Raw genomic sequence first — 54,508 nt, 5'->3', positions numbered from 1 at the left:
CCCGCCGCGATCGCCGCGCGGAAGGCGCGGTACACGCCGTCGTACTCGATGTCCGGCCCCTCCGGCAGGATCACCGCGCCGTCGCGCAGCAGCGTCCGCACGCCCCGGATCAGCAGCTCGCCGAAGGCGCCGCGCAGGGTGATGTTCCAGATATCCGTGCCGCCGCGCCGCCACTCGAAAGCGGCATTCCCTTCGCCTCCCTCCCAGGCGAGGCGCATGTCCACCGCCGCCGGCGTCGCGGCACCCGGCGGCAGGCGCAGATGCGCGCCCACCACCCGGAACTCCGTGCCGGGCATCACGCGGCAGAGAATGGAAAGCGCGTTGATGCCGGGATCGAAGACGCCGAAGCCACCGGGCTGCCAGGGCCAGGTTTGCCCGCCATGCCAGCGCTCAAAATCCTCGCGCCACTCGATGGAGACGCTGCTCGGCGGCGGGTGGCCCTCCAGGATTTCCCGCGCCCGCTCCACCGCGGCGTTGTGCTGGGCGTGGAAGGAGGCGACGAGCACTTTGCCTTGCGCGGCCGCGATCCGCTGCAGCTCCACCACCTCGCCGAGCGTGGTCGCCGGCGGCTTCTCCAGCAGCACATGCCGCCCGGCCAGCAGCGCGTCGCGCGCCACCGCGAAATGCGTTCCAGTGGGGGAGGCAACAGAGACCGCCTCCACCGCCGGCTCCGCCGCCAGCATCTCCCGGTGGTCGGCGTAGTGGCGCGCGGCGGCGCCCTCGGGGCGCGCGTGCGGATCGGCCGTTGCCACCAGTTCGAACCCAGTATCGCCCGAGAGCGCCGGCAGGTGCTGCGCGCGCGCAATGGCACCGCAGCCGACGAGCGCGAGCCTCATGCCACCCTCTCCGGGGTGATGGCCACGAGCGGCAGGCGCAGGCAGAGGCTGCGCGCCGGCAGCACGTCCTGCCACTGGCTGATCAGCCGCTTGTAGGCGCGCCCGACCTGCCTCGGCTTGCGGTCGAGATCGTAGAGGCCGACAGAATTCACCCGCCCATTGTTCTCGCGCAGGGCCGTGTCCCAGTCCACCTGGTCGGTCAGCGAGAACCAGGTGAAGCCGAGCACCGGCACCGGCGTCTCCCACAGCAGCAGCAGGTTCGCCCACTGCTTCCACAGCCAGTCCGTCGAGCTGCCGTGCAGGTCGTCCGCCAGGTTCGTCTCTGTGTGCATCAGCGGCAGGTGGTAGCGCGCGTAGTACTGCTGGATAATCGTGGCATAGCCGTAGACATCGCCCGAGGCGCGCGTGCTGCAATCCTCCAGCACCAGGTGCTCGTTCGTCACGTAGTAGTCTGTGCCGAGCACGCAATGGCGCTTCAGCTCGGTGGTCTGGAAGGCCGCGTACTCCTCCGGCGTCATCCCGTTGTCCATCAGGTGCTCGTACATCGGCGCCTCGATCTGATGGCCGTAGTTGAGGTCGAGCGAGAGGAAGCGCTCCGCGTTTCGCCGCTTCGCCTCCGCCCAGGCGCGCGGGGAGGAGGCGTGGTACTGCTCGGCGGATTCGCTCTGGATGAAGATCGCGTCCGGCCGCACCCGCAGGATGGCGCGCATCGCCAGCCGGTTCGCGGCCACGAGGTGCTTCAGCGCCGTGACGAAGCCGCGCTCCGTCGTCATGCGCTCGTTCCACCACCCGTAGCGGCCGGAGAAGAGCGCGCAGACATACATCTCGTTCACGGGTGTGTAGAGCTGAACCCAGGGAAAACGCGCCGCGAAGGCCCCTGCGTAGCCCGCGAAGAGGCGCGGAAAGTCCGGGTTCTGGAAATCCCCGATCCAGTCCGGCACGCCGAAGTGGCAGAGGTCCGCGATCGGGTAGGTGCCCTGGCGGCGGAGGGCGGCGAAGGTCTCGTCCGCGAAGGTCCAGTCGTAGCGGCCCTCGCCGAGCCAGGTGCTGTGCAGCGGCGGCCCGTAGCGCAGCGCGTTGCACCCTACCTCCGCCACCAGGGCAAAGTCCTCTCGCCAGCGCTGCATGTGCCCGCTGGCCGCCATCTGGTCCACGCGCCGCGCGCCGACCCGCGGGTTGCTGTTCTCGATCCCCGTCGCGAAGAGAAAGAGCGGTGCATTCGCTCCGGGGCTGGGCGGAAAGGCCGGGGGCAAGAGATCGGGCATGCTGACTCCTCGGCCGATTCAGCGCGGGCAAGCCCGGCAGGGTTGCCCCGAATGGGGCGCCGGCGTGTTCCGAGACCCTGATCTCGAAAGCGTAGCGCCGGGCAGAACAGCCCGGCGCGATCCGCCCCGTTCGCCGAACGCATCGCGCAACCCGGGCACCCCTTGTTCGTTGGGCGTGGTCACCCCGCGCGCTCTTCAAGGGAACACAGGCGATGCGTGTGCTCCGGCATTCCTGGCCTCACGCCACAACCGGGTTTGCGTCCCGCGGGCGCCTCTTCCAACTCCCTGGGATCGGCGTTACCCAGTTTCATCCGCGGCTCCGCCGCGTTTGACCGACAGGAACGCCGCATCATCTCGCAGACGCCGCGAAGCCGTGAGGACCATCCTCCGCAAGCCAACCCTTCGCCCAACGATCCGGGGCCCAGCTCGGGCCCGCTGATGACGCCCTCTCTCCCCCGCATGCTCGCCGACCGCTCTGTCCTGATCGTCGAGGACCAGTACCTCATTGCTGACGAGCTGCGGACATTGGTCGAGCGCCTCGGCGGACGGGTGCTCGGGCCGGTTGGGCAAGTCGCCGCCGCGATCCGGCTCCTCGCGGAGGAAAAGCCGGACCTCGCCCTGCTGGACGTCAACCTCGACGGCGAGGAGGTCTACACGGTGGCGGAGGCGCTGAGCACGGCCGGCGTGCCCTTCGTCTTCGCCACGGGGTACGATTCCTGGATCATCGATCCCCGCTTCAGCGACACCCCGCTGCTAGAGAAACCGGTCGCGCTGCCCGCCCTGGTGGCCGCCCTGGAGGAGCTGAAGCTTAGCTGAGGTTAAGGGGCCGCCGGCCTTACCCTCCTCCCGCCGGCGTGCCGAGGCCGAACTCCTGCAGCGTCTCCTCCTTCACCAGGCGATCGGAGAGCGGCAGCACGATGGTGCAGAGCAGCCCTGCAGGCACGAGGCTCCGCTCCACCTCGGCATTCAGCTCATAGGGCAACGTCCGCTCGAACAGCTCGGTGCCGAAGCCGCGGTGCAACGGCGCCTCTGCCGCCGGGGCCAAACCGATCTCGCGCCAGCGGAAGAGAAGCCGCGGTGCGCCGGGGGGAAGCTCCGCGTCCCAGGCGACCTCCACCCTCCCTTGAGGTTGGGAAAGTGCGCCGAACTTCACTGCATTCGTCGCCAGCTCGTGAAGCGCCAGCGCGAGCGTCTCCGCCGCCTTCGGCCGCAGCGCCACCGGAGGCCCCTGGATGTGCACCTGCTTTCCCTCCCGCGCGGAATAGGCCAGCAGTTCGTCCGCCACGAGCTGGGCGAGGTCGATGCCGCGCTCGGGATTGCGCGTCACCGCGGCCTGCACGCGCGAGAAGGCGTCGATCCGCCCGTCCAGGTGCATCGCCAGGTCGTCGAGATTGTCGCTTGCCTGCACGGTACGGCGAATGATGGAGCGGATCACGCTCAGCGTGTTGCGTACCCGGTGCTGCAGCTCGGCCAGCAGCAGCCGCTGGTGCTGGCCCATCCGCCGCAGTTCGTCCACGTCGGTCGAGGTGCCCAGCCATTCCACCACCGCCCCCGCCTCGTCGCGCACCGGGGCGGCGCGGGCCTGGAACCAGCGGTACTGCCCCTCCCCCGCGTGCAGCAGCCGGAACTCGGCGCGGAACTCGGCCACGGGCTCCTCCTCGGCCGCGCAGCGGCGCCAGGCGGCCATCACGGCCTCCCGGTCCTCAGGATGCACGGCGGCCAGCCAGCCGTAGCCGCACGTCGCCGCCTCAGACAGGCCGGTATAGGCGCTCCATTGCGGGCTGGACCAGGTCCAGTTCCCGCTGTCCACCGCGCGCCAGACGAGCTGCGGGATACCCTCCAGCAGGGAGCGTAGCCGGCGCTGGCCCTCGCGCGCCGCGGCCTCCGCCATCGCCCGCTCCGCCGCCTCCCAAACCCGCTCCGCCACCTCCCGCAGGAGGCGCCTCTCGTGCTCGGGCCACGCCCGCGGACCGGTGGCGGTCGCCCGGAACCAGGCCACCAGCCGCCCGCCGCGATGGAGCGGGACAGCCAGGCCCGCCGCCCCGCTTCCTGGCGCCTCGAGCGCGACCACACGCCCCTGCCGCAGCGCGGCGGCCGCCTCGGGCAGGAGCTCGGCAAGCCGGAGCGGCCGGTCCGTCCAGGGCGGCACACCGCCGCCCGGCGCCCCGTTCCCCGCCATCCCATCCGCCTCAGGCGGGTCCAGCACGTTGTAGCCGGCCGTGGCGAGGCCGAGGTGCCGCCGCAGCGCCTCCGCCCCCACGGACAGGATCGCGCCCCGGTCCGTCAGCGGCCTGATCCGGTCCACGACGGCGAGCAGCACGGCACCCTGCGCCTCGCTCCGCCGCAGGTAATCCTCGGCCCGCACGCGGCGGGTGGTCTCGATGACCGTCGCGAAGAGCCCCGCCACCGCTCCGCTCGCGTCGCGCAGCGGGCTGGAGGAGAAGGTGAAGCGTTCCTCTCCCGGCGGCTTCCCGGCCGAGGAGGGCAGGGCGAAATCCTCGCGCGAAACCGTCTCGCCGCGCGTCAGCACTTGCTCGGCCAGCGGCCCGATGGTGTCCCAGGCATCGGGCCACAGCTCCCGCAGCGGGCGGCCGAAGGCTTCTGGGTGCGGCACGCGCACAAGCGGGACCGCGGCATCATTGTAAACCTGCGTCAGCTCCGGGCCCCAGGCCACGAAGCAGGGAAAGGCGGAGGAGAGGCAGATCTCCACCGCCGTCCGCAGCGCCGGTGGCCAGCCGCTGACCTCGCCGAGCGGCGTTGCCGACCAGTCCATGCGCCGGGCGATCTCGCCCGTCACTCCGCCATCGGGGGGCCAGCTCCCCGGATCGCCCCTGCCGCTCATCGCCCGCCTCCCCCAAGCGGGGCCATGACACCGCGGCCCGGCGACGCCGCCCCCGGCGGCATTCGCGGCCAGGTCCTAGTCATTCGCATCGAGATGCCGTCCCTCCGCGTCGAGGTGGAGGTAGTTGGGATTGAACTGCGCCGCATCCTGCAAGGCCGCAATATCGGGAATGGTGAGCGTTCGGCCCTTCAGCACGATGAGCTTCATCGCGCGCAGTTCCTGCAGCGTTCGGTTCACGTGAACGACCGAGAGCCCCATCGCGTCAGCCATTCCCGCCTGGGTGAGCGGCAGGTCGCAGGAATTGCCCTCCGTCTGCCCCACGCCGCGCAGCCGGAGAAAGATCTCGCACATGAGGTGCGCCATCCGCTCCAGCGCGTGGCGCTGCCCGAGGCTCACCGTCCATTCGCGTTGGATAGCGGCGTTCACCAGCGCATCCCACAGGAAGGCTTGGCTCAGGCGCGGGTGCTTCGCCGTCATCTCCTCCACGCGCCGGCGCGGAAGCTGCGCATAGGTCACCGGGGTGAGGGAGCCGATAGAGTGGTCCATCTGGCGCAGGACGAAGACGTGGCTGTCGCAGAAATCGCCCGGCAAAACGAGGGAGATGATCTGCCGCCGTCCGTCCTCGAGGTGCTTGTAGCGGCAGGCCCAGCCCGAGAGCACGATGTTCAGCGTCTGCGGCCGGTCGCCCTCGCGGATGATGTCGCCGCGCGGCCCGATCTGGCGCACCCCTTCCGACGCCGCGACATTGAGGAGCTGCTTCTCCTCAAACGACAGCCGGGTGAATTGTTCCAACTTCAGGATCAGAGGATTCGAGGCGAGAAGATCCATCGGTACTCCGGTCATGCCACGGGGGCCACGACAGGGGGCCATGACAGGCATATGCCCTTCAAACGGATGCAGTCTTAACCTATGTAATTCACCTAGATGGCGATTAGGTCGAGCACAAATTCAACCGTGGCGAACCGTCGCGGAGGGAGATGCTGGCCGATGACAACTCTTCCCGACCTTCCGCGACGCTCCCCTCGCGGTTCGGTCTTCCCTGTGCCGCAAGGAGGCGCCGGTGCGGCGCCCGCCAGCCGCCGCGTCCTCGTCGTGGAGGACGAGTTCTTCATCGCCGACGACATCGCCGAGGCGCTGCGCGAACTCGGGGCCGAGGTGATCGGCCCGGTGCCGCGCCTTTCAGAAGCGCTCAATCTGATCGAGAGCGCGGGCCCGATCGACTTCGCCGTGCTGGACGTGAATCTCGGGGGCGAGGCGTGCTTCCTCGTCGGCGACGCGCTTCTCGCGCAAGACATCCCTTTCGTGTTCGCGACGGGCTATGACCGCAGCTTCCTGCCCGCGCGCTTCCGGAACGTGCCATATTGGGAGAAGCCCTTCGACCCCCGCTCACTGGCGCAGGCGCTCCGCGAACTCTGCGAGGCGTCGAACGGCCACGGCTGAAGGCCCAGACGCGGCGGTCCGTTCTGTCAGATGTTAACGACAGCCGCCGCCCAGGCGACTTGTCTTACGCAATGAAAGTGCTTCCGCAGCCGGCAGAGCTGAACCGGCGTCTCCTTCAGCTGCACCTCGTCCTCTCGCTCTCGCCGCGTCAGACCGAGCTGCTGCAGGCACGCCCCCCGTTGCGACAACCGGCCGCGCCGCAACCCGCCCCGCCACCGCCGGCCGGGAACCGGATGGGGTCGTTACGCCCAATGATGAGCTGAGCCATCGCGCGGGACGCAGGTCAAACACTCGTGTCCATTATTCCGGGTGAACTGCGCATCGCGCGCGCGCACATGCGCGTTTCCGACGATAGAACGACCGCCGTAGAAGGAAGCCCGCATGTTCTTCAGCACGCCCCGCCTTCAGTACCCTGTCCGTGTCGACAAGCCCAATCCCGTCTTCGCCCGAGCGCTGCAGCAGGCGATTGGCGGCGTGGAGGGCGAGATCCGCGTCATGATGCAGTACCTCTTCCAGTCCTGGGGCTCACGCGGCCCGATGAAGTACCGGGAGATGCTGCTGAACACCGGCACGGAGGAGATCGGCCATGTCGAGATGCTCTCCACCGCCGTCGCCCTGAACCTTGAGGGCGCGCCGCTCTCCTTCCAGGAGGAGATGTCGAAGGATACCATGGCCGGCGCCGTGCTGAACGGCATGAACCTGCGCCACATCCTCTCCACCGGCCTCGGCGCCACGCCCGAGAACTGCAACGGCGTGCCCTTCAACGCGAGCCACGTCTATGCCAGCGGCAACATCGTCGCCGACATGTACGCCAACGTCGCCGCCGAATCGACGGGCCGCGCGCTCGCCGTGCGCCTCTACAACATGACCGATGATGCCGGGATGAAGGACATGCTCTCCTTCCTTATCGCGCGGGACACGATGCACCAGCAGCAGTGGCTGGCCGTCATCGAGGATCTGGGCGGCAAGGAGGCGGCGCTGCCCATCCCGAACAGCTTCCCGCAGTCGCAGGAGAAGGGCGAGTTCGCCTACGCCTTCTTCGTGCACGGCGTGGACGGCACGGTGCCCGAGGGCCGCTGGACGACCGGCCCCTCGCTCGACGGCAAGGGCCAGTTCGAGGCAATGATCTCAAAGCCGCTCGGCCAGGTGCCGGAACTCTCCCCAGCCCGCCCGGACGGCGGCGCGCAGGTGGAGCAGACCTCCACCCAGCCGCCGATGACCTCGCCGAAGAACTGACGGCAGCGGCGCGCGGCCCAGGGTCGCGCGCCTCTCGGAGAACCGGGAAGGCGGGCCGGCGAGGCAGGCGGGTGCCTCAAGCCGGCCCTGAGCCGCCGGCGCTTGGAGGAGCACGCAGCGGCCTGCCCTCGATATACGCGACCGGCGACTGAAAAGCGAATCAACCGAGGGGATTTGTTGCTCGGCTCCCCGAGGAAAGGCAGGGGGATTACCGGTCCCGGCACGAAAAAGGCCGGGCGCCCGAGCGCCCGGCCTCCGTCACCTGAACCGCGGTTGGCGCAGCCCAGCAATACCTAAGTGGTTCAGGCCTGCGGCCGGCGCGTCGCGCCGCGGCGGCGCACCAGACCCATGCCCAGCAGCCCCACGCCGAACAGCGCGAGGGAAGCGGGCTCGGGCACCGCCACGGGCCCGTAGGCCTTGTCACGCTCCGCCCTGGCGATGTCGGCGAAGTTGGTGAACACGCCGTCCACCCCGAACGCGTAGAACTGGGCGTACTGCGCGGGATTGTTCAGGAAGGTGTAGGGATGCACCGTCAGCCTGGCGGCATGGGCGATGTCGACGCAAGCCTGGGTCACCTGGCTGATGGATGGCCCGACGCCGTCGGCATAGGCCTTGATCGCCTGGGCCTGCGCCGCGGTGGTCGGGCAGACGCCGAGCTGGGCGAGCGGCAGGCCGGTCACCGTATTCATGTACTGGACCTGCGCAGGGTCGAAGGACTGCAGGATGGCGTGCCCCGATCCGGCGCTGAAGTAGCCATTGTATTTCGGGTCGTTCAGGACGGCGAGAATGGCATCGACCACCGCCAGGCCGCTCTGCTTAGCCTCCGGATAGATGCCGAGGTTCTGCCCAGTCGTCTGGGCCGTCTGGTAAGTATAGTCGGCCAGTTGCGCGAGGCTGATCATCTTGTAGTCGCGGGTCGGGTCGTAGAAGCTGCGGTCGGTGCCGTAGCCGTTCGCGTTGCGGATGGTCGCGGTAAGCTGCTGCAGCTGCGAGTAGGTGAAGTTGTTGACGTTGTAGGTGCCGTTCGGCGACCGAAGGGCAGCGATCGCGGGATGCGTGCTCGCGTAGCTCACCACATTCGTCGTGGCGTTCAGCGTGCCGTCGTGAAGCATCACGGCGACCCCGTCGCGCGTGGTGTACACGTCGCCCTCCAGGTAGTCCGCCCTCATGGCGACCGAGAGCTGATAGGCCTCCAGCGTCTCCTCGGGCAGGTAGCCGCTGGCGCCGCGATGATTGATGATCAAGGGAGGCTCGCCGCTCAGGGTGGATCCGCCGAGCAGGGGCGCCGCTTGCGCGGTAACAGTAGAAAGAGCCGAAGCAACGACCAGCGCAGTCGAGAGCCGTGTTACGGGAAGAACCCGGTGAAGAACAGTGAAGCAGTGTGCGACCATAAGGGCGTCCTCAGAGTTGTAGACACCGCTTCCGCCGCAACTGCCGTGCCAGGGCGAGAAATCAGACGCTTAGGGAATACCGCTCGAAGCAAAAATTTCATAATGGCTCATCCACTCGGGTGAATGGAAAAAACGCCGACAAGAATAAATCTTGGACGTGGCATGGTGATGCACTTCAAATACATCGAAAAGAAATCTTAACGAAAAATGTCCTTTTCCCCTCTAGACCTCGGATGTCAGATGTCAGACACCTGGGTTATTGCAGGCCCACGCACCCCGCTTCTTCCGTTCTTCCTCAGCAGCCATTCAGAATTCATCGCTGGGCAACATCCACGAAATGTCGTGCCGATCGCTATGGAGTTCATCGGAACGCTCTATGATCCGGAGAGAGCACCGCCCAACGTTCATTCGGCCGAAGGTTCTTCGGTCCACTCAACCAAGCAGAGAACACCGCACCTTCGTCGCGCTCTGCATTCAAGACGCTGACCGGCAAAGAATTCGAGACGAGGTGGCCGTGAACCGCAGCTGCCGTCAACCCGGCTGCGGACCCGACCCTGGTCACCACCGGGATGACTGACGCATCACCCTTCCACCTCGTGCAGCACCAACCCCGGCGCCGCGATTTGGCCGGCTTCTTCCCCAATCCGCCGAAGCCCCTCGCGCAGGGCCGCCGCCCCGGCCAACCAGCGCTCCTCCACCGCCAGCGGCGAAAAGTCGAAGACCTTTCCCAACCCTGCCTCGTCCAGCCCGGCGCGCTGACCGAGCACCAGCAAGGTCAGCCGGCGCGGCCCGCCAGCTTCACGTAGCAGGGGGCCGATTTCCCGCCCCTCGCGCAGCGCGGGCGGCAGCCGCTCCGCCACCTCCGCGATCAGGGCGCGCAGGCGGAACTCGCGCTCGCAGGCCTCCACCAGCCGCCGCGTCTGGTTGCCGAAGGCGAGATCCCCAGCGCGCGACGCCGAGGCCGCGAGCGTGCGGGGCCGGCTTCCCCGCTGCGCGAAAAGCTCCACCAAGAGGCAGAACACCGGCTCTTCCCCGACCTCGCCAAGCAGCAGGTCGAGCGGCGCGTTGGAGGAGAGCCCGCCATCCCCCAGCAACCGTCCCTCTACCTCCACCGGCGCGAAGACCGGCAGCAGCGCGCAGGAGGCGAGCAGGTGCTCCGGCCCGATCCGGTCCCGCCGCGTGTCGAACACAACTCGCTCGCCGCTCACCACATCAGTCGCGACGACGCTCAGCCGCGGCGCGGAGGCGTGGTTCAGCCGCTCGAAGTCGAGGCAGTCCGGCAGGCGACGCCGCAACGGCGCGAGGTCGTATAGCGACGGCGCCCGGCCCGCGAGGTCGCCGCCCATGATCCGCGGCTGGAAAAGCCCTGGGCGGCCGAGCAGGAGCGACTGCATCACCGCCGCCTTGCCATAGGCACGCCGCCAAGCCCCGGCTGACGGTGGTGGGCCGAGCAGAAAGGAAGTCCAGGGGGTCGGGTCCCCTGAAACGCCCTTCCAGAACTGGCGCAGTGCCTCCACCCGCCTTCCCGGCGGGTTGCCGGCAATGATGGCGGCGTTCAGCGCCCCGGCAGAGGAGCCGAGCAGCCAGTCGGGTTCTGCCCGGCCGGCTTCGGCCAGCCCCGCATAGACCCCTGCCTCGAAAGCCCCGAGCGCGATCCCGCCGGAGAGGACGAGGACCGTCATCTCCCCCTGGCGGGATGGGTCGGGTGCGGTGCCTTCGCCCAGCCCCTCAGGCATTCGCCTTGTGGCCGGGCCGTCCTCCGTCGGATTTCGGGGAGCCAGTGCCGCCGATGTCGCGCTGGTTATCGTGGTGTGGCTCGTTCTCGGCCAGGCGCCCCGTGCCCGCCGACGGCCCGGCCTCGTTGCTCACGCCGCCCTTGCCCGAGCCCGTCTCCTCCGCACGCCGGTCCGCCTTCTTGGCCGTGGTCATGTTGCCGCTCCTCTTGCCAGATTCCTTCCGCCTTATCGAACGCTCGCGACGGCGCCGCGGTTTGGCCGCCGCCGCGCATCACGCTTTAAGGAAGAGGCGTGGCCGCTTGCACAGGTTAAAGGCGTTCCATCCGGGTAGCCGAGAATGACCGGGCGGCGACCGTCGCGCAGGGAGTGCCCGGCCATCCAGCAGCGCCGACACAGCGCCAACTGCCGCACGCCCAGACCGCGCCGGGCAACAGGCCAAGGGCTGCCGCGCATGTCCGAAGGCAGGATAGCCAGGTCGCCGCCGATCCACCCGAACACGAAAGAGCGCCCATGAGATTCGTCTCCACCCGCACGCACGGCATGATCGATTACGTCGCGGGCATCGTGATCGCCGCCTCTCCCTGGATCTTCGGCTTCGCCGACGGCGGCAGCGCGCAGTGGATCGCGGTCGTCATCGGCCTCGTCCTCCTCGCCAGCTCGCTGATGACCGATTACGAGCTCGGCGTCGTGCGCGTCATCCCGATGCCCGTGCATCTCGGCCTCGATCTCGTCGCCGGCCTGCTGCTGGCCGTCTCGCCCTGGCTCTTCGGCTTCTCCGGCTATGTCTGGCTGCCCCACCTCATCCTCGGCGCCTTCGAGGTCATGGCGAGCCTCATCACCCGCACCACGCCCGACACCACTACCCTGACCGACCGGGCATGAACGCCATCATCGGCCGGCCCGCCCGGGGTCTGGCAGGAGGCCCCGCCTTCGCGGCCGGCGTGCTCGGCTTCGCGCTCGGCGGCTTCTTCGACGGAATCATGCTCCACCAGGTGCTCCAGTGGCACCACTTCCTCTCCCTTGTCCCGGGGGAGGCGCTGCGCGACATCCGCGCGCAGATCCTGGCGGACGGTATGTTCCACGTCGTCGTCTACCTCATCGCCGCCCTCGGTCTCGCGCTGCTCTGGCGCCGCCGCCAGGGGCTGGCCGGCGGTTCCGGCGCGCGGCTGCTCGGGGCCGTGCTGCTCGGCTTCGGCGTCTGGCAGGTGGTGGACGTGGTCGTCTTCCACTGGATCGTCGGCATCCACCGCATCCGCGTGGACGTGCCTGACCCGCTCCTCTGGGACATCGGCTGGCTCGTCGTCATCGGCGTGCCGCCGCTCCTGGCCGGCCTGCTGCTGCGCCGGCGCGCGGAGCCCCCGGCGGGCGGCGGCTATGGCGGGGCGGTCGCGGCCGCGCTCGCCGCCATCGTCGTTGCCTCCGGCCCGGTCGCGGCCCTCTCACCCGCCGGCAGCACCACGGTGCTGGTGCTGTTCCGCGAGGGTCTTGCCCCCGAGGCGGCCTTCGCCGCCGCTATCGCCGCCGGCGGCCGCGTGGCCTGGAGCGATCCCTCCGGCGGCCTGCTCGCGGTGGACATGCGGGACGGCGGCTCGGTCCTCGAACTTTACCGCCGCGGCGCCCTCCTGGTGGGCAGCTCCGCCATCACCGGGGGATGCCTCGCCTGGACACAGCGGCCAGCCTAGGGAACCGGCCCCGCGGGGCCGCGTTCCCACCCGGATCCATCACGGGCAACCCGCCGCCTTCCCAGGCGGCGGGCCGGGCCGGCAGAGACAGGGGCCAGCCGATGAGCACCGACACCTCCCCGCCGGGCGGGGGCCGCCCGCTCCGCGTCGTCATCCTCGGCGCCGGCTTCGGCGGGCTTGAGGCCGCGCGCGCGCTCTCGGATGCCCCGGTGGAGCTGACGATCATCGACCGGCAGAACCACCACCTCTTCCAGCCACTCCTCTACCAGGTGGCAACGGCTGCCCTCTCCCCCGGCGACATCGCCTGGCCCGTCCGCAGCATCTTCCGCCGGCAGGAGAACGTCACGGTCCTGATGGCCGAGGTCTCGGGCATCGATCCCGTGGCACGCCGCGTAATGGCTGACGGCGTCCTCATCCCCTACGACATCCTCGTCCTCGCGACGGGCGCGACCCATTCCTATTTCGGCCACGACGACTGGGCGCCCTTCGCGCCGGGTATCAAGACGATTGAGGACGCGACCGAGATCCGTCGCCGCCTGCTCACCGCCTTCGAGCGCGCCGAGATGGCGCTGGACGAGGCCGAGCGGCAGCGGCTCCTCACCTTCGTCGTGGTCGGCGGCGGCCCGACGGGGGTGGAGCTGGCCGGCGCCATGGCCGAGCTCGCCCGCCAGGCCCTGAAGCGCGAGTTCCGCCGCGTTGACCCCCGCCGCGCCCGCATCGTGCTCGTGGAAGCCGGGCCGCGCCTCCTGGCCAGCTTCCCCGAGGACCTCTCCTCCTACGCGCGACGTTCCCTCGAGGGCATGGGGGTGGAGGTCCGCACCGGCGCCCGCGTCACCGGCTGCGACGCCGGGGGCGTGAGCCTGGGAGAGGAACGGATCGCGGCGAGCACCACCGTCTGGGCCGCGGGCGTCGTCGCCTCCCCCGCCGGCGCCTGGATCGGGGCGGAGCGGGATCGCGCCGGCCGCGTCGCCGCGGGCACCGACCTCTCCGTGCCTGGCCATCCCGAGATCTTCGCCGTGGGCGACCTCGTCACCGCCAAGGACGGGCAGGGCAAGCCGATCCCCGGCAATGCTCCCGCGGCCAAGCAGATGGGCCGCTATGTCGGGGGGGTCATCGCCGCCCGCGCGAAGGGCCAGCCGGCACCGCCCCCCTTCTCCTATCGCCACCACGGCGACCTCGCGACCATCGGCCGCCGCTCCGCGGTCGTGGCCATGGACGGCTTCCGGCTGAAGGGGCTGCTCGGTTGGTGGTTCTGGGGGATCGCCCATGTCTACTACCTCATCAGCTTCCGCAGCCGCGTCGTCGTCTCCTTCGAGTGGTTTTGGAGCTACATCACCTTCCAGCGCGGCGCCCGGCTGATCACCCGCCGCCCGCCCGCGCCCGAGGCTTCCGCTGTGAAGGAGAAGGCCGAACCGCCCCGCCAGCCGGAACTGACAGGTGGCTGATCCCCCGCTGGGCTTCGGCGGCGCGCTCCCCGGGCGGCCCCTGCGCGCGGCGGCATCTTGCGGCCGGCCGGCAGGATCGCATCATAGGTCAGTCTTCGCGCCCGCAGTGGTGGCCTAGACAGGCCCACGGGCTCGGCGCCCTTGGGGAAAAGCGGTCTTTCCCCTCCCCGAGGAAACAGCACTTGCCATCACAGAGCCCTTCCCACGAACGCCACCGCCTCGTGCGCCGGCTGGAGAGCACCACGCTCCTCGACGATACGGAGCGGCAGGCGCTGATGGAGCTGCCCCTCATCCTCCGCGACTTCGCGGAGGGCCAGGACGTCGTGCGCGGCGGCGACCGGCCGGGCCATTGCTGCCTCGTCCTCACCGGCTTCGTCTGCCGCTACGCCCTCTTGCCGGACGGCCGTCGCCAGATCATGGCCTTCCATCCCCCCGGTGACATCCCCGACCTGCAGAGCCTGCACCTGCAGATCATGGACCACAGCGTCGGCGCGATAATGCCAACCAGCGTCGCTTTCATCGCGCATGAGCACATCCACCGCGCCCTCGAGCAGCACCCGCGCCTGATCCACGCTTTCTGGCGGGAGACGCTGATCGACGCCGCGATCTTCCGCGCCTGGATGATCGGCCTGGGTCGCCGCACCGCGCATGAGCGCATCGCGCACCTCATCTGCGAGATGCTGCTCCGCTTCGAGGCCGTGGGCCTCGCCGAGGGCGGCACCTTCCAGATGCCGGTGACGCAGAACGACATCGCGGACGCGCTCGGCCTCTCCAACGTCCACGTGAACCGCGTGCTTCAGGACCTCCGGCGGGACGAGCTGATCTCCTGGCAGCGGCCCGTGATCTCCGTCCTCCAGCGCGAGGCGCTGCAGAACCTCGCGATGTTCGACCCCGCCTACCTCCACATGCGCCGCCTGCCGGGCGGGCGGGGCAACGGGGAGGAGCGCTAGCCCGGGCGCTGGCTTCCGGGTGCGCTGATCTCGTTTTCCAGCCGCTCCCCGCGTTCGAAGGCGGTGATGCTGGCCAGCGTCGTCGAGAGGATCGTGCCGATGGCCTCCCGTGTGAAGAAGGCCTGGTGCCCGGTCAGGAGCACGTTCGGGAAGGAGACGAGCCGCTGGATGAGGTCGTCCGCGATGATGTCCGAGGAGAGGTCGCGGAAGAACAGGTCCGCCTCCTGCTCGTAGACGTCGATCGCGAGGCCTCCGAGCCGCCCCTCCTTCAACGCGTCGATCGCGGCCTGCGTATCCACCAGCCCGCCGCGGCTCGTGTTCACCAAGAGCAGCCCGCGCCGCACGCGGGCAAGGCTCTCCGCGTTCACCAGATGCCGCGTCCCCGGCGTCAGCGGGCAGTGGAGGGAGAGCACGTCGGCCTCCGCCATCACCGTCTCCAACGCGGCATAGCGCCCGCCGCAGGCCTCGAAATCCGGGTGCGGCACGGGGTCGTGCCCGATCACCCGGCAGCCGAACCCCGCCATGATCCGCCCGAAGACCCGCCCGATCTTGCCCGTGCCGATCACCCCCACAGTCCGGCCATGCAGGTCGAAGCCCATCAGCCCGTCGAGCTCGAAGTTCCCGCTCCGCGTCCGCTCATAGGCGCGGTGGAGGTGCCGGTTCAGCGCCAGCAGCAGCCCTACCGCGAATTCTGCGACGGAATAGGGGGAGTAGTCCGTCACCCGCACCACGCGGATGCCCAGCCACGCCGCCGCCTCCAGGTCGATCTGGTTGAAGCCGGTGGAGCGCGTGGCCACCAGCCGCGTGCCCCCGGCCGCCAGGGCCGCAAGAACCTCCGCCCCCACGTCGTCGTTCACGAAGACGCTCACCGCCGGGAAGCCGGTCGCCAGCGCCACCGTCCCCGCCTCCAGCCGTGCCTCCTGGAAGACCAGTTCATGGCCATGGGCGGCGTTCGCCTCGGCCAGCAGGACACGGTCGTATCGCTTGGCGCTGAAGACAGCGACCCTCATGCAGGTTCTCCTGGCGACAGGGGCGGGTGGGCCCCGTTCGTCATGGCGCCGCCTTACCTTGCGATCAACCCACCGGCCCACTCACGCCTGGCTCCTGAGGCGGCGCTCCAGGAAGGAGCGCCATTCGCGTTCCGCGCTGCGCCCATCACGAAAATTGACCCCATCCACGCCGCGGAAGCTTTATACTCACAATCCAGTTACGAAAGCGGTGGGATGCGATGACTCAAGTCTGCTCGGAGTGTCAGGTCCGCGACCGCTCCATCTGCGGCAGTCTCTCGGATCCCGACCTCGAGACCCTGAACCGCCTCGGCCGCAGCCGCCGCCTGGAAAAGGGCGAGACGCTGCTCTGGGCCGGGGAGGAGGCGGTGGTCTGCGCCAACCTCCTCTCGGGCGTGCTGAAGATCAGCGCCGCCACCGCGGACGGGCGGGAGCAGATCGTGGGGCTGCTCTACCCCTCAGACTTCGTGGGCCGCCCCTTCGCCGAGGAGGCCGAGCAGAGCGTCACCGCGCTGACCGAGGTTGAGCTCTGCGTCTTTCCGCGCAAGCCCTTCGAAGCCGCGCTGGAGCACCATGCCCGGCTGGAGCGCCTGCTCCTTCGCCGCACCCTGGCGGCGCTGGACGAGGCCCGCGCGCGCATGCTGCTGCTCGGCCGCATGACCGCCGGGGAAAAGGTGGCGGCCTTCCTGCTGGACATGGCCGGCCATCTCGGCCAGCGCTGCGCCGCCGGCGCCACCACCTTCGACCTGCCCCTCACCCGAGCCGAGATCGCGGACGTGCTGGGCCTGACCATCGAGACCGTCAGCCGCCAGCTGACGAAGCTGCGCCAGGATGGGCTGATCGACCTTCCCTCCGGCCGCCAGGTGACGATCCGCAACCGGCACGGGCTGCAGGAGCGCGCCGAGGCCGCCTGAGGCGCCCCGCCGGGCGAGGGCGGAGGGGCGCCCCACCGGGCGAGGGCGGAGGCGCCCCACCGGGGTTCAGGTATCGAGCGTGCCGGGGGCGAAGACCTCCTCTAGTTCCAGGCACCGGCGCGAGAGGTGCTGCTCCGCGGACCAGCGCAGGATCGCCTTCAGCTCCGCCCGGTTGGCCGAGACGCCGTAGGTCCAGGGGTCCGTGCCCAGCACCGCTCGCGTCTCCTCCCAGGCCTGGGGTAGCCAGGGAATCATCGCCGGCAGGGTGGAAGCCCGGAGCGCCTTGTCCCACTCCGCCATGGCCAGGCGCTTTGCTTTCAGGAAGCCGTCGTAGAGCCGTCGGGCGAGGCTGGGATCGCGCGCCAGCACCGCCCGGCGGATGCCGATCACATGCATGATCGGATGGAACCCCGTGCGGCGGTGATAGGCGATCTCCGCGGCCTTCACCTCCGGGAACAGCCGGACCACCCGCGGGTCACCTTCCGTGAAGGCCGCGGGCGGCGTCGGCGAGAAGATCGCGTCCAGCTCGCCCCGCAGCAGCGCCGCGTTCAGCGTGTCTCCTTCGGCCAATGGCGCCACGTCCATCCCCGCAGGCAGCTCCAGCGGCAGCCGCTCCCGCCGCCCCGCGGCATTCGTGCCCGCCGTGCGGTAGCGGATCGCGTTCACCTCCACCCCGTGCTCGTCGGCGAGGATCCCGCGCACCCAGAGGCCGAGGGTCATTTGGTACTCGGGGATGCCGACCAGCCGCCCCTCAAGGTCCTTCGGTTCCGCAATCCCCGCGTCACGCCGAAGATAGATAGCCCCGTGCCGGAAGGCGCGGGAGACGAAGACGGGCAGCGCCACATACTCCCCCTCCCCGCGCGAGACCTGCATCAGCTGGCTGCTCAGCGACAGCTCGCTCGCGTCGAACTCCGCCCGCTGCACCGCCCGCGGGAAGCTCTGCTCGGAGGCGATGGGAACGGGCACGATCTCCACCCCCTCTACCCTCACCCGCCCGTCGAAGAGCGGCCGCACGCGGTCATAGGGCGCGCAGGCGAGGACAAGGGTGGTCATGGGAATCACTCCTCCGGCCGACGCATCATGGCGCGGCCCGGCCGGGCTGCCAGCCGCCTTGCCCCGCGCGGGCCCGGGACAGCAGACTGGCGAAAACCGGAACGGAACGTCCCCCATGCTGCGCCGTCACCTGGTGCCGGGCGCCATCGCCGCACTGGCCGCCCCCTCCCTCCTTCGCGCGCAGGAGGCAGCCTGGCCGCAGCGCCCCATCACCATCGTCGTGCCCTTCCCGCCCGGCGGGTCGAACGACCTTCTCGCCCGGCCCCTCGCCCAGCGGCTGCAGGTCGCACTGGGCGGCAACCCCGTGGTGATCGAGAACCGCGGCGGCGCGGGCGGAACAGTCGGCGCCACCGCTGTCGCGCGGGCGCCGAAGGACGGCCACACGCTTCTTTGGGGTCATATCGGTACGCTGGCGGTGAACCCCTGGCTCTATCCCCAGATCACCTACGATCCGATCCGGGACTTCGCGCCTGTCGCCCTCGTCGCCACCCTACCGAGCGTGCTCGCGGTGCATCCCTCCCTGCCCGTTCGCACGGCGGCGGAGTTCATCGCCCATGCCCGCGACAATCCCGGCCGGATCGAGTACGGCAGCGCCGGCAACGGCGCCGCCTCCCACATCACCATGGCCGCCTTCGCCGATGCCGCGGGGATTGAGCTCGTCCACATCCCCTACCGCGGAAATGGCCCCATGCTCGCTGACTTCCTCGCTGGCCGCTTGAAGGCGAGCTTCGCCGGGGCGCCCGTGGTCATGCCGGGCGTGCGCGACGGACAGCTCATCGCCCTCGGCATCAGCGCCGCCAGCCCCTCCGCCTCCATCCCCGGCCTTCTGCCCGTGAGCCAGGAAGCGCTGCCCGGCTTCGAACTCGTGCAGTGGCACGGCCTGGTCGCCCCCGTCGGCACGCCGTCCGCCCTCGTCGAGGTGATGAACGCCAAGCTCAACGCCGTCATCTCCGGCCCCGAGATGCGCGAGCGCCTGGCGACGGAGGGCGCCGATCCCGCCGCCCGCTCGCCCCAGGCCTTCAGCCACCTTATCGCCTCGGAGATGGAGCGCTTCCGCGTCCTCGTCGCACGCGCGGGCATCAAGGCAGACTGACGCCTCTACCCCTCCGCGGTGATGCCCAGCCGCTGGATCAGCCCGCCCCAACGCGCCCGCTCGGCCGCCGCGAAGGCGGTGAAGCCGGCGGAATCGGAGCCGACCACCTCGAAGCCGGCGCCCTCCAGCACGCCCCGCGCCCGTGGCGCGGCAAGGGCGGCCTGAGCCCCCGCCCCCAGGCGCGCCACGATCGCCGGCGGCGTGACGGAGGGCGCGACCATCCCCATCCAGGCGTAGCTCGTCGCGTCAGGCATCCCGGCCTCTCCAAGTGTCGGCACGGGGGGAAGCTGGGCCAGCCGGTGGTCCGCCGTCACGGCCAGGGCGCGCACCTTGCCCTCGGCCACCTGCGGGATGATCCCGGCGGCGATCACCACCATCGCCTGTAGTCGCCCGGCCACGAGATCGAGCGTCGCCTCAGGGAAGCCCTTGTAGGGCACGTGGACGAGATCGAGCCCGAGCCGCGCCTTGATCTCCTCCATTGCCAGGTGCCCGGCCGATCCCGCGCCCACGGAGCCGAAAGCCATCGCGCCCGGATTGGCCTTCGCATAGGCCACGAAGCCCGTGAAATCCTCCGCCGGCACCGAGGGATGGACGACGAGAAGCTGCGCGCCCCGGGCAAGCAGCGAGACATACGAAAGATCCCGCGCGGGGTCGTAGGGCAGCCGCGGATAGAGCGCCGGCGCCGTCACCAGCGGGCCGTTGATGCTTACCCCCAGCGTGTGCCTGTCCCGCGCCTTTGCCACGAGATCCGTGCCGAGATTTCCGCCCGCGCCCGGCCGGTTGTCGGCGACGAAGGGCTGCTCGAAGGCCTCGCTGAGATGCGGCAGGACCGCGCGGGCCACCGTGTCGGGCGTGCTGCCCGGTGGAAAGGGCACGATCACCCGCACGGGGCGGGAGGGCCAGGCTTCCTGCGCGCCCGCCCCGCGCGGCGCCGCTGCGGCAAGCGCCAGCCCCGCCATGATGCCGCGGCGGCCAAGCTGTTCCGTCATTCTGTTCCCTCCTTCTCGTCGCCGCACCCTGGAGGGCGGAAAGTCGCCGACCCTCTTTCTGGAATAGCCAGTCTCAATCCATTCGCCCGAGGAAGGCACCGCTCCTCTCCAGCCGCTCCTGCAAAGCGGCCACATCGACGCCCCGCACCCCGCCGTTGCCGCGCGCGACCATGGCCGCCGCCGCGCCCGCCGCCTCGCCCATCACCAGGCAGGCGCCGGAGACGCGCGCCGCCGACTGCCCCATATGCGTCATCGAGGCGCAGCGCCCGGCCACGAGCACGTTCTCCAGCCCGCGCGGCAGCAGCATGCGGTAGGGCAGGTGGTTGAAGCCCCGGCTGGCGGGGATGTCCTGCCACTTGAACAGCACGTCGCCCGCGACATGCGCCTCCACCGGCCAGCCGTTCACGCCGATGGTGTCGGCGAAGCTCGCGCAGCCCAGCACTTCCTCCTCCGTCAGCACGTGGTCCCCGAGCACGCGCCGCGTCTCGCGCAATCCGAGCTGGGGCGGGATGTCCACGATGTAAGCGTCGCGGAAGGCGGGCACGCGCGCGCGGAGGAAGGCAAAGCTGTCACGAATCTGCCTGCGCCCCTCGATCTCGCCCCGGCTGAGCTGGAGCGCGTCCGTCCCGTCCACCGCGCTGCCATCCGCATTCGCCACCTGCGTGACGTTCGCGCGCCACTCGATGGAGTTCTTCTGCGGCCGCACGATCGGCGTGCGCCGGGGAAAGCGGATGCCCTCGTCGCGCTCGGCGGCGGCCATGATGGCGGGGATCCCCTCCCAGGCGCGCGCCTCGGCCGCGCCAGGCTCCACCGCGTTCAGCCGGAACATCGTGGAGGGGTAGAGCATCCCCCCTTCTCCATCGCCCAGTTCCCAGGGCGCCCCGGCCCAGGCCGCTAGGTCGCCGTCGCCGGAGGCATCCACGAAGACCCGCCCCAGCACGGCCCGCCGGCCGGAGCGCGTCTCGATCAGCAGGGCGGAGACGCGGCCGCCGCCCTCCTCCATCACCACGCCCGCGGCGACGGCGTGGAACAGCACCTCCGCCCCTGCGGCCTCCAGCAGGTCATCCGCGGCGATCTTGAAGGCTGCGGTGTCGTAGGCCTGCGCCCAGGTCTTGCCGAAGACGTCGTGCGGCGCCCGGAGCCCGCCGAGCCGGTCAATCCGTCCCAGCAGATCGTCGGTCACGCCGTGCACGACCTGGCGGATCTCGCCGTGGACGTTGGCGTGCAGGCCGCAGAAATTCGTCACCCCCGCCGCGGTGCCCATGCCGCCAAGGAAGCCGTAGCGCTCCACCACCAGCACGGAGGCGCCGTCCCGCCCGGCCGCCGCCGCGGCCGCCATCCCCGCCATGCCGCCGCCGAGGACGACCACGTCGTACTCGCCGAGGATCTCCGTCCGGCGGCTCGGCTCCGTCAATGCGTGCCCGGTGCCCATCTTGCGCCTCCCCTCCACGGTTTATTCCACCCTTTTACTCCGCGCAGCTTGGCAGTTAATCGGCCATCATGTCGGATCACCTCACGCGGTTTGAAGGGTAATGCTCGTTTGGACACCCTGGCGAACCTGAAGGCCTTCCTCGCCGTCGCCGGCAGCGGTAGCTTCTCGGCCGCCGCGCGCTCGCTCGACCTCGCGCCCTCCGTTGTCACGAAGCGCGTGGACCAGCTGGAGCGCGCCGTCCGCCGCCCTCTCTTCCGCCGCACGACCCGCCGCGTCTCGCTCACCGAGGCGGGGGAACGCCTGCTTCCCCGCGTGCGCGCCTCGGTGGCGGAGGTGGAGGAGGTGCTCGCCGCCCTGGCCCGCCCGGACCGCGACCTGGAGGGCCACCTGCGCGTGAAGATGCCGACAACGCTCGGCATCCTTTATCTCGGCCCCGTGCTCGCGGCCTTCCAGTCGCGCCACCCGCGCGTCAGCCTCGACGTCGTGCTAACCGACCGGCCGCTGAACCCGATCGAGGAGGGCTTCGACCTCGCGCTCGGCGCCTTCCCGCAGGCCTTCCGCGGCGCCCTCGATGTGCCGCTCTGCCCGCTTGAGCGCATCGCCTGCGCCTCGCCCGCCTTTCTTGCCGCGAACGGCACGCCGCAGCACCCGCGCGACCTCGCCGCGTTCGACGCGCTCAGCTTCCTGCCCACCGGCAGCACATGGACCTTCGGCAGCCGCAGCGGCCCGATCAGTGTGACGGTGAACCCGCGCCTCTCCGCCAACGACAACCACGTCATCCTCGCCGCGGCGCGCGAGGGGAACGGAATCGCGGTGCTGCCCCGCTACGTCGCCGGCCCCGCGCTGCGCGCGGGCGCGCTGGTGCAGGTTCTCGCGGCGTTCCCGCTTTCCGAGATGTGGCTGAAGGCCGTGGTCCCCGAGAACCGCGCCCGCGTACCGCGCCTCGTCGCGCTGCTCGACTTCCTGCGCGAACATATCGGCGGGCAGCCGCCCTGGGAGCGAGAGGAGTGATCCTCGCTTTCGGTGCATGGCTGCGCGCGGCTCACCAGTGCTAACCCACCCGGTATGAGGCCGCCACGGCGCGTGCCATGCTCCCAGGCAACGAAACGGAGGAGCGCGCGCCATGATCGACCGCCGGATTCTGCTTGCCCTTTCCCTCGCGCCGACCCCGCTCCTCGCCCAGGCCGCCTCGCCCCTTATCTTCGCCGCGGGAGCGACGAAGCATGCGGTGGAGGAGTTGCAGGAGGCGCTGCGCGCCGCCGGCCGACCGGTGCCAGAAGCGGCCTACGACACCGTCGGCGCGCTGCGGGACCGCGTCCTGGCTGGGGAGCGTCCGGCCGTGGTGCTGCTCTCGGCCGAGGCCGTGTCCGCCATCGCCGCACGCACCGCACTGCCAGCCGAGGGCGTGGCGGTGGTTGGTCGCACCGGCGTCGGCCTCGCAGCGCCAGCCGGGCGGAACGTGCCGGATGTATCCACGCCCGAGGCCCTGCGCGCTGCCCTGCTCGCGGCCGAGACGGTGGCCGTCGCCGATCCCGCGCGCGGCGCCACCGCCGGCCGGCACTTCATGACGGCGCTGGACCGCCTCGGCATCGCGGAGGCGATGCGGCCGAAGCTTCGCCTCGTTCCCTTCGGCGTGGAGGGCGTGGCCATGGCGGCGCGCGGAGAGGTCCCGCTCGCCGTCAGCCAGGCGACCGAGATCACCGACCGCCCCGGCGTGCAGCTCGTCGGCCTATTGCCGGACGCGCTGCAGCTCTGGACCGTCTATCAGGTCGCCATGCTGCGCGAGGACGAGACGGCGCGCGGGCTGATGCGCCTCCTCACCTCGGAGGCTGCGCGCGCCGCCTTCGCGCGCATCGGCTTCCGCCCGCCGGCCTGAAGGGCCGCCTCACTCCGCCCGGATGCCGGCGCTGCGGATCACCTCGCCCCAGCGCTGCCTGTCGGCCGCGATGGTCGCGCGGAAGGCGGCCTGGTCGCCGCCCAGCACCTCCAGCCCGCTTTCCGCGATGCGCCTTTGGAACTCGGGCGAGGCCGTCACCCGCGCCAGCGCCGCGTCCCAGGCCGCCACCACCGGTGCGGGCAGGCCGGCCGGGCCTGCCAGCCCGATCCAGCTCGTCACCTCGAAGCCCGGCAGCGCGTCGCGGATGAGCGGCGTGTCCGGGAAGAGCGGCGAGGCCTGAGTGCCCCCGAAGGCGAGCAGCCGCAGCCCGCCGTCGCGGATCTGGCCGATGAATTCGGGGAAGTTCCCGAACATCATGTCCACGCGCCCGGCTGCGATGTCCACGATGGCGTTGGAGCCGCCGCGATAGGGCACATGCGTCATCCGCACCCCCGCCAGCCGCGAGAACAGCTCCCCCGCCAGGTGCTGGCTGGTGCCGTTGCCGGTCGAGGCATAGGTCAGCCGCTCCGGCGCCGCCTTCGCCGCCGCGATCAGCGCCTCCACCGTGCGGAAGGGCGACCCCGGCGCGACGACGAGCGCGTTGAGCACGCCCGCGACATTGCCGACCGGCACGAGGTCCCGGTCCATGTCCACGGGCATCCGCTGGCCCGGCAGTTGCGGCAGCACCGCGTAGGCGCTCATTGCCGCGACGTAGAGCGTGTGCCCGTCCGGCGCCGCCCGCGCGGCGGTCTCGGCCGCGATAAGGCCAGAGGCGCCCGCGCGGTTCTCCACCACCACGTTCTGGCCGAGCACCGGCCGCAGCGGCTCCGCCACCAGCCGCGCGACGAGGTCCACCGCGCCCCCTGCCGAGAAGCCGACGAGCAGCCGCACATCGTGGTCCGGGAAGGCCGCGCGCGCGGCAAAGGGCGCCCCGGACGCGGCAAGCGCGCCCAGCGCGAGGCGGCGAGTGACCGGCATCACGCCGTCCAATCCGCGGCCTGGAAGCGGAAGCCCTCGCCGTCGCGCGCGATGTAGCCGTTCGCGGGGAAGGGGAAGTGGTAGCCGGTCACGCGCACCCGGTCCGCCGCGCAGCGGTCGAGCACCGCGCGCCGCGTTGTCTCCGCCGCCACGGGATCGAAGTCGTACATCGCGTGGAAGCCTGGCCGGCGCACGAAGAGTTCCGGCCGGTGCGTGACGTCGCCGAGCACGATGAGCTGCCCGTCCCCGTCCGAGACGTGCCAGGAGGTATGCCCCGGCGAGTGCCCGTGCGTGCTGATGGCGCGAATGCCCGGCAGCGCCTCCTGCCCGTCCGCCACGCGCCGCACACGCCCCTGATAAGGTGCGAGGCGCCGCGCGAGGTTGCCGAAGTTCGGCTTCTGCCGCGCGGGCGCGGAGGATTCGTTGGAGGTATCGCTCCAGTAGCGAAACTCCGCCTCCGGGATAACCACCTCAGCCCTTTCGAAGACCGCCTTGCCGTCGGCGGTGGTCAGGCCGGTGATGTGGTCGCCATGGCAGTGGGTGAGGACGACATAGTCGATCGTCGCGGGATCGATCCCCGCCGCGCGCATGTTGTCGAGTGCCGAGCCCGCGGTGGGCGCGAGCTGCCCGCCCGTTCCGGCATCGAACACCGCCGTGCCGCGCGGGGTCCTCACCACCGTCATCGTATAGGGCGTGACGTAGCGGTCGCGCGGCAGGAAGCTCTCGGCCAGCACGCCCTGCACGGCATCGAGCGGCGCGTTCAGCACCAGCCCTTCAACGGGGATGGTGCCGACGCCATCGAACAAGGTCACGGCGGTGAAGCCGCCGACGCGGAAGCGGTGGAAGCCCGGATTGGCAGGCGCCGCGGGCGCATTTCCCTGGCCGCGCGCGCCCGTGTTCCCGGCCAGCAACGCGGCGGCGCCGAGCCCGAGCCCGGCATGGCGGCGTGTGATCATGGCCCTGTTTCCTCCCGTTCTTGCTTCGCTAATCGGCACGCATATCCGCGCGGCGGACCACCTCGCCCCAGCGCGTCCGCTCGGCGAGGATGAAGTCGCGGAAGGCCTCGGGCGTGCCCGGCGAGGCGACCGCGCCCTCCGCCTCCAGCCGAGGCCGCAGCGCCTCTCCCTTCAGGATGCGCGCGGATTCTGCGTTCAGCCGCTCGACGATCGGGCGCGGCGTGCCGGCGGGGGACAGCAGCCCGTACCACTGCGTCGCATCGAAGCCGGTCACGCCCTGCTCGTCCAGCGTCGGGATGTCCGGCGCGCCCGCCAGCCGCTCGCGCGAGGAGACGCCGAGCGCCCGCAGCAGCCCCGCCCTCACCGGCGGCAGGGCGGGCGGGCCGCCGGTGAAGGTGAGGTCGATGGTGCCACCGATGAGGTCGTTCATCATCGGCGCCGTGCCGCGATAGGGCACGTGCGTCATCTCCGTACCCGTCGCCAGGTTGAAGGCGGCCATGGCGATATGCGCGGCCGAGCCGTTCCCGCCGGATCCATAGGTCAACGCCCCCGGCCGCCGCTTGGCGAGCGCAATCAGCTCCTGGATCCCGCCCGCCGGCATCTTGCGCGGGTTCACCACCATCACGTTCGGCACCACCGCCGCCAGCACGATCGGCGCGAAGGAGGTAACGGTGTCGTAGGTGAGATTGCGGTAGAGGAAGGGGTTCACGGCCAGCGTGCCAATATGCCCCATCAGCAGGGTGTAGCCGTCGGCCGGTGCGTGGGCGACCACTTCGCACCCCACCGTGCCGCCGGCGCCGCCGCGGTTCTCCACCACGAAGGGCTGGCCGAGCGCCGACTGCAACTCGGCCCCCAGCGCCCGCGCGATGATATCGGTGGAGCCGCCGGGGGTGAAGGGCACCACGACCCGCACCGGCCTGTCCGGCCACCCCGCCTGGGCGCGCGTCTTGCCGGGGAATGCCGCGAGGGCGGGGGCGGCCAGCAATCCGCCGAGGAGGGCGCGGCGCGAGGGGATGGGCGGTGGGCGATGCGGCATGGGGCGTCCTCCTGCCCGTTCTCTGCCGGGCTCCGCGCAGCCTAGCCGCGGCGCGGGCCGGGAAATCCATCACTATTTCCGCCCGACCTATGCGCTCCGGGAATAGGCGCGGCTTTCGCTATCAGTCGCGCCCGGCATGACGAGGGGGCAACAACCGTCTAAGGATGGCGGCATGCGCCGCCCGCGGACAGGCCTCGCTCGCCTCCTCGCTTGCCTGCTGCTCCTGCAATGGGCCGGCGCGGTGCTGCCGCAGGCCCGCGCTATGGCCCGCATGGCCACGGCACAGGCGATCGAGCTCTGCACGCACGAGGGCAAGCGTCGGGTCCTCCTCGACGAAAGCGGCGCGCCCATCGAGGCGGCGCAGGATGCGGGCTGCTGCACGCCTGGCCCGGGCCCGGCATCGGTGCCGCCCGAGCCGCCCCGCCTCGCGCAGCCGGTCTTCTACGTGCTGGCCACCAGTGCCGAAAGCCGGGAAGGCCTGCCCGCAGGCCCGCCCCGCGCGCCGCCGCAGCAGCCCAGGGCTCCGCCGCAGCGCTGATCCCCCGCGCGCCGGTTCCGGCGCCGCGCTGCCCTTTCGTGCCCATCCATTCGCCGCCGCGCGTCGGCGGCACGCCCCGCAAAGGCATACCCATGCTTCGCCCGATCACCGCCGCGCTCGCGCTCGGCGCCGCCCTCGCAGCCGCGCCCGCGCTCGCGCATGTCACGCTCGACCAGGCCACTCTTCCCGCCGACAGCACCGTGCGCCTCACGATCCGCGTGCCGCACGGCTGCGCGGGCGCCGCGACCACCGGCATTCGCCTCCAGGTGCCGCCTGAGCTGCGCGGCGCGCGCCCGATGCCCCTCGCTGGCTGGACCCTCACCACCGCCATGCAGGGCGGCGCGACCGTCGCGGGGGAGCACGGCACCTTCGCCGTCCCGCGAGAGATCGCCTGGACCGGCGGCCACCTGCCGGACGACCAGTACCAGGAGTTCGTCCTTCTGATCCGCACCCCCGCCGAACCGGTTGCGACCCTGCACTTTCCGGTGGTGCAGGACTGCGAAGGCGGGAAGGTCTCCCGCTGGATCGAGCGCCCCTCGACCGCCGATGAGAGGCCGCGCTCTCCGGCGCCCTCGCTCCGCATCGTTTCGAAGGGCTGAGCCGCAGTGGCGCGCGCGCCCCTTCTCCGCCGCGCGCGTCAGCTGCTCGGCGCACTGCTGCTGGCGGCGCCGATACTGGCGATCGCACCGCCGGAAGTCCTGGCACATGCCGCGCTGGTGGATTCCTCCCCGGCCGATGGCGAAGTGCTGCCCGCCGGACCCGCCTCCCTGTTCCTCCACTTCGACGAGCCGGTCACGCCCCTGTCGCTGCACCTGCTGGGCCCGGCTGGGGAGGTGCCGCTGCGGCCGGTGCCGGGCCCGACCAGCACCCTCCGCGCCGCTCTTCCCGCGGGCCTCGCGGAGGGCACCTATATTGCCAGCTATCGCGTCGTCTCGGCGGACGGCCACCCGGTCGGCGGCGCCATCGCCTTCGGGTTGGGCACCGCGCCCGCCCCGACGCCGGTGGAAACAGCGCAGGACGCGGGCTGGACGGATGCCGCCGCGGTCCTGCGCGGCCTCTTCCTCGCGGCCTTCGCGCTCGCCGGCGGTGGCGCCCTCTTCCGCGCCCTCGTGGAGGAGGTGGCGCCCGCCCGGCGCCGCGCCATGGCGATCATCGCCGTCGCGGGGGCGGCCGCCGCGCTCGCGGCCCTGCCGGTGCAGGGCGGGGCCATGGCGGCCCTCCCCTTCCCTGCCAGCCTGGCCGACCCTTCCGTCTTCACGCTCGGCGCGGCCTCGTCGCTGCTGCCGCGCGCCCTCGCCACCGGCGCGGGCATGGCGCTGCTGGCGGCCTCGCTGCCCTTTGCCGGCTATCTCGCGCGCGGGCTGGGCCTCCTCGGCGCGACGCTCGCCGCCGCCGGCCTTGCCCTCTCCGGACACGCGGCGGCGGGCGGCGCGGGGATGCAGGTGATGCTCGCGGCCCACGCGCTGGCTGCCGCCTACTGGCTCGGCGCCCTCTGGCCGCTTCTCGCCATCCTCTCCGAACGGGGCGCGGACGCCTTGCCCGCCGTCCGCCGCTTCGCCGCACTCGCCATCCCCGCCGTCGCCCTACTCCTCCTCGGCGGCGCCGTGCAGGCGCTGGGGAACCTACCAGGATGGGGCGCCCTCTTTGGCACGGCTTACGGCGCGCTCCTCCTCGCCAAGCTGGCGGGCACGGCGGCGCTGCTCGGGCTCGCCACGCTCAACCACTTCCGTCTCACGCCCGCCCTGCCGGGCCGCGGCGGGCGGCCGCTCGCGCGCAGCATCCGGGTGGAGGCCGCGATCGGCCTGGCCATCCTCGCCGCCACAGCCTTCCTCGGCGTCACCCCGCCCCGCGCGACGCCCCATCACCCGGCGGCCTCGCCCGCCGGCATCCAGGCCGCCGCTCAGGCGGCTGGGCTGGCGCTGCGGCTGGAGGTGACGCCCGCCCGGCCCGGACCGAACCGCCTTACCCTGCACATCCAACACCCCGACGGGTGCCCCGCCGATCCCACGGAGGTCTGGCTGGAACTCTCTCAGCCCGCGGCCGGGGTGGACGGGTTGCGCCGGCGGATGCGGCCGGAGGCGCCCGGCCGCTTCGTGCTGGAGGGGCCAGAACTGGCCGTGACCGGGCACTGGACCGCGCGTGCCGAGCTGCTTCTGGGCGATTTCGATCAGGGGGCCGCCAGCTTCGCCTTTGAGGTCGGCCCGGCGCCGTAGCCGGATCTACCGCTCGCCCCCCAATGCGCTCTCGTGCCAGCGGCGGAGCAGCACGTGCGAGAGAAGCGACAGCACGAGGAAGATCGCGACGCCCGAGAGCGAGATGAGCGCCAGCGCCGCGAACATCCGGGGGATCTGCAACTGGTATCCCGCCTCCAGGATCCGGTACGCGAGGCCCGAGCTGTTCCCGCCCGTGCCCGCCACGAATTCCGCAACGATGGCACCGATCAGCGACAGCCCGCCCGAGATGCGCAGCCCCGCCAGGAAGAAGGGCAGCGCCGCCGGCAGGCGCAGCTGGAACAGCGTCTGCCAGCGCGAGGCGCCGAGCAGCCGGTAGAGGTCGAGCAGGTTCCGGTCCGTGCTGTTCAGCCCGATCGTCGTGTTCGACACGATGGGAAAGAAGGCGACGATCCAGGCGCAAACGAGCAGCGCCGCCTGCACGTTGTCCACCCAGATGATGATCAGCGGCGCGATGGAGACGACGGGCGTGACCTGCAGCATCACGGCATAGGGAAGGAAGGTCATCTCCACCCAGCGCGACGCGCTGAACAGCATCGCGAGCGCGACGCCCGTGACCACCGCGAGCAACAGCGCCAGCAGCGTGATCCGCAACGTGACCGCGAGCGAGCCGAGCAGCGAGGCCCAGTTCTCCGCCAGCGTCTGCCCGATCGCAACAGGGCCGGGCAGGATATAGGCGGGGACCTCGAAGTGCCGCACCGCAAACTCCCAGGCGCCGAGCGCGAGCAGTCCCATCAGCAGCGGCGCGAGGATGCGCGGCCAGGTGCTCCGGCGCAGCCCGAGCAGCCGCAGCTCGCGCGGCAGAGCGATGCCCTCCGCGCTCATGCCGCCATGGCCCCCTCCAGCGCGCCCGATACGCTGCGGCAGAGCGCGGCATAGGCGGGCGAGGTGCGGAAGGCCTCGTCGCGATGCGAGGACGCATCGAGGCGGATATCGGCGTGCAGCCGCCCCGGCCGCGCCGCCATCACCACGACGCGCTCCGAGAGATAGACGGATTCGAACACCGAATGCGTGACGAACACGGCCGTGAAGCGCCGCAGCCCCCAAAGGCGCAGCAGGTCGTTGTTGAGGCGGAAGCGCGTGATCTCATCCAGCGCGGCGAAGGGCTCGTCCAGTAGCAACACCTCCGGTTCCGTCACCAGAGCGCGCGCGATGGAGACGCGCATCCGCATCCCGCCCGAAAGCTCCCGCGGGTAGCTGCCGGCGGCATCGGCCAGGCCAACGAGCGAGAGCATCTCCCGCGCCCGTCGGTGGCGCTCCGCCTTCGGCACATGCGCGAGGCGCAGCGGCAGCGCCACGTTGTCGAGCGCGCTGCGCCAGGGCATCAGGGTCGGGTCCTGGAAGACGAAGCCGAGGCTCGGCCGCGCCCCGCCGCGCCAGGCGATCCCCCCGGCCGTCGGCGGATCGAGGCCCGCGATCATCCGCAGCAGCGTGCTCTTGCCGCAGCCGGAGGGGCCGAGAAGGCTGACGAAGCCCCCCGCCTCGATCCCGAGGTCCACCCCCGCAACGGCCACCGTCCCGTTTGCGTAGCGCTTGGACACGCCGCGCAACGCCAACAGGGGCGGGCCGGGCGCGCCCTGGTCGTGGGCCGCGCTCATGCGGGGCGGATCGGGATCATGCCGCCTCGCCCTTAGCGGGCCCGGGGTCCTTTCGCCATCCCCTCTGACGGCCGCGAGTGCCGGTCAGTCCATCCGCGCGCCGCTTGCCTTTACCGCCGCCGCCCATTTTCCGCGTTCCGCCGCCACGAAGGCTGCGAATTCCGCGGAACTGTCCAGCGGCACCACCTCCGCCCCGCGGGCGCGGAGGCGGGCAACGACTTCGGGATCGCGCAGGCCGCGGCGATAGGCGGCGTTGATGGCGGTGACAGCCGCTGCCGGGGTGCCGGCGGGCGCGAAGATGCCGTCCCAGGCCGCCACCTCGAAGCCCGGCAGGACGGAGGCGACGGTAGGCAGGTTGCGATGGCTCGGGAGGGGTTCGGCGCTCGTCACGGCCAGGGCGCGCACGGCATTGCCCTCCATCACCGGCGCGGCGGCGGGGATGAGGTCGATACCGAGGTCCACGCGCCCGCCCGCAAGGTCCGTCATCGCGGCCGCATTGCCGCGATAGGGCACGTGGAGGATGTCCACGCCCGCCGCGGCGCGGAACATCTCGGCGGCGATATGCCCCGTCGTGCCGTTCCCGGCCGAGCCGTAACTCAGCTTGCCGGGATTGGCCTTCAGATAGGCGATCAGCTCCGGCAGCGTCTCCACCGGCAGATCCTTGCGGACCACCACGACGAGGGCAATGCGCGTAAGGGCGGCGACGGGGATGAAGTCCGCGTCCGGGCGGAAGGGCAGGCGCGGGTAGAGCGCCTCGTTGATCCCGTGCGTGCCGTTGGTGCCGTAGAACAGCGTGTAGCCATCGGCCGGAGAGCGCGCCGCCGCCTCGGCACCGATATTGCCGCCCGCGCCGGCGCGGTTCTCGATGACGATGGGTTGCGGCAGGTTGGGCTGCGCCGCCAGCGAGGAGAGGCGGGCCAGCGTGTCGCCTCCGCCGCCGGGCGGGAAGGGCACGACAAGGCGGATCGGCCGGTCGGGGTATGACTGCGCAAGCGCGGGCGCGGCGAGCAGAGCTGCCGCGCCGCCAAGAAGGATGCGGCGGGACGTTTCCATTGTTCTTCCTCTTCTTGCCGGCGCTAGACCGGATAGGCTTCCAGCAACTCCACCGGATCCCCATAGGTCTCCGCCATCGCCCGCACCGCGGGGTCACGCAGAGAGAGAAGGTAACCGTCCTCCACCATGGTGCGGTTCCCCGCCATCACCGTGCTGTCGAAGGTGACGAGGTCCATGTGGATATGCGGCTCCTCCCAGTTCGGCATCACGCGCCGCAGGTATTCGGAGGGCTTGAGCGCGTTGATGCCGAAATGCAGCGCGCCCGGGGAGTTGGGGCCGGCGGGATAGATATCGAAGCGCGGCGCCTTCGGGTTGTGGCCGCAGCCCACCTCCTCCAGCGTGCCGCCGATGAGGTAGTCGCGCATGACATCGGCTTCCCAGCCCTCGCCGTGCACCGCATGGACCACGTCATCGCGGAACTCGACGCCCAGCGGTTCCTTGAAGGGCTCGTCGAAGCCGACGGCCCATTGCGGCCAGATCGTGCCGGTCACGCCGATCTTCTCGTCCGGCTGGAGCCCCACCATGTTCGGCTCGAACAGGTTCGGTCCGTGCGTCGGCAGGTAGTGGACGTAGCACCCGTCCTGGTCCGCCACGTTCTGCCCGCGCCAGCGGTTGTGCGCGCGCATCTTCTTCAGCATCGCCTCGCTGAAGGGCACGCGGAAATCGGTGCCGCGCGGGTCGGTGATGCGCAGCGTGAAGTCGCCGGCCTCGGGGAACATGCGGCCCGTCGCACGGATGATCTCGCCCAGCAGTTCCACCGGAAACTGCGCTTGCGGAGTGTGCAGCAGGTCGAGATCGCGGAAGAAGGTGATCTTCACCCAGCGTTGGCCTTTGTTGCGCCGCAGCCCAATGCAGTAGGGGTCGAGCACCGAGGCGAACCAGGTGGAGACGACGAAGGTCGCCCGCTCCAGCAGCAGCTTCGCTTCCTCCGGCACAGTCACGTAGCGCGTGGAATCCCCCATGTAGGAGATGAAGGTCGCGCCCCGCCCGCGCGCCAGGCCTTGCACCGCCTGCACCACGCGCGGGTCGAGCAGCGGGTCCGTCAGCATCACCACGTGGTCGCCCGGGCGGATCGCCATCACCCGGCAGAAGTTGTCCACGCCGCGCATGTACGACGCTGTGTCGGCCACCGGGTGCTGGATCTTCCGGGGCAGGCCCCGTCGGGTGGAGGACGCCATGATGTCCTCGACCCGGTTCTGGAAGGCGGTCATGGCGTCGTCTCCTGTGCTGCTAGAGGCGGAAGGATTCAAGCGAGGCAGGGTGGAACAGCTCCTCCGGCTTCAGCCGGCGAGAGGAGAGCCCCTGGGCGTGATGCGCCTCGAGAAAAACATCCAGGCCCTCGCGGTTGGCCTCGAGCCCGTAGGACCAGAAGTCGTCGCCCATCAGCTGGCGCGCGTGCTGCAGCCGCTCCTCCACGAAGGGAAGCGTGACCTTCGTCGCGGCCGTGTTGGAGAGCCGCGCGAGGGCGAAGGACTTCGCCTCCTCGAAGGCCTTCACCAGCGCGCCCGGCAGGTAGCGGTGCCGCTCGGCCACGTCCTTACGGATGCCCAGCACGTGCATGATCGGGAAGATCTTGTGCTTGCCGTACCACTCGGAGGCGGCGGCCACCGGATCGGCCCAGAGCCGCCCCACCTGCGGGTGCCCGCGGTCGAAGCAGGAGGGCGCGCGCGGGCCGATCACCGCGTCGATCAGCCCGTCCGCCAGAGCGGAGGAGATGGTGGCGCCCGCCGGCAGGCTCTCCAGCCGCACGTTCGCGGGCAGGTTGAGGGCGATCTTCTCCTCGCGCCCGGGATGCTCGTAGCCGCCGCGCACCCAGGTGATATCCTCCGGCCGCACGCCGTATTCCTCGAGGATCACGCGCACCCAGACATTGGCGGTGAGCTGGTATTCCGGCACGCCGACGCGCCGCCCCTTCAGATCCTCGGGCTTCGTGATGCCACGGTCCTTGCGGATATAGACCGAGGTGTGGCGGAAGGCGCGGGAGGGAAAGACGGGTACGGCGATATAGGGGCAGTCCCCGTTCGCCGTCTTCACCGTGTAGGAGGAGAGCGAGATCTCGCAGATGTCGAAATCCGCGTACTTGAACGCGCGGAAGAAGATCTCCTCGGGATCGAGGATCGAGAAGACGGGATCGACGCCATCGATGCGGACATTGCCGTCCACGAGGGGACGGATGCGGTCGTAGTCGCCGATAGCCAGCGAGAGGCGGAGGTCGGACAAGCTTCTGCTCCTGAAAGTTTATCGCCGCAGGCCAGGGCGGCCGGCAGCGCGGTCAGCGCCCTTCAGGCGCGCGGCGCGCTGGCCGCGGCGGCGAGGATGGCCAGGAGATCGTTCTCCGCCGCCGCCGCCGAGGCGTAGCGCGGCTGAGTGGTGACGAGCGGCGCCCCCGCGTCATGCGGGCTGTAGATCTCGAGGTAGTAGTTGCCGCTGCGCTCGTCGCGCACGGGCTCGATGCGGATCAGGGCCATGGGCCTCTCCTCACTCCGGCTGGATGCGGGCGTCGCGGATGATCGCGGCGTTGCGCGCCGCGTCCGCCGCGATCTGGCGCGCGGCCTCGGCCGGGGTCTCGTTGATCGGGGTGCAGCCGATGGCGGCGAGCCGCTGGATCACCTCCGCGTCGCGCAGCGCGGATTGCGCCGCGGCGCAGGCGGCCTCCACCCGCGCCTCCGGCAGGCCCTTGGGGCCCCAGATACCGCACCAGCCCTCGAACAACATCTCCGGCTGCCCCGCCTCCGCCATGGCCGGCGTGTCCGGCATGGAGGAAAGGCGGGCGGGCGCGGTCACGGCATAGGCGCGGAGCTGCCCACCCTGGATCATCGGCAGCACGGCGCCGACGGGGGCGAACATCAGCGGCACGGCGCCCGAGATGACGTCGTTGATGGCCGGTCCCGTGCCCCGGTAGATCACCGTCGTCACCTCCACGCCGAGCCGCTGCCCGAGCGCCGCCGCGCCGAGATGCCCGACCGAGCCGAGCGAGGAGCAGGCGAAGGTGAAGTCGTTCGGCTTCGCCTTCACCGCCGCGAACAGCGCGCGAGGATCGGCGGAACCCGCCGCCTTCGCCCCGCCCACGAGGACGTAGGGAATGCTGACCGTGCGCGTGACGGGGGTGAAGTCCTCCGCCGCGTCGAAGGGCACGCCGCGCTGCACGAGGCGAAGAATCGGGTGGACCTCGTTCGAGTAGAGCAGCGTCGCTCCGTCGGGCGCCGAGCGCGCCACCTCCTGCGCGCCGATCGCACCGCTGGCGCCGGAGCGGTTCTCGATCACGCAGGTCTGGCCCAGCGCCTCGCCCATGCGCGGCGCCATCAGCCGGGCGGTCACGTCGTTCGTCCCACCGGGGGCATAGGGCACGACCAGGCGCACCACGCGGGTCTGCGCGCGCAGGGCACCTGGGACCAGGACCGCGGCGGCGGCAAGACCCAGGGCGGCACGCCGCGTGGGGGCTGCTGGGAACATCGTTTCTCTCCCGGGATTCGTTGCGGGCATCATGGCGTGCCCTGGTGCCGAAGCGCCACCTCCCTTCCCGTCCGCGCGGACTCGAGAAGGGCGAGGCATATCTCGGCCGTGGCCAGGCCCCAGGCGCCATCGTGCAGAGGTGGCGTGGCCTGGAAAATGGCTGCGTGCAGCTCGTCGATCACCTCCGACCGCGGCACGTCCGGCGGCGGCAGCGGCTCGAAGCGGCGCTCGTCGTCCGCGTAGACCGCAACGCCCCTTGGCGTTGGCCGCAGGTCCGCGCGCTCGCAGGAGGCGATGACGAGGCCGAAGTGGTTGTAGGCCGGCGGCGCCGGCATGCTGCGGGCTTCGGCGGCCCCGCTGCCCCGCCCATAGGCGCGGCGCTCCTTCAGCGCCGCCTCCTCCTCGGGCGAGGACACGGTGCGGAGCGCGGCGCGGGCGGTGCCATAGGCGGTGGCGTCGCGCGGGGTGCCCATCTCGCCGATCCAGTCCTGGAACTCGTCCGTGTCAAAATGCCCGTGGCCGTTATAGGTGAGCGTGGCGGAGAGGCCTTCGCCGAAATCGAGCAGCGCGTTGTAGGCGCCCTCGGTCCCGCGCGCGCGGTCCCACACCGTCGCCGCCGCGCGGATAGAGCGGGCGGGGCGGCCGGCCAGCAGCCGCACCACCTCCACCTGGTGCGGCGCCTGGGAGAAGATGGCCCCGCCGCCCTGGGAGGTGTCCAGCTCCTCCGGTCGGCGCGGGCGGTAGAGGTAGTCGGTGAAGTTCACCGCCGTGATCATCCGCACCGCGCCGAAATCCCCGGCCCGGATCATCTCCCGCGCGTGGAGATAGGGCGCGTCGAAGGAGTGGCTGTGACCGACGAGAAGGTGCACGCCCCCCTCCCGCGCGGCCGCGATCATCGCCTGGCAGTCCTCGATCGTCAGCGCCATCGGCTTCTCGACCAGCACGTGCTTGCCGGCGGCGGCGGCGGCGCTGACATGGGCGACGTGGAACCCATGGGGGCTCGCGATATAGACGGCGTCGAGATCGGGATCGGCGCAGAGCGCTTCGACACCGTCATAGACCCGCGCACCGAAATCGTCGGCGAAGCGGGCGCGGGCCTCGGGGCGCGGGTCGGCGGCGGCCACCATCTCGACCCGCGTGTCGCGCGCCAGCGTCGGCAGCATGAGCATGAAGGCGCGGCCGAGCCCCGCCACCCCCAGCCGGATGCGCGGCGCCCCGCTCAAAGCTCGATCACCAGCGTGTCGGTCTTCGCGCGGGAGACGCAGATCATGATCTGTGTTTTCTGCTCGGCCGGCGTCAGCACCATGTCGCGGTGATCCACCTCGCCCTCGAGGTAGCGGGTGCGGCAGGTGCCGCAGGTGCCGCTCTCGCAGGAGGAGGGAAGCTTGCGGCCGTGCAGCCGCAGCACCTCCAGGATCGTCGCCCCGACCGGCACCTCCAACGGCTCGCCCTGCCGCCCGACCTGAACAGTGAAGGGCTTGTCATCCTCGCGCGGGCGGACGAGGTCGGAGCCGAAATCCTCAAAATGCACGCTGTTCTCGGGCCAGTGGCCGGTCATGTCGCGCACGGCATCCATCAGCGGCCGCGGTCCGCAGCAGTAGATGTGCTCCTTCGTCGGCTCCTCGAAGACCGGCCAGAGATCGTAGGCGTTCTCGGGATCGCCCTCGTCGTGGTGGATGACCACGGCGTTGCTGCCGGCGAAGGCGGGATCCGAGATCTCGCCGTGGAAGGCGGTGCCAGCGGTGTGCCGGGTGAGGTAGAAAAGCCGGAAGGGCTTCCCGCCGGTGGCCTTGAGATAGCGGATCATCGCGAGGATCGGCGTGATCCCGATCCCGCCGGCGACGAAGATGTAGCCGGGCGCGCGCGTGTCCAGCTCGAACAGGTTGCGCGGCGCCGAAACCTCCAGCGTATCGCCCGCCGCCACCCCGTCCACCAGGGCCACCGAGCCGCCACGCCCGCGCTCGTCCCGCTTCACCGCAATAACATAGCGGTCGCGCTCGTGCGGATCGTTGCAGAGGGAGTAGTTGCGCATGGCGCCGCCCGGCACGCGCACCGAGAGATGCGCGCCGGGGGTGAAGGGGGGCAGCGGCGCGCCCGCGGGGTCGCGCAGTTCAAACAGGTGAATGCCTTCGGCAGCCGGCTCGGCGCGGGACACGCGCAGCGGCAACAGCTCCCCCTCGGCGGGTGCGTCGGACATGCCCTCTTTTCCTCCAACACCGCGGCCTGGACGTGGCGACACGCTTAGAAGGCTAAGTTTGTCCTGACAAGGGCGGCGCGGAGGGGCCTGAGTATCACGGTTGACGGAGCAGACAGGCGGGCATTTTCGTGTGCACGACGTTTCTCCTTGACCCATTAGGCACTGCGCATAAACTTAGGGCACTAACTATTCGCCGGCCGAGGTCCCGTCCTGGCCATCCTTATGGAGCCCCCGCCCCATGCTGACCGCCGCCGAGAACGAGACCCTTTGCCGCGTCGAGGGCGACGCCCCCATGGGCCGCCTGATGCGCCGCCACTGGGTGCCCGCCCTGCTGTCCGAGCAGGTGGCGGAGCGCGACGGCAAGCCCGCCCGCGTCACCCTCTTCGGCGAGAAGCTCGTCGCCTTTCGCGACAGCGAGGGACGCCTCGGCGTGCTCGGCGAGTTCTGCGCGCATCGCAAGGCCTCGCTTGCCTTCGGCCGTAACGAGAATTGCGGGTTGCGCTGCCTCTATCACGGCTGGAAGTTCGACGTGGAGGGCAACGTCGTGGACATGCCCTCCGAGCCCAAGGAGAGCAGCTTCGCCGAGCGCGTGAAGCAGAAGGCCTATCCCGTGCGCGAGGCCGGCGGCTTCATCTGGGTCTATATGGGCAAGCCCGAGGAGATGCCGGAATTCGAGCAGCCGGCCTGGGCGCCCACGCCCGGTGCCAACGTCTCGGCCATCCGGATCGAGCTGCCCTGCAACTGGGCGCAGATCATGGAGGGGCAGATCGACAGCGCCCACTCCTCCTCGCTCCACTCCTCGGACATGCGGCCCGCGCGCGGCGAGGCGAAGGCGCTCGACACCCACTGGGTGCGCCCCTCCACCGACAAGAACCCGCGCATCCAGGTGCAGGTCACCAACTACGGCATGCGCTACGCCGCGATCCGCCGCCCGATCATGAACGCGGCCACCCAGGACTACGTGCGCATCACCACCTTCGTCGCGCCTTTCACCGCGCTGATCCCACCTAACTCCTCCTACAACGTCGCCAGCGTCATCGTGCCGCGCGACGACCACAGCACCTATTTCCACTTCATCGCCTGGACCGAGGAGGGGCGCCAGAACATCTCGCCCGAGGCCTGGCGCAAGTTCTGCGTGGCCGAGGTGGGCGTGGACGTGGACGCGGAGTTCCGCCCCATGAAGCGCCACGCCTCCAACGACTACCTGCAGGACCGCGAGCTGATGAAGACCGGCGATTCCTTCACGGGCATTCCCGGCATTCCCAACCAGGACATCGCGATGTGGGAGTCGATGGGCCGGATCGCCGACCGCACGAGCGAGCGGCTGGGCGCGAGCGACATCGCGGTGATCCAGTTCCGCCGCATCATGCTCGACGCCGTCGCGCGCCACGAGGCCGGCGCGGCGCCGATCGGGCTCGAGGCGCCGCACCTGCCGGCCTCGAAGCTCCGCTCCTACCAGGGCGTCGTGCCCAAGACCGAGGATTGGCGCACCCTCGGCGCCTCGGAGGAGGAGGCCGCCTACCTCACGGGCATGGAGGAGGAACCCGAGGAGAAGGAGATGGCCCAGGCCGCCGTCGCCTGAGCCCGCCCCCTTCCTCCGCCGCGGCTCGGCTTCCGGTCGCGGCGCCAGCGGCGGAAGGCCGCATCGATCCCCTGCCCTTCGAGCAGAGCGTCGGCTTCCTCGTCCGCGATCTCAACCGCGCCATCCAGCGTCACCTCCAGGCGCGGTTGCAGCCGCACGGGGTGGCGCCGGGGGCCTGGTACTTCCTTCGCGTGCTATGGGAGGAGGACGGGATCACCCAGCGCGACCTCGCCCGCCGCGTCGGCATGATGGAACCAACCGCGGTGATCGCGCTGCGGGGCATCGAGGCCCAGGGCTGGATTCATCGCGTGCGGTCGGAGACGGACAAGCGCAAGGTCCATATCTTCCTCACCCCCGCCGGCCGGGACCTGCGGGAAGTGCTGGTGCCGGAGGCGCACGAGGTGAACGCCCTGGCCACGAGGAACCTGTCTGAGGACGAGGCGCGCATGCTGCGCGCCCTGCTGCGGCGGGCGCGGGCGAACTTTCCGGCACAGGATTAGCGTCGTGTTCCTGGCGCAAGGGGAAGCGTCGCATCACGGAGCTATGACCCCTGCCCATCGCCGCCGCATGGCGCTTTGAAGCGGCAACGCTCCCTGCCGCAGCGTGCCGGCAGGTGGCCGTCAGCCCGCGCGGGCATTCTCTCCGGGCGGTTGCGCGGCCTCTCCCGAGGGTCCACCGTGGGTTGGCATAATCAAGAGATAAGTCCATGCCAGTCCGCCCAGCCCATCTTGCCGCCTCAATGGTGCTGGCAGGAGCACTGGCGAGCGCCCTGCCCGTCGAGGCCGCGCCCTATTCGGCACTCTACGTCTTCGGCGACAGCCTCTCGGACACCGGCAACCTCGCCGAGGTCTTCTACCGCCGGAACCTGCCGAACCCGCCGAGCTACAACAACAGCTTTACCAACGGCCCCGTCGCCGCCCAGCTCCTCGCGAACAGCTATGGCCTGTCGCTCACGCCCTCGCTCTGGGTCACGGGCGGACAGGACGCCTTCAACCTTTTCGGCGGGAGCGCCTACACGCCCGGCACCAACTTCGCCGTCGCCGGCGCCACCGCCGCGGCCAGCGCGGTCGGCGGCCCGCCTGCCATCAACCTGCCGCAGCAGGTGGCGGCCTTCAGCCTCTCCACCGGCTTCGTGGCCGACCCGAACGCGCTCTACCTCGTGGCGATCGGCGGGAACGACATTCGCAACGCCGCGCAGCAGGGCACCGGCGCGGCGGCCGTCACGGCCGGCGTGCAGGCGGAGGTGGCCGCCGTCGGCGCACTCATCGCCGAGGGAGCGCGGAACCTCCTCGTCGTCAACGCGCCGAACATCGGCGCCATTCCGGAATTCGTGCTCGGCAGCCCAGGGCTCGCGCCGGCGGCCACGCTCCTCACCCAGGCCTACAACACGGGCTTGGCCACCGGGCTGGCCGGCCTGCCCCTGCCGCCTGGCACCAGCCTGATCCAGTTCGATCTCGCCAGCTACAACACCTCCCTTCTCGCGAACGGCGCCAGGTACGGCATCACCGACGTGACGAACCCCTGCTACCTCGGCACCCCGCTCTCGGCGGCGACCACGCCGCAATGCGGTTCCGGCGCCGCGAACATCGACAGCCTGGCCTTCTGGGACGCCATCCACCCCACCGCCAAGGTCCATGCCCTCTGGGCGCAGGGATTCGAGAGCGCGCTGGCCGTGAAGGTGCCTGAGCCGTCAAGCCTGGCGCTGCTCGCCACCGGCCTCGTCAGCACCGCCGGCCTCGCCCGGCGCCGCCGGAAGGCCGCCAGGGCTTAGGCGCCAGGAACCTAGGCGTAGGTCAGCGGCCGGCGCCGCGCCGCCAGGGCTTCTATGACCGCCATCTGCCGCGGCAGGCAGATGCGGCGGAGGTCGAAGCGCTTCTCCACCGTCCGCCGCGCCGCCACCCGCAGCGGGGCGTGGCGCGCGGGGTCGGCCAGCGCCTCAGCCATGCGGCGGGCAAGCGCTGGCGCATCGTAGAGGTCGGTCAGCAGCCCGTTCACCCCGTCCTCCACCACCTCCTGCACCGGCGGCGTCGCGGAGCCGAGGATGAGCGCCCCGCAGGCCATCGCCTCCAGCACGCTCCAGGAGAGGACGAAGGGCACCGTCAGGTAGATATGCACGGCCGAGACGCGGAACAGCGCGTGCAGCGCCGGGTGCGGGATGCGGCCGAGGAAGTGCACGCGCGCGGGGTCGAGCGGCCCCACCTCCGCCAGCATCGCCTCCCGCCAGTTCGCGAAGCCCGCGGGCGCGCGGCCGTAGCTCGCCTTGTCGTCCCCCACGATCACGACGCGCGCCCCCGGCCGCGCCGCGAGAAGCGCGGGCAGGGCGCGCATGAAGGTCGGGAAGCCACGATAGGGCTCGAGGCCGCGCGCGACATAGGTCACGACCTCGTCGCCCGGCCGCAGCACCGTGCCGTCCGGCAGGGCGAAGCGCGCCTCCGGATCGGGGCGGCAGACCTCGGTATCGATCCCCTCGTGCACGAGGCTGAGGCGGTTGCGGAACCACTCGGGGAAGCGGTCACGCTGCCAGCGCGTCGGCACCGCGCCCCAGTCCGCCGCCTGCATCGAGGAAAGGAACGGCATGTTCATCGAGCGCACACGCAGCGCGTCCTGCAGCGTGGAGGGCTTGCCGGGCTCGTGCCCGACATCGGCGCCCGTCGCGCTGTAGAAGAACTCCGCGTAGAGCAGCAGCGGCGCCTCGGGGAAGATGTCCTTGAGGAAGATCGTGTCGCCCCAGCCGATGTGGCCGAGCACCACGTCCGGCACGAAGCCGTCGCGCCGCAGATCGAGCCCGAGGCGCGCCGCGCGATCGGCGCGGGCGAGGGCGGCCTGGGTGGGCCGCAGGCGCGGCGGCACCTCCTCGCCGGGCGGAACCGGCGGGTCGTAGACTCGAAGGTCCACCCCTTCAGGCACGGGAAAGGTGCGCGCCCCGATCCCGGCCACACGCGTGCCCGGCCGGGAGGCCAGGAAGGGGAGGATATGCGCGTACTGGCCCGGGAAGTTGGGGTGGACGAGAAGAACCTTCACGCGGCCGTTCCGCCGGGGCCCTGCCCATCACCGCCCTTGACCATGCGCACGCCCGCCTCCCTTGTCGTGCCCGCAGTCTGTCGCGCAGGCCTGCGTGACACAATCGGGGGCACAACCGGGCCATGATGCCCGGGCATGGCCCGCGCGGCGCGGCGCTGACACATTCAGGGCCGATCGGAAGGATTCGCGGAATGCGGCTGCTGGCCCTGGACGGCGCATTGGCGAGCGCCTCGGCGGCGCTCTGGGAGGACGGGACGGTGCTCGCCGCCGCCCGGCGGGAAGGCGCGCGCGGCCAGCCTGCCGCCCTGCCCGCCCTCGCGGCCGAGGTGCTCCCGCCCGGCACGCGCGCGCCCGATGCGGTGGCGGTGGGCGTCGGCCCCGGCGGCTTCACGGGCATCCGCGCCGCCCTCGCGCTCGGGCAGGGCCTCGCGGCCGGCTGGGGCGTGCCCTGCCACGGCGTGACCACCGGGGAGGCGCTGGCGGCCGCGCTGCCGCCCGGGCAGGCCGCAGGGCGTACGGTCTGGTCCGTCACTACTGCCGGCCGCGGCGGCCTCGTTCTCGAACGTCCCGGCGAGGCGCCGCTGCTGCTGGACGAAGCCGCCCTGCCCCTGCCGCCCGGCCCCGTGGTGCTGGTGGGGGACGCCGCGCCCCAGGCCGCGGCCCGGCTGCGCGCGCGGGGGGCGGACGCGCTGCTCTCGAACGGGCGGCTGCCCGATGCGGCCGCCCTTGCCGCCGCCGCCGCCCGCGCCCTGGCGGAGGGCCGCACGCGCCCCGCATCGCCGATCTACGCCGAGCCGCTGGCCCTGCGCCCCGCGCCCGCCAGCCTGTGACAGAGGCCGCGATGGCCCCGCCGCGCCCCGCCGAACCCGTCGAGGCGCCCGTCCTCGCCGTCCTGCATGCCGCGGCCTTCCCGCCGGAGGAGCGCTGGGGCGAATCCGCCATCCGCCTCATGCTGGGTCTTGAGGGTGCCTTCGGCCTGGTGGTGGAAGGCGCGGCCGGGCCAGCGGGCTTCATCCTTGCCCGCGCCGTCGCGGGCGAGGCGGAGATCCTCACCATCGCTGTCGATCCCTCGGCGCAGCGGGGCGGCCTGGGCGCCACCCTGCTGGGCGCCGCGCTGGCCGAGGTTGCCCGGCGCGGCGCAAGCGTCCTCTTCCTGGAGGTCTCCGAGCGCAACGCCCCCGCGCGCGCCCTCTACGCCCGGACGGGGGCCGAGCCGGTCGGCCGGCGTCGTCGTTACTATCCCGACGGCAGCGACGCGCTGGTGTTGCGAATCACCCCCCCTTCCGGATGAGCAGGCGGGCGGCGCCATCCGCCTCCTCCTCCATCCCGAGCACTCGGTGCCCCTGTTCCTCTGCCGTGCGGGGAACGTTGCGCCGCGGCTCGTCCCCGCGCAGCAGCACGAGCAGCACCTCGCCGGCTGCCATGCGGTCGAGAGCGAGGCGAGTGCGGACGAAGGTCATGGGGCAGGAGTCGCGAGTGATGTCGAGCGTGACCGCCACTTCGCAAGTCGCCGCGGCATTTCCACCCGCTTCTGCGCCGATCATTTCTTGCGTCATATCTGTTACCCCAAACCTTTCTCTGTTATGGAAGCCGCGGGCGATGTAGATCAGTTGCGAATCGGGCCACCACAAAGTCCCCGTCTAGTCACAACAGCGCATACCGTTCATCGAACACTGACACGCAGGAGATCGTAATGCCGGACAGCACACCCAATGCCCGGGAAAGCACGGATTCCGGCGTTCTGGGGCTGACGGCGCAGATCGTGGCGGCGCATGTCTCGAACAATCCCGTCCCGCTGACGGAGCTCTCGGGTCTGATCGAGAACGTCCACCGCACCCTGGCCGGGCTCGGCCGGGTGCAGGAGGCTCCGGCGCCCACGCGGCCCGAGCCTGCCGTCGCCGTGAAGAAGAGCGTGACGCCCGAGTATCTCGTATGTCTCGAGGACGGTAAGAAGCTCAAGATGCTGAAGCGGCACCTCAAGACCGCGTACAACATGACGCCCGACCAGTATCGGGAGCGCTGGAACCTTCCGCCCGAATACCCGATGGTCGCGCCCGCCTATGCCGAGCACCGCTCCTCCCTCGCCAAGAAGATCGGCCTCGGCACCCGCCCGCGCTCGATCCGCCGCAGCCGCGGCGCGAAGGAGTAGCGCCGGCGGGAGGGATAGCCGGGAACCGGCGGCGCGCGTTCGTCGGCCGAGGCATCCGGCCCGGCGCACCCTCTCCGCCAGGGTACCGCACCAGGCCACCAGGCGCGGCGCCTCGCCACGGCCTGCGAAGGCCCATCGTTACGGTTCGGCCGCCTCGGCGCGGGCGGGCCGCCCCTGCCCCGTTCGGCGCCGCGTTTGGCGCCGGGCCCCTCGCGGGCTAGTCTCCGCCCGAACGGGATGACCATGGACCACGCCACCGACACCCATACCAAGGCGCCGCACGGCAAGGGCCCGCATGGCGGGGATCCGACCCGGATCGAGCGCCTGTGCATCGAGCGCGGCCTGAAGATGACCGGCCAGCGCCGGCTGATCGCGCGGGTTCTCAGCGAGGCCGAGGACCACCCGGACGTGGAGGAGCTCTACCGCCGCGCCATCGCCCTCGACAGCAAGGTCTCCATCGCCACCGTCTACCGCACGGTCCGGCTGCTGGAGGAGAAGGGCATCCTGGAGCGCCGCGACTTCGGCGGCGGCCGTTCCCGCTACGACCCGGCGGACCGTGGACACCACCATCACCTGATCGACGTGGACACCGGCACCGTCATCGAGTTCGAGGACGAGGAGTTCGAGCGGCTGGTGCAGGGAATTGCCGCCCGCTACGGCTTCACGCTCGTGCAGCAGCGCCTGGAGCTCTTCGGCAAGCGCGCCGCCCCCGTGCCCGAGGGCAAGCGCCGCGCGACCGCCAAGCCCCCCACCGCACCGAAGGACGGGGGATGACAGGCCTCGCCACCGGGCTGGGGGAACTGCGCGCGGGCGCCCTCGGCGTCCGCATCGCGGAGAACGCGGCCGAGGTGGAGGCCGCGCAGGCCCTCCGCTGGCGCGTCTTCTACGAGGAGATGGGCGCCCGCCCGGATCCCGCCACCGCGGCCTCGCGCCTCGACATCGATGCCTACGACCCCGTGGCCGACCACCTGCTCGTTCTCGACCACAACAGGGGCGAGGGCGCGCGGGCGGTGGTCGGCACCTATCGGCTGATCACCCGCGCGGCGGCCGAGCGGGTCGGCGGCTTCTACTCCGCCTCCGAATACGACCTCTCCCCCATCCTCGCGCAGGAGGGTGGGCTGCTGGAACTGGGCCGCTCCTGCGTGGACGAGCGGTACCGCAACCGCGGCACCCTCCAGCTCCTCTGGCAGGGCATCGCCGCCTATGTCTTCCAGCGGCGCATCTCCCTCATGTTCGGCTGCGCCTCCCTGCCCGGCACGGATCCTGACGCGCTGGCGGAATCGCTGAGCTACCTCCACGCCCACCACCTCGCCCCGCCTGCCCTGCGCCCGCGCGCCCTCCCGGGGCTGCGCGTGCCGATGGACCGGGTGGAGGCTGCCTCGATTGACACCCGCCGCGTGCTCGCCGGGCTGCCGCCGCTGGTGAAGGGCTATCTCCGCCTCGGCGGCTTCGTCGGAGACGGCGCTGTCGTGGACCCGCAGTTCAACACCACCGATGTCTGCGTGGTCGTGAAGACCGATCAGGTGACGGCGAAGTACCTCAAGCACTACGAGCGGAAGGTCGGCCAGCAGCCCGACGACGACGCCGCGCCGCCGGAGCTGGGCGCCTGAAGCCAGCCCCCTCCACCATGGACGCCGCGGGGCGAGCGGGCTAACCCGGCGGGATGGACGCCCTGCCCAGCGACCCTGCTCTCGCGCTCGCCCCACCCAGCCGCCTTCGCCGCCGCACTCCCATTCAGTTCCGCCGTGCCGTGCCGGGCGGCCGGGCCTTCGACGTGATGGGGGACCGCCCCCTCGGCGGACGCCTCCGCGCCATACGGCGCCTGCTCCTCGCGGTGCTCTGGACGCTTCTCTGCATGCCCGTTCAGGCAGTGCTGCTGCTGCTGCCGGGGCATGGCAAGGTCGGTTTCGCGCGGCTCTACTGGCGCGTGGCCTGCGCCCTCATCGGCATGCGCGTGCGGGTGGTGGGAGAGCGCGCAGGGCGGCCGCGCACGCTCTATCTCTCCAACCACTCCTCCTGGCTCGACATCCCCGTGCTCGGCGGCGCGCTCGAGGCGGCCTTCGTCTCGAAGGCGGAGATTGGGCGCTGGCCGCTGATCGGGTGGGTGGCGCGCCTGGGCCGCACGGTCTTCGTCTCCCGCTCCCGCCGCCGCACGGGGGACGAGGCGCGGGAGATGCAGGATCGGCTAGCTGCCGGAGATTCCCTCATCCTCTTTCCGGAGGGGACCAGTTCGGACGGCACGCGGGTGCTGCCCTTCCGCTCCTCCTTCCTTGCCGTCGCCGAGAAGGCGGAGACGATCCGCCCCGTCTCCGTCGTCTATGACCGCCTGGGCGGGTTGCCGGCCTGCCGGCGGGATCGGCCAGTCTTCGCCTGGTACGGCAACATGTCCATCGCGCCCCATGCCTGGTGGCTGCTGCGCCACGCCGGGTTGCGGGCCACGATCGTGCTGCACGACCCGCTTCCGCCGGGCGCCATCCCCAACCGCAAGTCACTCGCCGCCGCGACGGAGGCGGTGGTGGCCGAGGGCGCCTCGGCGCTGCGCCAGAATCGCGAGGCGCGGCCGCTGCCGGTGCCCTCGTCGTCACCCACCTCGTCGTGACCCACCTTCCGACTTGACGCGAATCCTCGCTTTCCGCGACCCTCCGCGCATGGACGCGCCCTCCCTGCCGCGCCCGGGTCTTTCTTGACCTCGAAGGCCGCGCGCCGCACATCGCCCCATCCCGAAGCCCCCTCCCACGGTGGGCGCTCGGGGCTAAAGGGGTTTCTCTTCATATGAGCAGTTCCATCGGCCCGGTTCCGGCCGGCGCCCAGACCCCGACAGGGGCCGCCAAGCCCGCGCGCAAGCTCCTGATCCGCACCTGGGGCTGCCAGATGAACGTCTATGACAGCGGGCGCATGGCCGACATCCTCGCCCCCCTCGGCTACGCGCCGACGGAGAGCGCGGAGGAGGCCGACATGGTCATCCTCAACACCTGCCACATCCGCGAGAAGGCGAGCGAGAAGGTCTTCTCCGACCTCGGCCGCCTGCGAGAGACAAAGAAGGCGCGCGCCGCCGAGGGGCGCCAGACCGTCATCGCCGTCGCCGGCTGCGTTGCCCAGGCAGAGGGGACGGAGATCACCGCCCGCGCCCCCTGGGTGGACATCGTCCTCGGCCCGCAAACCTATCACCGTCTGCCGGAGATGGTCGCCCGCGCGTCGCGTGCGGCCGGCGCCGTGATCGAGACGGACTTCCCGGCGGAGGACAAGTTCGACCACCTGCCCGAGGCCCGCGCCACCCAGGGTCCCGTCGCCTTCCTGACCATCCAGGAAGGCTGCGACAAGTTCTGCTCCTTCTGCGTGGTGCCCTATACGCGCGGCGCCGAGTTCTCGCGCCCGCCCGAGGCCATCATCGCCGAGGCCCGGCAGCTCGCGGCCGGCGGCGCGCGGGAGATCGCGCTGCTCGGCCAGAACGTGAATGCCTGGGCCGGAGAAGCACAAAGCGGCGCGAAGTGGCGCCTCGCGCGGCTGCTGCGGGAACTGGCGGAAATCCCGGGCGTTGCCCGTCTGCGCTACACGACGAGTCACCCCCGCGACATGGACGACGACCTCATCGCCGCGCACGGGGACATCCCCGCCCTGATGCCCTACCTGCACCTCCCCGTGCAGTCCGGGTCCGACAGGGTGCTGGCCGCGATGAACCGGGGCCACAAGGCCGACCTCTACCTGCGGCTGGCGGACCGGCTGCGCGAGGCGCGGCCTGACATCGCGCTGACCTCCGACTTCATCGTCGGCCATCCCGGTGAAACGGCCGCCGACTTCGACGCCACCATGCGGCTGGTGGAGCGGGTCGGCTTCGCCGGCGCCTATTCCTTCAAGTATTCCGCCCGCCCCGGCACGCCGGCTGCCGGCCAGCCCAACGCGGTGCCGGAGGCGGAGAAGGACGCACGGCTGCAAACCCTCCAAGGGGTGCTCCGGCAGCAGCAGGATGGATTCAACCGCGCCTGCGTCGGGCGCGTCGTCGATGTCCTGATCACCGGCATGGGGCGGCATCCCGGCCAGGTGGCGGGCCGCAGCCCGTGGCTCCAGCCTGTTCATGCAACAGGCGCAGCCCCGGTGGGCGCGGTGGTTCCGATGCAATTGCGGGCCGCCCACCCCAATTCACTCTCCGCAACCATGGCGCACCAGGAGTCTGCCGCCGCTTGACCCAACTCGCCGCCCCCGCCGCTGGCATCGCCCTGCGGCCCGATCCCCGCGCCCTTCCGCGCAACCCGGCCTTCGCGCCGGATGCCCCGCGGACGGTCACCGTGACCTTCGACGACAACGCGCTCCTGCCGTTGCTCTACGGGGAACACGACCGGCACCTCGCGCGGATCGAGCAGCGATTGGGGGTTCGGATCGCCTCCCGCGGGAATCGAGCGACGATCTCGGGCGGCGCGGAGGGCACGGGCCTCGCGGAATCGGTCCTGCGCGCCCTCTGGCAGCGCCTGGAAAAGGGAGAAGTGACCGGAATGGCCGATGTCGAGGCCGCGCTGCGCATGGCCGACGGCCCCGTGGAGGACCCGCGCCTGCCGCTGGCCGACATGCCCGCCATCCGCACGCGCAAGGGCGCCATCGCGGCCCGCAGCCGCGCCCAGGGCGCCTACATGGACATGCTCCAGCGCCACGAGATGGTCTTCGGCGTCGGCCCGGCCGGCACGGGCAAAACCTACCTCGCCGTCGCCCAGGGCGTGGCCCTGCTGATGGCGAACCAGGTGGACAAGATCATCCTCTCCCGCCCCGCGGTGGAGGCGGGGGAGCGGCTTGGCTTCCTGCCGGGCGACATGAAGGAGAAGGTCGATCCCTATCTCCGCCCGCTCTACGACGCGCTGCACGACATGATGCCGGCGGACCAGGTGGCGCGCCGCCTCGTCTCGGGGGAGATCGAGATCGCGCCGCTCGCCTTCATGCGCGGCCGCACCCTCGCCCACGCCTTCGCCATCCTCGACGAGGCGCAGAACACCACGCCCGCGCAGATGAAGATGTTCCTCACCCGCATGGGCGAGGGCACGCGGATGGTCATCACCGGCGACCCCTCTCAGGTGGACCTGCCGCCGGGGCAGAAGTCGGGGCTGGTCGAGGCCCTTTCCATCCTCGACGGAGTGGAGGGGATCGGCATTACCCGCTTTGCCGAGAACGACGTGGTGCGCCACCCCCTGGTCGGGCGCATCGTCTCGGCCTATGGGCGGGCGGAGCAGGCGGCGGCCGATGGCCGCGCCGCGCGCGCGAGGTTGAAGGAGTAAGGAAGCGGTGGGCAGTCGCCCGCCCGGCGGAGGACCCGCCGGGCCGAACCACCCCGTGCCCGGCGGCCATGCCGCCGGCGCGGAGGACGAAGAATCCCCCGGGGAGTTCCTCTCCGGTTGGGAGCATGACATCGACGTGGTGCTGGAGGATCCCGCCTGGCGGTCCGCCGTGCCGCGCGTCGAGGAGGTGGCGCGCCGCGCCGCCGCCGCCGCCTTCGAGGAGGCCGGCGTCGAGGGCGCCGTGACGGTGCTGCTGACCGGCGACCTCCAGGTGAAGCGCCTGAACGGCGAGCACCGCGGCAAGGTGAAGCCCACCAACGTCCTCTCCTTTCCCCCGCTCCATCCCGGCATGCCCGGGGACGTCGCGCTCGCGCTCGGCACGGTGCGGCGGGAGGCGCGTGCGGCCGGGCGCAGCGTGATGGCCCATCTCTCCCACCTCGTGGCGCACGGGGTGCTGCACCTCACCGGCCACGACCATCTCCGGGCCGGCGAGGCCCGCCGGATGGAGCGGGCGGAGGCGCGCATCATGCGCCGCCTCGCCCTGCCCAATCCCTGGAGGGGCGTGGCATGAGCGAACGGCACGGCCATTCCGAGCGGGCGCAGGAGCGCGCCCAGGAGCGAGCCCAGCGCAACAACATCTTCTGGCGCTTCCAGAGCCTCCTCCGCCGGCGCGAGGCCGAGAGCGTGCGCGACCAGGTGGAAGCCCTGGTGGAGGGCGAGGGCGAGGACGGCGACGCCCCCGAGGCCGACGCGCTGGACGCGAACGAGCGCGTCATCCTCGGCAACGTCCTCAAGCTCCGGAACAAGACCGCGGTGGATGTCATGCTACCGCGCGCCGACATCATCGGCATGCCCTGCGACCTGACGCTGGAGGAGTCGATCCGTCTCATCCAGCGCGAGGGCCACAGCCGCTTCCCGGTTTACCGGGAGAACCTCGACGACATCCGCGGCATGGTCCACATCAAGGACGTCTTCGCCGCTGTCGGCCGGGAGGGCCCGTTCTCGCTCGAGGCGGTGCTCCGCCCCCTGCTGTTCGTGGTGCCCCAGGTGCCCGTGCTGGACCTGCTGCTGCAGATGCGCGAGGCCCGCACCCACATGGCACTGGTGGTGGACGAGTACGGCGGAATCGATGGGCTCGTGACCATCGAGGACCTCGTCGAGACCATCGTCGGTGACATCTCCGACGAGCACGACGAGGAGGCGCCGCCCCAGGCGGTCGAGCGCCCCGACGGTAGCCTCGACCTCGATGCCCGCATGACCATCGAGGCCTTCGAGGCCCGCTACGGCGAGGTGCTGACCAACGAGGAGCGGCACCAGGACATCGACACCGTGGGCGGCCTTGTCTTCACCCTTGCCGGGCGCGTGCCGGCGCGGGGGGAGCTCGTCTCCCACTCCTCGGGCATCGAGTTCCGGGTGCTGGACAGCGATCCCCGGCGGATCCGCCGCCTACGGGTCCGCCGCCCCGCCCCGGCGACCCCCGCCATCGAGATGCCCGGTGCCGGCATCGATTCGGGCGCGACCGCCCCCCAGGCCCCCTCCCAGGCGGCGGAATAGGCGAGATCCCCTTGCAGCGACTGGCCGGCTATCTGGAATCGCGCGCCGGCTGGCGCGCCCTCGCCGCGGCATTCGGCCTCGGCGCCCTCTCCTCCCTGACGATGCCGCCGGTCTTCGCCCTGCCGGTGCTGCTGGTATCCTTCCCCGGCCTGCTCCTCCTCCTCGGCCGGGCCGGAAGCTGGAAGCGGGCGGCCGCGATCGGCTGGGCCTTTGGCTGGGGCATGCACGTCACCGGCCTCTACTGGATCACCTATTCGATCCTGACGGAGGCGGAGCGGCTCTGGTGGCTGGTGCCGCTGGCGGTGCCCCTGCTGGCGCTCTGGATGGGGATCTACACGGCGATCCCCGCGGTGCTCGCGTGGCGGGCGGCGCCGGGATGGCCGCGGGTGCTGGTGCTGGGCGGCGGTTGGGTGCTCGCGGAATTCGTGCGGGGCTGGGCCTTCACCGGCTTCCCCTGGAACTTGCTCGGCACCGCCTGGGCCTTCGCGGCCCTGCCCATCCAGGGCGCCGCCTGGATCGGGGTGCACGGCCTCTCGCTCATGACCGTCCTGCTGGCCTGCACGCCCCTGCTCGGCCGCCGCGCCGTGGCCGGGGGCCTCGTGGCCATGGCGGCCTTCGCCGCCTTCGGGGCGGCCCGCCTCGCGCCCACCGAACCGGCCGCGCTGCCCGTCACCCTCGTGCTCGTCCAGGGCAATGTCGCGCAGGAGGCGAAGTGGCGGGAGGAGACGCGGGTGCCGATCTTCCGCCGTTATCTCGAGCTGAGCGCCGAAGGCGCCCAGGCCGCCCTGCGCGAGCACCCCGGCACGCGCCCCGTGGTCATCTGGCCGGAGACCGCCAGCCCCTTCTTGCTGACCGACGACACGGAGGCCCGCCGCCTTGCCGCCGCCGCCCTGCCGCCGGGCGGGCTCCTGATCGCCGGCACCGTGCGGGCGGAATGGGGGCCGGACCGGCGGCCCTCGAAGCTCTTCAACAGCCTCGTCGCCCTTGGGCCGGACGGGGTGATCGCCGCCACCTACGACAAGTCCCACCTCGTCCCCTTCGGCGAGTACATGCCGCTGTCCGGCCTGTTGCCGATCCGGGTCATCCGGGGCGGGGTGGACTTCGGGGCAGGGCCGGGCCCCGTCGCGCTGGCGCTGCCAGGCCTTCCTGCAGCCGGGCCTCTTATCTGCTACGAGGTGATCTTCCCCGGCGAGGTCGTCGGGGCGGAACGCCCGGGATGGTTGTTGAACATTACGAACGACGCCTGGTTCGGCATATCGGCCGGGCCGCACCAGCACCTCGCGGCCGCCCGGTTGCGGGCAGTGGAGGAGGGACTACCGCTCGCGCGCGCCGCGCAAACGGGTATTTCCGCGGCCTTCGATTCGCGCGGGCGGGAGCTGTCGAGTCTCGGATTAGGCGAGACAGGCTTCCTCCTTTCGCCTCTTCCCGCCGCAGGCGAGCGGACGCCTTTCTCCCGCTTCGGTCTCCTGATCCCGGCGCTTCTCGCAGCCATAGCCATGGTTTCAGGCCTTCTGCGCACGAAATCGCGTCGCAACGAACCGGTGGAGAGCACCGTTCACGGCAGCTGAGCGGCCTGAAAGGGCATGTCGCAATAATTGGAATTCTCGAAAGAGTTGACAAATCGTTAGCGTCGGTTCAAAGTCGTTTCGATCGTTGCAGGGTTCTATGAGGGGCGCGGACGGGCCGTGTACCGCTCATGGTGTGCAAGACGTGCGCCGCCCCCTGATGTTCGCAAAGAGGAGTGGCGCGTATGGCTGGTGAGGAGTCGCTTGATCGAGTTGAGAAAGCCGAGCACCGTCCCAGCCCCATCGACGTGCATGTGGGCAGCCGTGTTCGGCTGAGGCGCACTCTCCTGGGGATGAGCCAGGAGAAGCTGGGCGAGGCCCTCGGCCTGACCTTCCAGCAGGTCCAGAAATACGAGCGCGGCGTGAACCGCATCGGCGCAAGCCGTCTTTTCGACCTCGGCCGCGTGCTCGACGTGCCTATCGGCTTCTTCTTCGACGACATGCCGGACAGCATGAGCGGCGCCACGACCGGCATCCGCTCCCGCCTGGCCGGCTTTGCCGAAAGCCAGGAAGGCTTCGAGGACGACACGATGCATCGGCGCGAGACACTTGAGCTGGTGCGCGCCTACTACCGCATCACCGAGCCGAGCGTGCGCAAGCGCGTCTTCGACCTTATCAAGAGCCTTGCCCCGACCGAGTAGGAAGGCGCTGGCGGGCCTGCGGCGGGGAGGAAGAGGATCTTCCCCTCCCCGTCCAGCCCCAGCACTATCCACCGCTTCGGGTTAGGAATTGGTTTACGGCCTGGGCAGGTCGACAGATTGTCGAAGACAGCCGCCTGCCAGGCGACTTTCGGATCGGGGCCTCAGTCCAGCCCGGCGCGGGTCTGCGGGTTGTCGAAGACCGGGTTACGATAGTTCCGCAGGGCTGTCGTCAGCGCCTCGGCCAGGCTGGTCTTCTCCGGTTCATGCAGGAAGTGCCCGATCTCGGTCGACCGGCCGCGCGCTGCCAGCCGCAACTCGCTCACCCGCCCCGGCCGTTCGGTGAGCGCCACCCGTGCCCAGTAGGCGTCGAACTCCACTGCTTTTTGCCGCCCCCTGCGGTCCGTCCGGTCCACTCGGACCCGCCCGTCCGCCAGCGTGATCCGCTCCGCGATCCGGTTCGACCAGCGCCGGTGCGCGCGCAGCATGCCGATCACGAGCACCACCTCCCCGCCCATGAAGCCGGCCACGGGCCAGGCCCCGAGCGACCAGAAGAGGATCGTCAGCCCGCCCGAAGCGAGCATCACCAGCCCCGCGATCACCCGCAGCCCGGCCGCGCTGCCGGACTGGTGGGGAACGGTTAGGGCCTCGAAAAGCGGGGCGTCCTGACCTGTCGTCATCCTCGGCAACATAGGGTGCATGCGCGCGGATTTCCGCCGGAAAGCGGTTCCGGGCTATGGACGATCGCGTGAGCCGCACCCCCTCCCCGCCCCGCATCCCCGCCGCCGCCGCCAAGTCCGCCGCCCCGCTGCACGGCACGGCCGCCAAGCCCCGTCGCGCCCGGCGGATGTCGGCCACGCAGGCCGCCCTCTTCATCCGCGCCCTGGCGACGGCGAATCCAGAGCCGGAGCCGGAACTCGAATACCGCGACCCCTTCACCCTGCTCGTCGCCGTCGTCCTCTCGGCACAGACGACGGACCTCGCGGTGAACAAGGCCACCGCCACCCTTTTCGCGGAGGCACCGCACCCGGCCGCGATGGCTGCCCTCGGGCCTGAGGGTATCGCGCGCCACATCCGGCGGATCGGGCTGTGGCAGGCCAAGGCGAAGAACGTGGCGGCGCTATCCGCCCTTCTGCTGGAGCGCCACGGTGGTGTGGTGCCGAGGGAGCGCGCAGCGCTGGAGGCTCTGCCCGGCGTGGGCCGCAAGACCGCCAATGTCGTCCTCAACGTCGCTTTCGGCGAGAGTGCCATGGCGGTGGACACGCACATCTTCCGCCTTGGCAACCGAACCGGCCTCGCGCCCGGGGATACGCCGCGGGCGGTGGAGGACGGGCTGGTGAAGCGCTGCCCGCCCGAACTCCTGCGGGATGCCCATCACTGGCTCATCCTGCACGGCCGCTACGTCTGCAAGGCACGTCGCCCCGAGTGCTGGCACTGCGTGGCGCGCGAGTTCTGCAACTACCCCGACAAGGTGGCGGGGCCGAGCGGCGGCTGAACTCAGGCCGGCGGCTTCG

At 71.1% G+C, this 54,508-nt stretch carries 56 protein-coding genes (1 of these 56 cut by a window edge); 30 read left to right on the top strand and 26 right to left on the bottom strand.

Annotated elements, in window-relative coordinates; translation table 11 throughout:
- Together D9599_RS10185 and D9599_RS10180 are read right to left on the bottom strand one after the other, a co-directional pair.
- Positions 1 to 836 carry the 5' portion of a Gfo/Idh/MocA family protein gene (locus D9599_RS10185; protein WP_198381125.1) on the bottom strand. It extends 88 nt beyond the left edge of the window, so the window shows 836 of its 924 coding nt (coding positions 1-836); its start codon is at positions 834 to 836; its stop codon lies off the left edge, out of view.
- Positions 833 to 2,101, bottom strand: a complete 1,269-nt coding sequence (locus D9599_RS10180) for a family 1 glycosylhydrolase (protein ID WP_198381124.1) — start codon at positions 2,099 to 2,101, stop codon at positions 833 to 835. The genes D9599_RS10185 and D9599_RS10180 overlap by 4 nt, the downstream gene beginning before the upstream one ends.
- 438 nt (positions 2,102 to 2,539) lie before the next feature.
- Here D9599_RS10180 and D9599_RS10175 point away from each other — a divergent pair, with 438 nt between their 5' ends.
- Positions 2,540 to 2,917: a response regulator gene (locus tag D9599_RS10175; RefSeq protein ID WP_198381123.1), complete on the top strand. Its 378-nt coding sequence runs from the start codon at positions 2,540 to 2,542 to the stop codon at positions 2,915 to 2,917.
- A gap of 19 nt (positions 2,918 to 2,936) precedes the next feature.
- On the opposite strand, the gene D9599_RS10170 is transcribed toward D9599_RS10175, so the two are convergent.
- The gene (locus D9599_RS10170) at positions 2,937 to 4,943 is read right to left on the bottom strand and encodes a sensor histidine kinase (RefSeq protein ID WP_198381122.1); all 2,007 of its coding nucleotides are present in this window, start codon (positions 4,941 to 4,943) and stop codon (positions 2,937 to 2,939) included.
- 75 nt (positions 4,944 to 5,018) lie between these two features.
- Positions 5,019 to 5,771, bottom strand: coding sequence for a Crp/Fnr family transcriptional regulator (locus D9599_RS10165; protein ID WP_198381121.1), 753 nt, complete (start codon positions 5,769 to 5,771; stop codon positions 5,019 to 5,021).
- A 159-nt stretch (positions 5,772 to 5,930) separates the two neighbouring features.
- On the opposite strand from D9599_RS10165, the gene D9599_RS10160 reads away from it, so the two are divergent.
- Complete coding sequence (locus D9599_RS10160) at positions 5,931 to 6,383, top strand: response regulator (RefSeq protein ID WP_232480345.1); 453 nt, start codon at positions 5,931 to 5,933, stop codon at positions 6,381 to 6,383.
- Between the two features lie 381 nt (positions 6,384 to 6,764).
- Positions 6,765 to 7,619 (top strand): manganese catalase family protein, encoded by an 855-nt coding sequence (locus D9599_RS10155; protein WP_198381120.1) that lies wholly within the window; start codon positions 6,765 to 6,767, stop codon positions 7,617 to 7,619.
- Between the two features lie 302 nt (positions 7,620 to 7,921).
- Here D9599_RS10155 and D9599_RS10150 read toward each other — a convergent pair whose 3' ends face one another.
- The 3 genes from D9599_RS10150 to D9599_RS10140 all read right to left on the bottom strand — a co-directional run bounded on the left by D9599_RS10150 (position 7,922) and on the right by D9599_RS10140 (position 10,939).
- Positions 7,922 to 8,863 carry a glycerophosphodiester phosphodiesterase family protein gene (locus D9599_RS10150; protein WP_198381119.1) on the bottom strand — a complete coding sequence of 314 codons (942 nt, stop codon included), beginning with the start codon at positions 8,861 to 8,863 and terminating at the stop codon, positions 7,922 to 7,924.
- 728 nt (positions 8,864 to 9,591) lie between these two features.
- Complete coding sequence (locus D9599_RS10145) at positions 9,592 to 10,746, bottom strand: patatin-like phospholipase family protein (protein ID WP_198381118.1); 1,155 nt, start codon at positions 10,744 to 10,746, stop codon at positions 9,592 to 9,594.
- Complete coding sequence (locus D9599_RS10140; RefSeq protein WP_198381117.1) at positions 10,739 to 10,939, bottom strand: hypothetical protein; 201 nt, start codon at positions 10,937 to 10,939, stop codon at positions 10,739 to 10,741. Before D9599_RS10140 ends, D9599_RS10145 begins: the two co-directional genes overlap by 8 nt.
- Before the next feature lie 317 nt (positions 10,940 to 11,256).
- Here D9599_RS10140 and D9599_RS10135 point away from each other — a divergent pair, with 317 nt between their 5' ends.
- From D9599_RS10135 to D9599_RS10120, 4 genes are all read left to right on the top strand, one after another.
- Positions 11,257 to 11,628 (top strand): SPW repeat protein, encoded by a 372-nt coding sequence (locus D9599_RS10135; RefSeq protein ID WP_198381116.1) that lies wholly within the window; start codon positions 11,257 to 11,259, stop codon positions 11,626 to 11,628.
- Complete coding sequence (locus D9599_RS10130; protein ID WP_198381115.1) at positions 11,625 to 12,428, top strand: DUF2243 domain-containing protein; 804 nt, start codon at positions 11,625 to 11,627, stop codon at positions 12,426 to 12,428. Before D9599_RS10135 ends, D9599_RS10130 begins: the two co-directional genes overlap by 4 nt.
- A 101-nt stretch (positions 12,429 to 12,529) precedes the next feature.
- Positions 12,530 to 13,873, top strand: a complete 1,344-nt coding sequence (locus tag D9599_RS10125) for an NAD(P)/FAD-dependent oxidoreductase (RefSeq protein ID WP_198381114.1) — start codon at positions 12,530 to 12,532, stop codon at positions 13,871 to 13,873.
- A gap of 182 nt (positions 13,874 to 14,055) precedes the next feature.
- Positions 14,056 to 14,823: a Crp/Fnr family transcriptional regulator gene (locus tag D9599_RS10120; protein ID WP_198381113.1), complete on the top strand. Its 768-nt coding sequence runs from the start codon at positions 14,056 to 14,058 to the stop codon at positions 14,821 to 14,823.
- Here D9599_RS10120 and D9599_RS10115 read toward each other — a convergent pair.
- Positions 14,820 to 15,833, bottom strand: a complete 1,014-nt coding sequence (locus D9599_RS10115; protein ID WP_198381112.1) for a 2-hydroxyacid dehydrogenase — start codon at positions 15,831 to 15,833, stop codon at positions 14,820 to 14,822. The genes D9599_RS10120 and D9599_RS10115 overlap by 4 nt on opposite strands.
- A 218-nt stretch (positions 15,834 to 16,051) precedes the next feature.
- On the opposite strand from D9599_RS10115, the gene D9599_RS10110 reads away from it, so the two are divergent.
- The gene (locus D9599_RS10110) at positions 16,052 to 16,744 is read left to right on the top strand and encodes a Crp/Fnr family transcriptional regulator (RefSeq protein ID WP_198381111.1); all 693 of its coding nucleotides are present in this window, start codon (positions 16,052 to 16,054) and stop codon (positions 16,742 to 16,744) included.
- Between the two features lie 66 nt (positions 16,745 to 16,810).
- Here the strand turns inward: D9599_RS10110 and D9599_RS10105 are convergent, their stop codons facing one another.
- Positions 16,811 to 17,797, bottom strand: coding sequence for a hypothetical protein (locus D9599_RS10105; RefSeq protein ID WP_198381110.1), 987 nt, complete (start codon positions 17,795 to 17,797; stop codon positions 16,811 to 16,813).
- 115 nt (positions 17,798 to 17,912) lie between these two features.
- Here D9599_RS10105 and D9599_RS10100 point away from each other — a divergent pair, with 115 nt between their 5' ends.
- Positions 17,913 to 18,890: a tripartite tricarboxylate transporter substrate binding protein gene (locus D9599_RS10100; protein ID WP_198381109.1), complete on the top strand. Its 978-nt coding sequence runs from the start codon at positions 17,913 to 17,915 to the stop codon at positions 18,888 to 18,890.
- A gap of 5 nt (positions 18,891 to 18,895) precedes the next feature.
- Here D9599_RS10100 and D9599_RS10095 read toward each other — a convergent pair whose 3' ends face one another.
- Together D9599_RS10095 and D9599_RS10090 are read right to left on the bottom strand one after the other, a co-directional pair.
- Positions 18,896 to 19,879, bottom strand: a complete 984-nt coding sequence (locus D9599_RS10095; RefSeq protein ID WP_198381108.1) for a tripartite tricarboxylate transporter substrate binding protein — start codon at positions 19,877 to 19,879, stop codon at positions 18,896 to 18,898.
- A gap of 73 nt (positions 19,880 to 19,952) precedes the next feature.
- On the bottom strand, positions 19,953 to 21,311 hold the full coding sequence (locus tag D9599_RS10090; protein WP_198381107.1) for an FAD-dependent oxidoreductase: 1,359 nt from the start codon (positions 21,309 to 21,311) through the stop codon (positions 19,953 to 19,955).
- A 108-nt stretch (positions 21,312 to 21,419) separates the two neighbouring features.
- Between D9599_RS10090 and D9599_RS10085 the strand changes: the two genes are divergently transcribed.
- Both D9599_RS10085 and D9599_RS10080 read left to right on the top strand, forming a co-directional pair.
- The gene (locus D9599_RS10085) at positions 21,420 to 22,322 is read left to right on the top strand and encodes a LysR family transcriptional regulator (protein ID WP_198381106.1); all 903 of its coding nucleotides are present in this window, start codon (positions 21,420 to 21,422) and stop codon (positions 22,320 to 22,322) included.
- A gap of 112 nt (positions 22,323 to 22,434) precedes the next feature.
- Positions 22,435 to 23,187 (top strand): substrate-binding domain-containing protein, encoded by a 753-nt coding sequence (locus D9599_RS10080; RefSeq protein WP_198381105.1) that lies wholly within the window; start codon positions 22,435 to 22,437, stop codon positions 23,185 to 23,187.
- Between the two features lie 9 nt (positions 23,188 to 23,196).
- On the opposite strand, the gene D9599_RS10075 is transcribed toward D9599_RS10080, so the two are convergent.
- Genes D9599_RS10075 through D9599_RS10065 form a run of 3 tightly spaced genes read right to left on the bottom strand, consistent with a single transcriptional unit; the run spans position 23,197 to position 26,157 of the window.
- Positions 23,197 to 24,165 (bottom strand): tripartite tricarboxylate transporter substrate binding protein, encoded by a 969-nt coding sequence (locus D9599_RS10075; RefSeq protein WP_232480365.1) that lies wholly within the window; start codon positions 24,163 to 24,165, stop codon positions 23,197 to 23,199.
- Positions 24,165 to 25,121, bottom strand: coding sequence for an MBL fold metallo-hydrolase (locus D9599_RS10070; protein WP_198381103.1), 957 nt, complete (start codon positions 25,119 to 25,121; stop codon positions 24,165 to 24,167). Before D9599_RS10070 ends, D9599_RS10075 begins: the two co-directional genes overlap by 1 nt.
- Positions 25,122 to 25,149: 28 nt before the next feature.
- Complete coding sequence (locus D9599_RS10065) at positions 25,150 to 26,157, bottom strand: tripartite tricarboxylate transporter substrate binding protein (protein ID WP_198381102.1); 1,008 nt, start codon at positions 26,155 to 26,157, stop codon at positions 25,150 to 25,152.
- A 172-nt stretch (positions 26,158 to 26,329) separates the two neighbouring features.
- Here D9599_RS10065 and D9599_RS10060 point away from each other — a divergent pair, with 172 nt between their 5' ends.
- From D9599_RS10060 to D9599_RS10050, 3 genes are all read left to right on the top strand, one after another.
- Positions 26,330 to 26,695 (top strand): hypothetical protein, encoded by a 366-nt coding sequence (locus tag D9599_RS10060; protein ID WP_198381101.1) that lies wholly within the window; start codon positions 26,330 to 26,332, stop codon positions 26,693 to 26,695.
- 92 nt (positions 26,696 to 26,787) lie between these two features.
- Positions 26,788 to 27,294, top strand: coding sequence for a YcnI family protein (locus D9599_RS10055; RefSeq protein WP_198381100.1), 507 nt, complete (start codon positions 26,788 to 26,790; stop codon positions 27,292 to 27,294).
- 6 nt (positions 27,295 to 27,300) lie between these two features.
- Positions 27,301 to 28,908 carry a CopD family protein gene (locus D9599_RS10050; protein ID WP_198381099.1) on the top strand — a complete coding sequence of 536 codons (1,608 nt, stop codon included), beginning with the start codon at positions 27,301 to 27,303 and terminating at the stop codon, positions 28,906 to 28,908.
- A gap of 6 nt (positions 28,909 to 28,914) precedes the next feature.
- Here the strand turns inward: D9599_RS10050 and D9599_RS10045 are convergent, their stop codons facing one another.
- The 9 genes from D9599_RS10045 to D9599_RS10005 all read right to left on the bottom strand — a co-directional run bounded on the left by D9599_RS10045 (position 28,915) and on the right by D9599_RS10005 (position 37,227).
- On the bottom strand, positions 28,915 to 29,751 hold the full coding sequence (locus tag D9599_RS10045) for an ABC transporter permease (RefSeq protein WP_198381098.1): 837 nt from the start codon (positions 29,749 to 29,751) through the stop codon (positions 28,915 to 28,917).
- Positions 29,748 to 30,524, bottom strand: coding sequence for an ABC transporter ATP-binding protein (locus tag D9599_RS10040; RefSeq protein WP_198381097.1), 777 nt, complete (start codon positions 30,522 to 30,524; stop codon positions 29,748 to 29,750). Before D9599_RS10040 ends, D9599_RS10045 begins: the two co-directional genes overlap by 4 nt.
- 84 nt (positions 30,525 to 30,608) lie before the next feature.
- Complete coding sequence (locus D9599_RS10035; protein ID WP_198381096.1) at positions 30,609 to 31,577, bottom strand: tripartite tricarboxylate transporter substrate binding protein; 969 nt, start codon at positions 31,575 to 31,577, stop codon at positions 30,609 to 30,611.
- Positions 31,578 to 31,600: 23 nt separating this feature from the next.
- Positions 31,601 to 32,788 carry a hypothetical protein gene (locus tag D9599_RS10030; RefSeq protein WP_198381095.1) on the bottom strand — a complete coding sequence of 396 codons (1,188 nt, stop codon included), beginning with the start codon at positions 32,786 to 32,788 and terminating at the stop codon, positions 31,601 to 31,603.
- 19 nt (positions 32,789 to 32,807) lie between these two features.
- The gene (locus tag D9599_RS10025; RefSeq protein WP_198381094.1) at positions 32,808 to 33,797 is read right to left on the bottom strand and encodes an ABC transporter substrate-binding protein; all 990 of its coding nucleotides are present in this window, start codon (positions 33,795 to 33,797) and stop codon (positions 32,808 to 32,810) included.
- 62 nt (positions 33,798 to 33,859) lie between these two features.
- On the bottom strand, positions 33,860 to 34,045 hold the full coding sequence (locus D9599_RS10020; RefSeq protein WP_043830588.1) for a hypothetical protein: 186 nt from the start codon (positions 34,043 to 34,045) through the stop codon (positions 33,860 to 33,862).
- A gap of 10 nt (positions 34,046 to 34,055) precedes the next feature.
- Positions 34,056 to 35,030 (bottom strand): tripartite tricarboxylate transporter substrate binding protein, encoded by a 975-nt coding sequence (locus D9599_RS10015; protein WP_198381093.1) that lies wholly within the window; start codon positions 35,028 to 35,030, stop codon positions 34,056 to 34,058.
- 29 nt (positions 35,031 to 35,059) lie between these two features.
- A complete protein-coding gene (locus tag D9599_RS10010; protein WP_232480344.1) occupies positions 35,060 to 36,253 on the bottom strand; it encodes a Gfo/Idh/MocA family protein in 1,194 nt (397 codons plus the stop codon).
- On the bottom strand, positions 36,250 to 37,227 hold the full coding sequence (locus tag D9599_RS10005) for a PDR/VanB family oxidoreductase (protein ID WP_198381092.1): 978 nt from the start codon (positions 37,225 to 37,227) through the stop codon (positions 36,250 to 36,252). Before D9599_RS10005 ends, D9599_RS10010 begins: the two co-directional genes overlap by 4 nt.
- Positions 37,228 to 37,465: 238 nt before the next feature.
- Between D9599_RS10005 and D9599_RS10000 the strand changes: the two genes are divergently transcribed.
- From D9599_RS10000 to D9599_RS09990, 3 genes are all read left to right on the top strand, one after another.
- Positions 37,466 to 38,809, top strand: coding sequence for a Rieske 2Fe-2S domain-containing protein (locus tag D9599_RS10000; RefSeq protein WP_198381091.1), 1,344 nt, complete (start codon positions 37,466 to 37,468; stop codon positions 38,807 to 38,809).
- Between the two features lie 146 nt (positions 38,810 to 38,955).
- Positions 38,956 to 39,309 carry a MarR family winged helix-turn-helix transcriptional regulator gene (locus D9599_RS09995; RefSeq protein ID WP_198381090.1) on the top strand — a complete coding sequence of 118 codons (354 nt, stop codon included), beginning with the start codon at positions 38,956 to 38,958 and terminating at the stop codon, positions 39,307 to 39,309.
- A gap of 206 nt (positions 39,310 to 39,515) precedes the next feature.
- A complete protein-coding gene (locus D9599_RS09990; RefSeq protein WP_198381089.1) occupies positions 39,516 to 40,580 on the top strand; it encodes an SGNH/GDSL hydrolase family protein in 1,065 nt (354 codons plus the stop codon).
- A gap of 11 nt (positions 40,581 to 40,591) precedes the next feature.
- Here D9599_RS09990 and D9599_RS09985 read toward each other — a convergent pair whose 3' ends face one another.
- The gene (locus tag D9599_RS09985) at positions 40,592 to 41,830 is read right to left on the bottom strand and encodes a glycosyltransferase (protein ID WP_198381088.1); all 1,239 of its coding nucleotides are present in this window, start codon (positions 41,828 to 41,830) and stop codon (positions 40,592 to 40,594) included.
- Between the two features lie 191 nt (positions 41,831 to 42,021).
- Between D9599_RS09985 and tsaB the strand changes: the two genes are divergently transcribed.
- Together tsaB and D9599_RS09975 are read left to right on the top strand one after the other, a co-directional pair.
- Complete coding sequence (tsaB, locus tag D9599_RS09980) at positions 42,022 to 42,660, top strand: tRNA (adenosine(37)-N6)-threonylcarbamoyltransferase complex dimerization subunit type 1 TsaB (protein ID WP_198381087.1); 639 nt, start codon at positions 42,022 to 42,024, stop codon at positions 42,658 to 42,660.
- Between the two features lie 11 nt (positions 42,661 to 42,671).
- Positions 42,672 to 43,121, top strand: coding sequence for a GNAT family N-acetyltransferase (locus tag D9599_RS09975; RefSeq protein WP_198381086.1), 450 nt, complete (start codon positions 42,672 to 42,674; stop codon positions 43,119 to 43,121).
- Here the strand turns inward: D9599_RS09975 and D9599_RS09970 are convergent.
- Positions 43,102 to 43,374, bottom strand: coding sequence for a sulfurtransferase TusA family protein (locus D9599_RS09970; RefSeq protein WP_198381277.1), 273 nt, complete (start codon positions 43,372 to 43,374; stop codon positions 43,102 to 43,104). The genes D9599_RS09975 and D9599_RS09970 overlap by 20 nt on opposite strands.
- A gap of 149 nt (positions 43,375 to 43,523) precedes the next feature.
- Here D9599_RS09970 and D9599_RS09965 point away from each other — a divergent pair, with 149 nt between their 5' ends.
- The 10 genes from D9599_RS09965 (at position 43,524) to D9599_RS09920 (ending at position 52,997) form a co-directional block, all read left to right on the top strand.
- Complete coding sequence (locus D9599_RS09965; RefSeq protein ID WP_198381085.1) at positions 43,524 to 43,979, top strand: MucR family transcriptional regulator; 456 nt, start codon at positions 43,524 to 43,526, stop codon at positions 43,977 to 43,979.
- 243 nt (positions 43,980 to 44,222) lie between these two features.
- Positions 44,223 to 44,753 carry a Fur family transcriptional regulator gene (locus D9599_RS09960; RefSeq protein ID WP_198381084.1) on the top strand — a complete coding sequence of 177 codons (531 nt, stop codon included), beginning with the start codon at positions 44,223 to 44,225 and terminating at the stop codon, positions 44,751 to 44,753.
- A complete protein-coding gene (locus D9599_RS09955; RefSeq protein WP_198381083.1) occupies positions 44,750 to 45,589 on the top strand; it encodes a GNAT family N-acetyltransferase in 840 nt (279 codons plus the stop codon). Before D9599_RS09960 ends, D9599_RS09955 begins: the two co-directional genes overlap by 4 nt.
- 53 nt (positions 45,590 to 45,642) lie before the next feature.
- Complete coding sequence (locus tag D9599_RS09950) at positions 45,643 to 46,578, top strand: 1-acyl-sn-glycerol-3-phosphate acyltransferase (RefSeq protein WP_198381082.1); 936 nt, start codon at positions 45,643 to 45,645, stop codon at positions 46,576 to 46,578.
- A 173-nt stretch (positions 46,579 to 46,751) separates the two neighbouring features.
- Entirely contained in the window at positions 46,752 to 48,161 is a 1,410-nt protein-coding gene (miaB, locus tag D9599_RS09945; protein WP_198381081.1) for a tRNA (N6-isopentenyl adenosine(37)-C2)-methylthiotransferase MiaB, read from the top strand.
- A 32-nt stretch (positions 48,162 to 48,193) separates the two neighbouring features.
- Complete coding sequence (locus D9599_RS09940; RefSeq protein WP_198381276.1) at positions 48,194 to 49,237, top strand: PhoH family protein; 1,044 nt, start codon at positions 48,194 to 48,196, stop codon at positions 49,235 to 49,237.
- A 7-nt stretch (positions 49,238 to 49,244) separates the two neighbouring features.
- Complete coding sequence (gene ybeY / locus D9599_RS09935) at positions 49,245 to 49,808, top strand: rRNA maturation RNase YbeY (RefSeq protein WP_309228596.1); 564 nt, start codon at positions 49,245 to 49,247, stop codon at positions 49,806 to 49,808.
- The gene (locus D9599_RS09930) at positions 49,805 to 50,791 is read left to right on the top strand and encodes a hemolysin family protein (RefSeq protein ID WP_198381080.1); all 987 of its coding nucleotides are present in this window, start codon (positions 49,805 to 49,807) and stop codon (positions 50,789 to 50,791) included. Before ybeY ends, D9599_RS09930 begins: the two co-directional genes overlap by 4 nt.
- Before the next feature lie 11 nt (positions 50,792 to 50,802).
- Positions 50,803 to 52,359: an apolipoprotein N-acyltransferase gene (gene lnt, locus D9599_RS09925; RefSeq protein ID WP_232480343.1), complete on the top strand. Its 1,557-nt coding sequence runs from the start codon at positions 50,803 to 50,805 to the stop codon at positions 52,357 to 52,359.
- 182 nt (positions 52,360 to 52,541) lie between these two features.
- A complete protein-coding gene (locus tag D9599_RS09920) occupies positions 52,542 to 52,997 on the top strand; it encodes a helix-turn-helix domain-containing protein (RefSeq protein ID WP_043830561.1) in 456 nt (151 codons plus the stop codon).
- A gap of 161 nt (positions 52,998 to 53,158) precedes the next feature.
- On the opposite strand, the gene D9599_RS09915 is transcribed toward D9599_RS09920, so the two are convergent.
- Positions 53,159 to 53,674, bottom strand: coding sequence for a DUF2244 domain-containing protein (locus D9599_RS09915; RefSeq protein ID WP_198381079.1), 516 nt, complete (start codon positions 53,672 to 53,674; stop codon positions 53,159 to 53,161).
- A gap of 167 nt (positions 53,675 to 53,841) precedes the next feature.
- Here D9599_RS09915 and nth point away from each other — a divergent pair, with 167 nt between their 5' ends.
- Positions 53,842 to 54,489 carry an endonuclease III gene (gene nth / locus D9599_RS09910; protein ID WP_198381274.1) on the top strand — a complete coding sequence of 216 codons (648 nt, stop codon included), beginning with the start codon at positions 53,842 to 53,844 and terminating at the stop codon, positions 54,487 to 54,489.
- Positions 54,490 to 54,508 lie beyond the last annotated feature (19 nt).

It is taken from the genome of Roseomonas sp. KE2513 (assembly GCF_016107305.1).
Lineage (GTDB): Bacteria > Pseudomonadota > Alphaproteobacteria > Acetobacterales > Acetobacteraceae > Roseomonas.
The sequence above is the reverse complement of the archived record's forward strand: the minus strand, read 5'-3'. Positions and strand labels throughout refer to the sequence as shown.

Bases quoted from the DNA above. Each gene is read 5' to 3' on its own strand.
- D9599_RS10180 (WP_198381124.1), bottom strand. From the start codon at position 2,101: ATGCCCGATCTCTTGCCCCCGGCCTTTCCGCCCAGCCCCGGAGCGAAT.
- D9599_RS10175 (WP_198381123.1), top strand. From the start codon at position 2,540: ATGACGCCCTCTCTCCCCCGCATGCTCGCCGACCGCTCTGTCCTGATC.
- D9599_RS10170 (WP_198381122.1), bottom strand. From the start codon at position 4,943: ATGAGCGGCAGGGGCGATCCGGGGAGCTGGCCCCCCGATGGCGGAGTG.
- D9599_RS10165 (WP_198381121.1), bottom strand. From the start codon at position 5,771: ATGGATCTTCTCGCCTCGAATCCTCTGATCCTGAAGTTGGAACAATTC.
- D9599_RS10160 (WP_232480345.1), top strand. From the start codon at position 5,931: ATGACAACTCTTCCCGACCTTCCGCGACGCTCCCCTCGCGGTTCGGTC.
- D9599_RS10155 (WP_198381120.1), top strand. From the start codon at position 6,765: ATGTTCTTCAGCACGCCCCGCCTTCAGTACCCTGTCCGTGTCGACAAG.
- D9599_RS10145 (WP_198381118.1), bottom strand. From the start codon at position 10,746: ATGCCTGAGGGGCTGGGCGAAGGCACCGCACCCGACCCATCCCGCCAG.
- D9599_RS10140 (WP_198381117.1), bottom strand. From the start codon at position 10,939: ATGACCACGGCCAAGAAGGCGGACCGGCGTGCGGAGGAGACGGGCTCG.
- D9599_RS10135 (WP_198381116.1), top strand. From the start codon at position 11,257: ATGAGATTCGTCTCCACCCGCACGCACGGCATGATCGATTACGTCGCG.
- D9599_RS10130 (WP_198381115.1), top strand. From the start codon at position 11,625: ATGAACGCCATCATCGGCCGGCCCGCCCGGGGTCTGGCAGGAGGCCCC.
- D9599_RS10125 (WP_198381114.1), top strand. From the start codon at position 12,530: ATGAGCACCGACACCTCCCCGCCGGGCGGGGGCCGCCCGCTCCGCGTC.
- D9599_RS10115 (WP_198381112.1), bottom strand. From the start codon at position 15,833: ATGAGGGTCGCTGTCTTCAGCGCCAAGCGATACGACCGTGTCCTGCTG.
- D9599_RS10110 (WP_198381111.1), top strand. From the start codon at position 16,052: ATGACTCAAGTCTGCTCGGAGTGTCAGGTCCGCGACCGCTCCATCTGC.
- D9599_RS10105 (WP_198381110.1), bottom strand. From the start codon at position 17,797: ATGACCACCCTTGTCCTCGCCTGCGCGCCCTATGACCGCGTGCGGCCG.
- D9599_RS10100 (WP_198381109.1), top strand. From the start codon at position 17,913: ATGCTGCGCCGTCACCTGGTGCCGGGCGCCATCGCCGCACTGGCCGCC.
- D9599_RS10095 (WP_198381108.1), bottom strand. From the start codon at position 19,879: ATGACGGAACAGCTTGGCCGCCGCGGCATCATGGCGGGGCTGGCGCTT.
- D9599_RS10090 (WP_198381107.1), bottom strand. From the start codon at position 21,311: ATGGGCACCGGGCACGCATTGACGGAGCCGAGCCGCCGGACGGAGATC.
- D9599_RS10080 (WP_198381105.1), top strand. From the start codon at position 22,435: ATGATCGACCGCCGGATTCTGCTTGCCCTTTCCCTCGCGCCGACCCCG.
- D9599_RS10075 (WP_232480365.1), bottom strand. From the start codon at position 24,165: ATGCCGGTCACTCGCCGCCTCGCGCTGGGCGCGCTTGCCGCGTCCGGG.
- D9599_RS10070 (WP_198381103.1), bottom strand. From the start codon at position 25,121: ATGATCACACGCCGCCATGCCGGGCTCGGGCTCGGCGCCGCCGCGTTG.
- D9599_RS10065 (WP_198381102.1), bottom strand. From the start codon at position 26,157: ATGCCGCATCGCCCACCGCCCATCCCCTCGCGCCGCGCCCTCCTCGGC.
- D9599_RS10060 (WP_198381101.1), top strand. From the start codon at position 26,330: ATGCGCCGCCCGCGGACAGGCCTCGCTCGCCTCCTCGCTTGCCTGCTG.
- D9599_RS10055 (WP_198381100.1), top strand. From the start codon at position 26,788: ATGCTTCGCCCGATCACCGCCGCGCTCGCGCTCGGCGCCGCCCTCGCA.
- D9599_RS10045 (WP_198381098.1), bottom strand. From the start codon at position 29,751: ATGAGCGCGGAGGGCATCGCTCTGCCGCGCGAGCTGCGGCTGCTCGGG.
- D9599_RS10040 (WP_198381097.1), bottom strand. From the start codon at position 30,524: ATGAGCGCGGCCCACGACCAGGGCGCGCCCGGCCCGCCCCTGTTGGCG.
- D9599_RS10035 (WP_198381096.1), bottom strand. From the start codon at position 31,577: ATGGAAACGTCCCGCCGCATCCTTCTTGGCGGCGCGGCAGCTCTGCTC.
- D9599_RS10030 (WP_198381095.1), bottom strand. From the start codon at position 32,788: ATGACCGCCTTCCAGAACCGGGTCGAGGACATCATGGCGTCCTCCACC.
- D9599_RS10020 (WP_043830588.1), bottom strand. From the start codon at position 34,045: ATGGCCCTGATCCGCATCGAGCCCGTGCGCGACGAGCGCAGCGGCAAC.
- D9599_RS10015 (WP_198381093.1), bottom strand. From the start codon at position 35,030: ATGTTCCCAGCAGCCCCCACGCGGCGTGCCGCCCTGGGTCTTGCCGCC.
- D9599_RS10005 (WP_198381092.1), bottom strand. From the start codon at position 37,227: ATGTCCGACGCACCCGCCGAGGGGGAGCTGTTGCCGCTGCGCGTGTCC.
- D9599_RS10000 (WP_198381091.1), top strand. From the start codon at position 37,466: ATGCTGACCGCCGCCGAGAACGAGACCCTTTGCCGCGTCGAGGGCGAC.
- D9599_RS09990 (WP_198381089.1), top strand. From the start codon at position 39,516: ATGCCAGTCCGCCCAGCCCATCTTGCCGCCTCAATGGTGCTGGCAGGA.
- tsaB (WP_198381087.1), top strand. From the start codon at position 42,022: ATGCGGCTGCTGGCCCTGGACGGCGCATTGGCGAGCGCCTCGGCGGCG.
- D9599_RS09975 (WP_198381086.1), top strand. From the start codon at position 42,672: ATGGCCCCGCCGCGCCCCGCCGAACCCGTCGAGGCGCCCGTCCTCGCC.
- D9599_RS09970 (WP_198381277.1), bottom strand. From the start codon at position 43,374: ATGATCGGCGCAGAAGCGGGTGGAAATGCCGCGGCGACTTGCGAAGTG.
- D9599_RS09965 (WP_198381085.1), top strand. From the start codon at position 43,524: ATGCCGGACAGCACACCCAATGCCCGGGAAAGCACGGATTCCGGCGTT.
- D9599_RS09960 (WP_198381084.1), top strand. From the start codon at position 44,223: ATGGACCACGCCACCGACACCCATACCAAGGCGCCGCACGGCAAGGGC.
- D9599_RS09955 (WP_198381083.1), top strand. From the start codon at position 44,750: ATGACAGGCCTCGCCACCGGGCTGGGGGAACTGCGCGCGGGCGCCCTC.
- D9599_RS09950 (WP_198381082.1), top strand. From the start codon at position 45,643: ATGGACGCCCTGCCCAGCGACCCTGCTCTCGCGCTCGCCCCACCCAGC.
- miaB (WP_198381081.1), top strand. From the start codon at position 46,752: ATGAGCAGTTCCATCGGCCCGGTTCCGGCCGGCGCCCAGACCCCGACA.
- D9599_RS09930 (WP_198381080.1), top strand. From the start codon at position 49,805: ATGAGCGAACGGCACGGCCATTCCGAGCGGGCGCAGGAGCGCGCCCAG.
- D9599_RS09920 (WP_043830561.1), top strand. From the start codon at position 52,542: ATGGCTGGTGAGGAGTCGCTTGATCGAGTTGAGAAAGCCGAGCACCGT.
- D9599_RS09915 (WP_198381079.1), bottom strand. From the start codon at position 53,674: ATGACGACAGGTCAGGACGCCCCGCTTTTCGAGGCCCTAACCGTTCCC.
- nth (WP_198381274.1), top strand. From the start codon at position 53,842: ATGTCGGCCACGCAGGCCGCCCTCTTCATCCGCGCCCTGGCGACGGCG.